Raw genomic sequence first — 57671 nt, forward strand, 5'->3', positions numbered from 1 at the left:
AAGCCCTCCCATTGGGCGAGATTACCGAGCAGCACTTCGATACGACTTTTAACCTGAATGTGCGTGGCACGCTGTTCACGGTGCAGAAAGCGTTACTGCTCTTCAATGACGGTGGGTCGATCTTTATGACCGGGTCCGTTGCGGCGCTCAAAGGTTTTTCTGGCTACAGCGTGTACGCGGCGAGCAAGGCCACGCTGCATGCCTTTGCGCTCGGGTGGCTCAATGACTTAAAGGGCTGGAATATCCGTGTGAACGTGTTGCATCCGGGGCCAATCGCCACGGCAATGCAGGATCAGGTTCTGACCCCGGAAGCCAAACAGATGTTCGAATCCCTGATTCCGCGCGGAACGATGGGTCGTCCTGAGGAAATTGCCGCTGCTGCGCTGTTTCTCGCTTCAAAGGATTCAAGCTTCGTGAGCGGTATGGAGTTCTGTGTCGACGGTGGTTTCTCGGCCATCTGAGCTACGAACCGGAGGGTGGAGCGTGTTCGCTACTGAACATTTTCCAGTCTCCAAGATTATCGTCGCGAATAAAAATTGGACACATGATAATGAGCTACGCCATCATCGGGTTTGGCAGGATTGGCCAAGCCCTTGCCCATGCTTTCGCCCGTAAAAACATCACCGTGGCTGTCGCAAGTCGTCAGTCGCCTGAAGTACTGGCCCCCCTCGCCCAAGCAATTGGTTCTACGGTCGTCGCCTCCTCGCTACAGAATGCGCTGCAAGCCGAAACTATTATTCTCGCAATTCCGTTTGAGCAGCATGGTGAAGTGGCGAAGAGCCTTCCAAATTGGGAGGGTAAAACGGTCATCGACGCGATGAACTCGTTGGCACCTCTTGGCGAGATGGACGGCCTCCTGTCATCCGTTTACGCCATGAAGGCCTTTGCAGGTGCAAGGTTTGTAAAAGATTTCAACCATCTGATTGCTGCCACCCTGGCGACTGATCCGTGCGTCGAGGGCAGCCATCGGGTTGTCTTTTTGTCTAGCGACGAGGAAGATGCGATCGCGCCTGTCGCGACTTTGGCCAAGTATCTCGGGTTTGCTCCCATTAATCTGGGGAAGCTTAACGAAGGTGGCGCGTTGGTCCATGCACGTGGGCGCATCTGGGGGCCGCTCATTTTCCAGGATGTGTTCAAGAAAAAGCAGTAACTGAGGCCCGGTGGGTAAGATACGCTCGACCCGCCGCCTCTATCACAATGATAATAAAGGCGGCTTCTAAAGTGCGCAAAAGTACACGCATTTATTTATTTCTGTTCTGAAGGTGCAGAGCGAACCCTGTGACGCCCGGCTCTTCAAGATTAGGCAGAAGTTGCATCGTGGGGATCTGATAGTCGCCGCCGTTCTGCTGCCGATAGGCGATAGGAGGCGTCTCGGTCAGAGCACTCATCCGCATTCGGAGGTCTCTTTCCAAGAGAGCAAATTTCGCATCGTCAGTGCGATCGGCACGATAGGCCACGAACGGCGGTAGCACTGTAAAGCCCGGGTAGAACAGAATGCCGTGGTGGATCGGGAATAATAAATCGTTGATCGGACCGTTGATTCCACGTGCAGAGTAATGCTCCGGCCAGCCGCCGGTGGTGACGATGAGCATGGCGCGCTTTCCGGCCATGACGCCTTCGCCATAACGGTCCCCCCAGCGACTGTCGCTGTGTTCCCCAACCCCATATGCGAAGCCGCAGGCATACACCCGATCCACCCACCCCTTAAGAATTGCGGGCATCGTGAACCACCACAGAGGAAACTGAAGTATCACGGTATCAGCCCAGAGCAGCTTCTCCTGTTCTGCTTTGACGTCGTCCGTGAGTGTACGGGCTGTGAACTCCTTTGATGACTCTGCCGCAACTTTCAGGCGGTCCGTGGTTTTGAGCCCCGGAAAATCGTCACGGTCGACGGTTGCTTTCCAGTTCATGGCATAGAGGTCCGAGACCTGAACCTGGTGGCCTTGGGCATGCAGTGCGCTGACAGCGACATCCAGCAGGGCACCGTTCAGCGACTGCCTCTCAGGATGGGCGAACACAATCAAAACATTCATGAGTGTTTTCTCGCTCGATAGAGAATTGAAACGCCCACTCAGAATAGGAGACCGGATATTGTTCCTCTATAGATATGGTATGAATAGGACTATGCCATTTTATGGAACAATCTGACATCACACTCGATCGAATGCGGACCTTCGTACGGATTGCGGAACGGGGAAACCTGACAGCTGTTGCGCGAGAGTTCGGTCATGGCCAGTCAACCATCACACGGCATCTCCATGAACTGGAACAGGCGCTTGGTGTGTCCCTTTTTACCCGGACGACGCGACGTGTGGCGCTGACCGATGAAGGTCTGCGCTACTATGAGCATTGCCTGAAAATTTTATGTCTCGTGGAGCAGGCCACTCAGGAGATGCGGGAAACGCGCCAGGCAACAGCTGGCACAATCCGGATATCATGCACGGCAGCTTTGGGAGTCTTTCATATCAGCCAACTGATCTTCGCTTTTCAGGACAAGCATCCGGGTATCCGTGTTGAATTCAACTTGAACGACGAACGGATCGATCTCGTACAAGAAGGCGTCGATATTGCTCTCCGGCTCGGTCCTCTGACGGATAGCGCGATGAAACTGCGCGCCCTCGGGGAAAGCCATCGTGTATTGGTCGCCTCACCTGCGTGGTTGGCGGATCATGGCAGGCCTCAAGTGCCAGAGGATCTTGTCGGTCTGGAAGGAATTCGGCTTTCACGGGTGCAAGGCTCTGACAGGCTTGTTCTTCATGGCCCTGACGGCAAACGCTCAACCTTGCCATTTAGAGGGCGTTTGACTGTCGATCACGGGCTTGCAGCACGAGAGGCATTTCTGGCCGGCCGCGGATTTGGTCCTGCACATCGTTGGCTGGTGGAAGATTGTCTCGCTGACGGGCGACTTGAGCGCGTCCTGCCAGACTACGAACTGACGTCTTCTCCGCTTAGCATGTTGATCTCTCCAGAACGGGCAAGCCTGAACCGGGTCAGACTCTGCGTGGATTTTCTAGCCGAAAGGATCGCGAAAATTCCAGGGATCGTTCGATGATCTGTACGATGAAAAAATCATGGCCCGCTTGCGGAGCGCCAGAATAATAAAAGATTTTCGTAAAGGAAGGCGGCTTAGCTTTCAGCTAAACCGTGACACGTCCAAAGCGTGCCTGATGCTTTCTATGACCGAGATGTGACTGTCGCCTATACTTGTCCACATTGCTGATCAGAAAGACCGTCTGGCAAGGATAGGGGCCGGACAGATATTGGATTTATATTCTCCAAGTCGGAAATACCCCTGTAGTAGTTAATACATTAATCACGTGTATTTTTTCTATTTCTCTTCAAAGTAACTACCATTCTATCTTGCGTTGTCTTTATAGATAATAGAGAAAATTGTGTCAGACGAGTTAACATCGAATTGGATGGTAAAATATATACAGGTATATGCTCTAGAATAGCACTTATGGCCGTTTCTCCTGTACCCATCAAGATCTTCTCAAGAGTGGCACGATAGCCGCTGATTAATATATCAGCTTTCTCTTCAACGTTAAGAGCCTTAATTGCCCCGTGCAAAGCCGATGCCCAAGTATTTTGCGTAGGTGCTTTTTTTTCTGAAGAATTCAAAGTAATTTTACCGATGATAATTTTTTCAATTGCAAACCCAGAAAGGTAAAATTTAGCATCACGATATAATAAAGATGCTGATAGCTGGAAGTCGGTTTCCGCTGTGAATATATTTTTATCTGCGCTTACTGCAGTCGAGATATGTACGCGGTTGTTTTCCATCAATGAAATTAAAACCTCAGATATTTGGAGATCGAAACCTCCCACCTCGGTTGCAATTGGCAATGCTGCATTGACAGATTTTTGGATTGCAAAAGCAGGAATTGAAATAGAAAACTGCCGTTGATAGATCCATTTCCAAATGAGGATTGCAATGCCTAATGTGCTAGCAATTACAATAATCAAAAACATCAACATGTTATTAAAATTTAGCACTTAAAGAGTCCATTTTTGGTTGTAACCGCCATTGGTTACGGCGAATGTTTGACCCAGCGTTCCCAAGACCGCAACTCCTGAAGATTTGCTGCCAACATTAGGTTTTGCGCGAATTCTCGTCACTCGTGCATGCCAGAATCATGGTCATACTACTACATTTTAAGGTTGCTAAAGTTGGTTTTGAAGCAATATCCTATATCCCGCATTGAACTCATGTTCTCAGTCCGATCCGTAATGGTAATAATTGAGAAATACAGCGATTATAACGAAAATATTATGTTAATCATTGGCAACTTAACCGCCAATGATTAACTTTTTCGGCAGAACCAATCCACCCGCTAGAAATCGGCGCTCGACTAGCCCTCTAAGAAGCCAAAGTGCGTGGGATTAAGGACCAGTGGGCAGTTATAGAAGCCAGAAAAAACGAGCTTCTTCTCTACCGCTGCATTCTCTACGCAGGAACACATATCTAACCTGTTAGTCGGAATTTTGTATTCGGGAAGAGAACTCGTGAACGTCACAATTACGTCTTTGCCGTCCTCTTCAGGACATTCCGAAAGGGGCAGAACACCCATCTGGTTAGTGTTGTCGTTCCATTTCGCCTCAGATCCAGCCCATCGCATGGAAGCATCCGAGAAAAGCTTCTCCGCCTTGTCTGGAGACTGTCCTGTTTCGCGCAATAGCTGCGCCTCGACGACGGCAGCAAAGCGGACCTGTGTTTCGGCAACGCTAGACGAAGTGCCTGTTTCTGACGGATTGGAATGCGGATAATTAGTTTCTGCATTATATCTGTAAATTTTAACTAAAATAGTACCGACGATCGCTACTAATGCACCCGCCACGGCCAAGCATAGAGTCTCACCGCCTCCGGAATTATCCATTGTTTTCATCCTATTTGTTTCTTTTGAGAAATACTGCGAATCAAACGACATCAGCGCCTCCTAGCGTTTCTGCCTGTTTCCACTCAGGTAAATATACTGAAGCATTCAAAAGCTTTATAAGGACACTCTTATGCTGTTTCAGAGTTTGAAGCTCGAGTTCTTTCTTCTGGTCAACTGTATCAATACTCTGGTCTATAGCCCTTTTATAGCCATCAATGCCTTTTTCGATCTTGTTTGTTACATATTTTGAAAAAACATCGACAAGAGTATAAATATATTTCTTAAAAGTTTCCACGAGAGGTATAATTTCCGTGCTTCTATGAAACCCAGCGAACAGGTCACCTAATCCGGCGACTGAAATGCCTCTTATCTCGTATTCTTCATTCACACATCTCTCTACTTCATGAACATAAAGATAAAGAGTCCAGATTGATCTTTCGTGAGAAATTTCTTTTTTTTCACGTATTTCGGTGCGATGCCAATTTTCGATTTTTGGGATAAGTTTAATACCTGTCCCTTTGAATGAAGGGAATGTTATTTCACCGTCGAAAATGGTTTTTAGGCCCGGAAAGGCTTGTAATTCCTGCTCAAGGGCTTCACCGCCTTTCTTCTCGATTCCATTGATAAGCAGAGAGGCGCATTCCTTAAAGACGATCCCGATGCGATCCCCGGATTGATTTGCAGCAACGGGAATAATGAAATTGATGATTATGGATAATTGCTTTCCAAATTCGTTCAAAGCAGATTTGACCGCAGTTCCATCTGAGCCTTCTGAGAAACGGCCTCCACTCTGCCAGACCCTTCCGTAAGGGGAAGCCTGCAGCTTTTCCAAGGCTTCTGTAAACTCAGCAAGAGTCGGAATTCCTATCATGAGAGGTGAAGGAACGGGAGTTTCTCTCCTCATAACGATTTTAGCATAATCCGCGAGATCATTGAGAGGACGTTTAAAGACGTCATCAGAAAGATTTTTGATCGGCGCCAAAAGACCCGGCTTGCCCACACTGCGTCCTATGTAATCAAGCGCCTCACGAATATCCAGAAATGTACTCATGGCTGATATTTCTAATTCGGGTTTGTGACTGATATTGAGCTTTTCAAGAAGCCTTATGGCGTCTTCGGCTTCTCGCGTCAGTAAATCCTCGATTTCCGCCAGACGCTTTTTTGCAGTTGCCGCTTCTTCCTCTGTCCGCGTCATATGTGCTTCGAGTGTTTGGTCAAGTGCGATCAGGAGTTCATTGGCGGCCTTTGATACTGCATCCATTGGTCCTGCAAGGGCGATTTCCGGTAGATTGGCGGCAATATGCTCTCCCAGACGTCTTTCGAAATCACTGGCATGAGAGTAACGCAAGGTGTCGGCAATGAGGTGCCGGCGCAAATCGCCCGTTAACTCTTCAAAGTCACGTGGATAAGTTTTCCAGTAACCCTTTGGGAAAATGGTCTTGAAATTCGCTTCAATTTTTTCCAGACGGTCCTGCTGCTTTTCCGGAGTGGATTGAAAAAAACCGGCCTCGACAGCCCAAAGCGCAGGAAGCGATGAAATGGTGGCAGGCTCTATACCGTCGATTATTACTTTTTCTTCGGGTAGCTCATTTATCAGACCGCCGCGAAGCTGCTGTGTAACGTAGCTCCTAAATTTATTGAGACTTGTATCTGGGTTGCTGTCATTGCGACTGAAGGCATCGATCCGGTTGAGTAGAAACAGCATCCTTCCTAGAACAGAGGAGGTTTTCCGCCATGATGTGACTTGGTTTATGACCTGATTGAGCAGTTCCTTTTGCTTTCTGTCGTCAGTTTCCTCTGCATTGTAAGCCACAAGGCAGAGCGCCTGGGTAATGTTCTTACGAATGATCGGGCCATTTCGCTCATCGTTCATCGCTTTCAGCCCCGGCAGATCCAAGATCGTGATGCGAGTGCCTTCAGGTAGGCCGAAGCGTACCTTTTCCCCGGCGAGACGGATAGGCCAGTCAATCTCGAAATGGACTGCTTCGATAGAAGGATTTTCTTTCTCCGCAGCCCGGAATTGTTCCATGGTTTCTTCAAGGCGAGCGCGCAATTCCTCTGCGCTTAGGTCGTCCCATTCACCAGTGTCCCAAGTAGCGCCGCGCGTGGATGCAATTTTCAACGTGTGACGTTGATCGTGATGCCGTACCGTTACAAGCCCCGCGCTCATTTCCTGTACGGCAGATGGCAGGAGACTGTCACCAATCAAGAAATTTGCCAAAGTGCTCTTACCCGAGCTTGTTGTGCCGGTCGTAGCCAGAATGAGTTCAGGAGATTTCACATGCTCCAGAAGCGTCTGAACCGCATTTCCCAGAGCCTCGCGCTTTCTCGTCAGACTCTCGCGCCTCGCACTGTCCAGCCTGTCAGAGAGGGCTTTCTCGATGTCATCGGCGACGGAAGTGATCTCTATGGTGCGCTGCTGCCAGTAAGCAGCACAATCTCTGAAAAGCCCCTTGAGATCGAGCGTTGGGTGGGCAGTTTCATTCATGGTCTGGATTTCCAAGTTGTGTTGAAAGAATGTGTCGGTCAGGAAAACGCTTGGGCAAGAGCGAGACGGTTGTTCTCGATCAAGGCAGGCGCTTCGCGCATGAGTTCAAGAGCGGAGGCACCAAGAGTGACTTCTGCGGGGATGCCCAGACGGTGACGGAGTTGCGTCATCGGAATTTCATTCACGTTCGTTCCCCTCGGCAATCCCATTAGCTTCTGCCAGCCGTGTCTGTCGTCGAATGTCCTGACCGGCAAGACAGATAGAGGCTCTTCCGCCTTGGCGTACTCGATCAGATCCCTTGCGCGCTGGAGACCGTCGTTCCAGCCGATCAGCGTAAAAGACAGGGTGGCGGGGACGAGGTTGTCGTCCGTATCGATCTCGAAAGTCCTCTGGGAGGAAGGCATCTTGATGAGCGTGCGGCGGAGCAGAATATACTGGCCAGTCAGCCACGAGTTTTCCTGAGCCAGCTCCCAGAGGGTAGCGCACCCGGTCAAAGCATGAAGTTCTCGAAGTGCCAGTTCCGCGAAAACGCGCGCGCGCTGGAAACACATCTCAAGCCCGTCGCCCAGTGCGTTCCGGGCGTCGCGCCATGTGCTGAGTGCAAAGGTCATTCCAGTCAGGAGTGGCAGGCGAGCCGGAGAACCGGGACGTTGATCGTTGAAGCGCGTCTGGAATTTACCGATAAGTGAACTTGCCAGTTCCTCAATTTTTTCCAGATCACGCTTCAGTGGAAACTCACCTCGCTCCAAGATGGCGGCGCAGTCGCGATAGTTTGCCAACAGCTCATTCAGATTTTCCTGAAGCTGCCGAATTGCACTGAGTTCGACGCCTTCTAGTTTGGCGAGATGGATGGTGTCATGCATTTCTGCGAAACCAGAACGTAATTGGTTCCTGATTTCAGCCAGCATGGTCATCTGACGTTCCTGGCCGTCGATGACGCAATGTAAAAGCGCGGTATTTTCCCGAACCAGACGCTCGACTGACGCGAAGCCTGTTCGCATAGTCGAGTTGAGGCTCTCAATCCTGTTTTTTATCTGTTCCTGTCCTTGTTCCACGCGGCTCAAAGTAGTTTCGATGCGATTAAGCCTACGGTTGAAATAAAGCGCCACACCGAGGGGAGGACACGCAACGAAAGCAGCAAGATCGACGGCAGGCGAGTTCGCAATGTCAGTTAGGGTGTCAATGCTGCTCTTCAGGTTCTGCCAGAAAATTCCGGTGATATGGGCGATCTTCTGATAGGTAGCATCCGTGAAGTCGGCGATTTTGTGCGCGATTTCGACTACTTTTAGTACGAGTGGCGAGTTGTCGATTGCATAAGCGAGTGTTACGCTGATCATCCCGCCAACAGCTGCACCTGCGAATTCCGACAGAACCTCACGCAGAAAACCCGGCAACACGGAAGCGTATGTCATGATCAGCTTGTCGATCGCCTCGGAGATGATCGGCTGAATTACCGCACCGACGGCAATGGACAGAAGGCGCATTACAGCAGCGAGTTTTTCTTCTTGGCCGAGGTTGTCAGGATTATAGATAAGGATGCGGAGAGAAGTGACGATCGCGCTCCAGAAACTCCTCAGCATCTTCATGGCTTTTTTGGCTGTGCCGGTGAAGATGTTGATGATCGTGGTCACGATCTCAGAGAGCACGCCAGCGGTAAAGCCGCTCTTCATTTCACTCCAGATGTGACTCAATCTCCCTTTTATGCGCTCCCATGCGTTGCGGAGCACGGTGGCCACATGTTCGAGAATGGGTTTCAGATCAAGCTTTTCCTTCCAGGTCGGTGTTTGCTGCCATCGCTGGATAAGTGATGGGAATTCTTCCTGCACAGCGACTGAAAGTTCGAGCAAAACCACGCCTAGTCCCTGCCTGGCACCCATCTTAAAACCGGCAGCTAAAGCATGCTTGGATGTAGCGCCAATAAAGTCCTTACTCGTATAGTAAGCGACGTTGTGTTGCCGTGACATCGCCCTCTCTGCGTTGTGCGTCGCTTCTTTCAGTTTTGTCTCATCAACAACTAGTTTGGCTTCGAGCGATTTAAGTTTCTTTTCTGCGCCATCAGGAGCGGAGCCGTCCACAATTGACTTTCGCAGGCTTGCGGCTTCGGCAAGATTTGATTCCCGCTGTTTTTGTAGTCTTATAAGAAATACTTCAGCAGAGTCGGCTTGTTTAGAGCGGTTTATTGAGCGATCTGTCGGTTGAAGATTGCTACTTTGGTTGGCGAGATCCACTCCATTCAGAGAAGACAAGGCTCTCCGTGGATCGTCATGAATTGTTTTAGCTGCAACCACATGGTCACGGTCATATTTGTCGCCAGGTTTTATAGTCTTGCCTGTGTAAGCATCCCTTAAATTGCCAGCATCGCGTTCTTTATTCCACTCTTTGCCTTTGGCAATATACGCGGAATCAGAGTGATATTGCGCGCTTTCGTATTCTCCGCGTCTGGCATATGCATCGGCATGTTTCGTTCTTTTGAACGTCGGATTTTCACCATTTTTCGCGCTCTTGGCAACGTTGTGGATTGTGTCCACATGGCCGTTCGCTTCATCATTGCTAAATAGCAGGGCGTCCAGACCGAAGCTAGTAATGACGCTCGAAAACAGCACCTCTCTGTAACGCCCAGAGAGTTCTTGGAAAACAGACGGACTTTGATCTGGAACAGCCGACATACTTTCACACGCCCTTTCTACAACATGTAAACGTGATACATGCTGTGCTAATGGTAACCCTTTGATGCAAAAGCGTAGCATATGGATACACAAAGAGAACCCTTGCTTTCGCCCTTTGAGAGACCTTATATCTTGATAGGGTGTCAAAATCTGTCATGAGAGCTGTATGTCATTCGCAAAGGCGCAGGATATCCTCCAACTGGCTATGATGGCCACCAAGCAGGGGGGCGTTGCTCTCGAAGAGATCGCGGAAACGTTTGGTTGCTCCCATAGGACCGCTCAACGCATGACTTCGGCCCTTGAGGCTATTTTTCCTCAGGTTGTATCCATCCAAGGACAGGATCGCCGTATGCGATGGCTGATGGCGGTACGGACTATTGCACCGTTACTTACGCCCTCGTCAGACGAACTTATAGCGCTATCAGAAGCTGTGACACTGCTTGATCGTGCTGGAATGAAACACGAGGCTGCACGCGTTCGAAATCTTGAGTGCAAAATCAACGCTCTTGTCCCGCCAGTTCAGCGGACGCGTCTGGATGTTGATAAAGAGGCGGTGCTTGAGATGCTCGGATATGCTACTCGTCCGGGTCCTCGTCCAGCGGCAGCAGACGATGTAATCAAAGCGATTTATGAGGCACTTAAGGGGCCAAATCTGCTTCGTATTCTTTATCAAAAACATCGGGAAGATGTGCCGCATGAACGAATTGTGGCTCCCTATGGCTTACTTCTAGGAGTGCGCCGTTATCTTGTCGCTCGAGATGTAAAAAAAGGAATGGATGCACAGATACGACACTTTCGCGTGGAAGAACTCCATGAAGCCAAAGTGCTTGATCATGCATTCGAAATCGATCCTGATTTCGATTTGAAAAAACATGCGGAACGTGGATTTGGTTCTTTCATAAATGATGCTGAGTTCGGAGAGGTTGTCTGGTGTTTTCGCCCCGAGGCAGCAGAACACGCACGGCGCTACGTCTTTCATCCGAACCAGACAACCGAGACAACTGAAGACGGTTCTTTGATTGTGAAATTTAAGGCTTCAGGCCATCTTGAAATGGCGTGGCATCTTTATTCTTGGGGGGAGTCTGTCGAGGTTCTCGCTCCGGAAACGCTGCGTCAAATGGTTCTTGGTTATCAGAGGGTGTTTCGAGCTTTGCCGTGAGGCCAACCGATATAAGGTTTGACCTGGACGGATAGGAGCATCATTATTGGGATTAATGGCGTCTCGCTGGTTTTCTACAAGGTTTTCCGAATTCCGCCAGGCGGAAGCATGTCGGCATGTTGTATATCCGGTGTGTAGGCTGAAGCTGGATTTTTACCAAGAAAGTAGTTTACTCTGTCAGTTTCGAAGTTAATTCATAAATCTCATTATCGATTTTCCGGACAGCAGTAATCACATAGATAACGATCTGTTCGCCGATGAACTGATAAACAAGGCGCTACTCATCTTTTGGAAGTATTGATCTGGTAAAGTTCTGATAAACCGCGATGAAGCAAAAGATGGCTGATACCGATGTCTGCTTGCGAGAAACAAGATCGGCCTTCGGAAACGGCAAAAAGTAGGCGAAAGCACCCGGTCCGCTTACGCCTTCATGCTGGCCGTTCGATCGAATTTCGTGCCTTTCCGAAGCCAGACGTGATTAAGGCCCCGCACCCAACGATGGGCTCGTGCCAGAACGATTCAAAATACTTGATTCAAGGAATATTACTAATTTGATGGAGGAGCAGAAAGCACCTTGAGACTGGCGTCTCCGAATCTCAGGAAAACGCTTCTGATAGTGGTTTCTTCCTTGTTCTGAACCATGTTCGAAATGGTATCAATGAGCTGGTTCCCAGCCTGTGAAAGAAGCTCCTGAATCTGCCCAGTTTCTGGCCCGCTCGCCCGGAACAAATAGGAGAAAAATGCTAAAGGGAAAAAGAAAAGTGTGAAGATGGACGTATTACCGTTTGATGCTTCAGCTTTCTCTCGATGCTCTCGAAGATGGGTTGTGACGAGCTTGGCAACCTGCTTTACATCATTCCCGTCATTTGCAACGCCGAATATATAACAGATCCTGATATACATAGCCGAAATAATGGACGGAACAATATCTGCTTCGTCCGCTTTGTTTTGCAGAATTATTGTACGTAGTGCTGTAGCATTATTTGCGCTGAATTTGGCGACAAAACTACGGGCTTCTTTTTCCCTGAGTTCTTTTGCTGTTTTGTTCAGGCCTGAGATAACATTCGTAAAAGCCTGACGCTGGGCTTCTGGGATAAAACGATAAGACATCGAGATGAGGTCATCAAGGCCCTTGACTTTATACCTATGGACAATTGGATTGCCGTCATCACCTTCGGCCTCTTCGTCTTCTTCTTCGTAGGCCAGCCCTCTGGTCATTACGATGCAAGCGACATAAGGACCAAGGATTTTTTCGACCTGCTCCAAAAAACTTTTGTCCTTGAAAAGCCGAACCTTTGTCAGGACCACAATGACTTTTAGCCCAAGGTCAGTCAGAGCTTTTGCCAATCGTATTTCAGCATCTTCAATACGGGCAGAATCATTGCTGATACAAAGCCATGCCACATGGACATAGTCGTCCGGGTCTGCACCGCGACGACGTTTCACTTCGTCGATAATTCCGCCGAGGATCGTTGCGTAATCCGCGAGCTCCAAACCTTTTGTATCGAGGATACGGATAGGGTTGGGGGGATTCTCGATGAGTTCAATGCCTTGGGTAACAGGTTGTCCAATTCCCGTCTTGGCAAGATGATCACCAAAAACAGCATTAATGAGGGTACTTTTACCCACCCCCGTCTTGCCGCAAATCAGGATATTGGCAGCATTGTTGCCCGCCAGAAATTTCTTGTAGAAATCCCGTGTCTGTAATTGGAAGTCCTCAAGGGTTTTTCGCGCTTCATCGCTCAGACCATTATCGACTTTGGCGTCAGTCATAAATTGATATTCCTAAAACCCTTACAGACCGATCTTGTTTTTGAGGGCATTGAGGGCTTCCCCTAGTTCCAGCGGACGGCCTTCTTCAGTCAAGCTCACTAATACATCTACATAGGTCGAGCCCATAGCAGACGTTAGACGGTTGGCAACTGTGGCCGACAGGGCTCCTCCAATGAACGAACCAAGACCCGGAACCATTTTCATAATGCCGGTCACGACTGTTTTGCCCACTAGTGTGGCAGTTGAAGAGCCAATCAGAGTGGTCAGGACAGGAAGAACGCTGCTTTTTGTGACTGACATCCCAAATATAGTCGAGATCTTCACAATCATCGTGGCTTGGACCGGGAACAGCAGAATTGCGTCTGAGAAAGGAATGGGGGTCGCTCCAATAGCAGCTGCCGCAGCGCTGGAGACAGTGATAATTTTGGCTGCTTCCTCCTTCTTTTTCTGAAGGCCTTCTTTGGTCTCGATATTCAGGGCATTGGCAAATGCCTGCTGCTGGGCTTCCGGGATAACCTCGTAGGACACATGGATAAGTTCGTCGATGCCACGGATATTGTAAGCGCCCACAACATTCTCGTCATCGTCATAACGAGGCGTTTTAATGGCCCGGGTCTGAACCACAGCGTGTGCGAGCCCTTCAAACTTAGCTTTCACGATGGCAACGAACTCATTGGCCATAATAAAGGAATGGGATTTCGTCAGAACGACAATGACCTTCACTCCAAGTTCGTGCAGATCCCAGGCGAGCTGAAACTCAGCATCTTCAATACGCTTTCCTGGTTCAGCAATGCACAGCCAGGCCACATGAACGTAGTCATCACCATCATGCCCGCGTCGACGACGAACCTCGTTGATGATTCCGTCGCGAATGACTTGATAGTCTTCAAGCTCAAGGCCCTTAGTATCTAGAATATTCAGAGGTACACCATCGACACTAACCACGCTGAGCTTCTGCGTGACGGGACGTCCAATACCAGTTTCGGCCAGTTTGTCCCGGAAAACGGCATTAATGAGAGTGCTTTTTCCGACACCGGTCTTGCCGCAGATAAGGATATTAGCCTTCTTATGCTTTTTGGAAATTTCATCCCAGAAACCAAGGGCATCATCCTTGAGTTTCAGTATAGAATCTGCAGATGGAATAGACCTTACCACAATGAAGCACTCACCTAAATTCTTTTCCGTTACAGGATTCAATCAGATAATCGCCTGAATGACAATCTATGTCACAAAAACTTTCGAGAATGTTTGTCGCCAAAATTACGTTTTACTTGGCATGAAGGTCGATAATATGAATGACGGCTTTCTACTCTCGTTGTCTAACAGCAGACATACCGCTCCCCCCCCCCGCCCAAGAGCGACATTTTTTGAATACCACTTGCCCTACGACATACGTCCGGAATCTACACGCATTTCCACGCCAACGCCGAGCAAGTATCAGGCTGTCGCGTTTATAAATCGCGCATTACCCACCAAGCTTTACCTCCATAGCGCAAGCCTCACAGCCGCCCGGCCTCCCGGCATATCCCTAGAAGATGCGCGAGCTTCTGATACAGCACGGTGCCCAGAACAATGACGCCTTCCAGAATGTGGGCCGCCTCACTCTCGGCCTTCAGACCACCGAGCCGGCTGCAGAGCAGATAATGCTGGAGTTCCACCAGTCGCATCACTTTATGCAACCCTGCGTGCAACTCCTCCAGTCGAGGGTCCCGGTGAGAGGACAGGGACAGGCCATGCGCATCGTCGGTTATGAAAACCCCTTGGACAGAACAGTCGGGATATGCGGGCATCCCGCGATGACCTACGAGGCTCCGCGTCACCATTTGATGCAGAAACATACGTTTATTCGACTATATATTAAAGCGTATTTTCGCCTAAATACAGACATCTCTGGTTCAGGATGTTTGCATGGCCCGATCACGCCTTCGAAAGCGCCCCCTCATGGATGACCAACTCACCCTCCTCCGCGAGCGCGGCGAGCGCCTGCGTCAAGCCGCCCAAAGCATCGGCATCACCCACGCCGCCAAGGCCGCAGGCGTCCCCTATACGACCCTGAGGGATTATATGGGCGGTAGTGAGATGAAGCTGTCGGCTGTCGCTTCCCTCGCCCGGGTTTGTGGCGTCTCCCTGGACTGGCTTGCTTTCGGCGTTGGGGATGCCCCCATCACAACGGCTCATGTAGCAGGCTCCTCTGAAGCCCCGACGCGTGGCGGCCACCAGACTGTCATCCCCTGGATCGATGATCGCGATGAGGGTCTGCGCGTCAGCAAAGCCTGGCTTGAAGCCACCGTCGCACGTGAGACGACCGGATTAAGACTGATCAGCGTGACAGGCGATGCCATGACACCCACCCTGCGGGAGGGCGACCTCGCCATGATTGATACGGCCAGCGTCACCGTTCAGGGCGGTTCTGTCTTTGCCTTACGGGTCGAGGGCAACATTCTCATCTGTCGTCTTGAGCGATGTCTGGGCGGCGGGATCCGTGCACTCGCAGATCATGATCGCTATCCCCCGCAGGATCTCTCACCAGACGAAGCGCAGGCCCTGACACTTCTGGGGGAAGTGATCTGGTCAGGCGGACCGCTGGTCAGTTAGGCTTGCCCAGGCAGATAGAAACGTCTTATGCGATTAATCGCGCCATTCTATATACGAATAATCATTGACTAAGGCGATTCGTCGCCTATTATGGCCTGAGATTCACCGCCCTATCGGGTATCTCAGGAGGCCGCCATGATCGTTATCCTCTCTCTCCCCTGCCCGCTGACCGAGCTGTAACGCTCCTCCTGCCCTTTCGCCATTTCACGAGAGCATGCGGAACGTCTGTTTCGGAGAGCGTCATGGACCAGAAAGATATCGACTTCGAGAAGATCAAAGAGCGGCTTGTGCTCTTTGCACGGCGGCCTGAAGACCTCCTGATCGCCTCCGTGATCTGTGTCATTCTGGCCGGACTTCTGCCCTGTGCCCACCGCCATGTCGAACGCGATATGGCGTCCTATCAGCAGATTGGCTTCAGCGGCTTTCATGTTCTTGGCTTCCTGCTCTGGATCACGGTTGCCGCTTTCGCAGCCTCCACCCTCAGCCGGGTACGGGCAAGCTTCAATGTCCCACGTCATTACTGCGATCGCGCCTGCTATGCGCTGTCCCTGTTCTGCCTGGTCAGGATCTACATCTTCCTGCAATCCGCCCAGACGACCACAAGCGGATTTTTCTTCTTCTTTTCGACCTTCCAGCTTTATTTCACGCCCGCCATCGGTGCTGTGTTTCTCCTGATCGCCCCGGCCCTGCTCTGGCGGGCCACGCATCTCGAGAACGAACAGGTGCAGGCGATCTCGCAGGATCAGACGCAGATGTCCCCGCCCGAAGGTCCTGACACCTGACCTGACGCTTTTCGACCCATCAGATCTCAAAGACCCTGAGTTTCCAGACACAAGGATTGGCAGAGCCGGATCCTTCCCAAGGCCTGCTTCCTGAACGCGCCCACACAGCAAAATGGTCCGGTTTCGAAATGGTTTTCCTCATTTCTGTCGGACATAAGTAAAGGAACACACCCTCAAAATATCCCCTCGCACTGCCTGGTCTGCTGATGATGGCAGGCTGCACACAGATGCAGCCCAATGACGCGATCGTGCCGTTGCAGGCTGCAACAGCACAGATGATCGGACTGGCCTCTTCCGATGAACTGACGGTCAGCAATGTTCAGGCCACCAGCCCCGACGGACTGGGCGGTCAGCAGTTGTCCTATACAGCCACAACAGTGCGTGGACGCGTCTTTTCCTGCTCTGCGCTGATGACGCCAGGCCTGCTTACAGAACCCCCCAAAGTGTCAGCACCCCACTGCACGCCCGTCCTCGTCCATCAATGATCCGGCGCTGAACCGCGTCGGACGACGTCTGATGACATGCCTCCCCTGAAACACGACGCCTTCACGCCCAAAATGTAAGGTTGCTCTCCATGTCCGATATTTTTCTGTCCTCAGGTCAGTCTTTAAACACTGTCACGATAGGTGACGGTGACAGTGTCTATGTCGGTTCCGGGGCCAGCACCTCGGATCTTCAACTGGAGCCTGGTGGCAACGAATATGTCATGGCAGGCGGTCAGGCCCTTGGGACCGTTGTCAGCGCAGGCGGCTTTCTTTTTGCAGCAGGCGGAACCGACGCAGCATCAGCCATCGTCTCCGGGGGCACAATCGACGCAGGCGCCGAGGCGATACTTCATGCGCCGTCGTTGCGAGCCGTTGAGCTATACGAAAATGAACAAGCCCCCGTATCAGCATGTCTGTAAGGTTTTTCTGCTGGCTTAAGGCCACGCAAGCTGAATATCCGTCAGCATCCGATACCCCAATATATACCCCGACGCTGCATGAGCTTAAGGGCTATCACAGAGCGAATAAAATGACGGGAAAATACCAGATCTACGACACTAAAAGCGCTATGAAATTTTATAGAATATATAGAATGGCGGGGGGATGTCAATGTATTTGAACGGTTAATTGTATGATTTTTCAAAGAGAACTTTCGATAAGCATTTTATAATACCCCTAATTATACCCCGGCTCTTAATCCAACATATTATAGTGGCAATTTGAGAGGGTTACGGAGCTTATAAATGAAGAAACCTGCCTATCTCACATGGCGTTTGCAAACCTGCTTTTTCCTTGCGGAAGATATTATAATTGTACATCAAACGTTGTTTTCCAATGTGATTTCTCGTCCGTGATCCCTAATCCCAGTCTACCACCGTGACCTCTGATAATTTGGCGCGCGAGAGGCAATCCGATTCCGTTTCCTCCAGATTTGAATGACACAAACGGCTCGAAGATTTGGTCCCGTAGATCCATATCTATACCCGGTCCATTATCGCGAACACGGATAGCAATTGTGTCATTCACTGCTTCGACAGCCAGTTGCACATGAGGATCAGGCTGTGTGAGAGCAGCCTCCGCGCCATTGTTCAGAAGGTTTAACAGCGCCTGCTCCATCTGCACGGCATCAAGCCGAACCATGATACGGCCGGACGGTACAACGACATCCAGCGCCACGCATTCCTTCCATCGCGCAGTAAAAATTCGGACAATCTCCTGAACCAATGCACCAAGATCCGTTAATTTCAGATCCGGCTCTGGCAGGCGGGCAAGATCACGGTAACCACGAACAAAACGATCTAACCCTTCAGTACGGCGACGGATTGTCCCAAGTGCCTCGATGATCAGATCGTCTGTCTCATAACGCTCTCTCTTCAAATTGCATTGTTCGGCAAACAGATCCTCTGCCGTCGCCGACAGAGAAACGATGGGTGTGAGGGAGTTCATGATTTCATGACTCAAAATCTGCAACAGATCACGAAGTGCCTGTGCTTCAGCAGCGTTCAGTCCGGCTTCAACGTCTGTCAGTGCTAGATACGCCACGATGCCTCCGGCGCCCCCACCCTTCCCCACTGATAACGCGTAGACCCGGGATGAGCCTCCGCTGGACGCCAGTCGGATCAAACGTTTCTCTGGCCCCGTCGCGTCATTTTCTAATGCCATTACAAGTGGTGGTGGTGGATCGCGGAGGACACCTTCCGTCATGAAGAGACGCCGTGCCGCGCGATTGGCAGCATGCAGGGTGCCATCAACATACTGGATCAGCAGCGGAACCGGAGCATGGTCCAGCAGCGCCCGATTGCGTAGTTTTTCCCGATCCACAGATCGCACGACAGAAGGTTCCTGTCGTTTCAGGCGTCGCGCCATACGGATCTGTGCATCTACGACAGAGCCAGCACAAAACAATCCCAGGCACGATAGCAGAACAGCCGTTGCGTAAAACCCGTGCTGCCACGCCGGAGCCGTGATCAGACAGGCCGCTACGATGCCGGAAAGCAGCAGAAGCGTTTCAATCGCAACCCGCATTTAAAGCCCATACCTTGCCATCCGGCGGTAGAGCGCCGGTCGTGTCAGGCCCAGCTCCCGCGCCGCTTGTGTGACATTGAATCCGTGTTTGTGAAGAGTTGCCTCGATCAAGGACCGCTCTGTATCGCGCAATGTAGGCGTGCTTTTTGAAGCCGCGTCCTGCCCGTTGGATGATGTCCAGCTCCATCTTCCCGTGAGGACCGCCCGCTCAACGGTTGCACGAAGGCTTCGCACGTTTTGCGGCCATGCTTCTCCACAGAGCAACTGACGCCGCTCTTCATCTATCACTGGCTCAATCAGCCCGTGTCGAACTGAGGAATAGCGTGAAAAATGTCCGCTTAGGGCAAGGATATCCTCCGGTCGCTCGTGAAGAGGCGACAGCGGCAGTATTACCATCCCAAGATGCAGCATCAGTCGCGGGTCAAGAGCAGCCTTCAAACCAGTATGATCCACAGATGAAAGGGCAATGACCCGTGGGGGTGCGGGTTCATCCAGCCTGTCTGCCAGATGTCGTTGCATAGGTGCAGACAGCGCTTCAAAGTTGCGAAAGATCCACGTTCCGCCTTCTTCCGGCAGTTCCTCGCAATCTTCCGCGCGGATCGTCACTGCAGGATTGCTCTCCTGAGAAAGCGCATGAATGCGCCGTGCAAGCAGCATCTTTCCAACCCCGGACGGCCCTGTAATGACCAGTGGAGCACGAGTAATGGCCAAGCGGTCGGCTTCAGTGACAACACGGCGCAGTTTTTCCGATGCCACGATCATAACAGGATCGGTTTCAGCCGCCTGATCGGCCCGACGCCCCTTCAAAGTTGTGCCAACCAGCGCAAGAAGGCGCTCATTATTCCAGGGCTTCATAACGAAATCAGCAGCGCCTGCCCGCATCGCTGCAACCGCAATCGTTACGCCGCTATGGCCGGTTACGACGATCACGGGCAGATCCTGACGGAGAACCAGGATATCTCTGAGTAAGGCCAGTCCCTCTGCGCCGCTACTTTCGCCCTTCCTGTAATTGAGATCCAGCAGCACAAGGTCCACAGGGAAAGATGCAAGCTGTGTCAGAGCCTCTTCCGCTCCATACGCGGACAGCATCTCGATCCCACTTTTGCGAAATAATAGCCTCGCAGCAATCTGCACATCGCGATCATCATCGACGAAGAGAAGACGGGGCACTAAGGACTTTCCTTCTCCCGATTCGTTGCGGAAGTCATTCATTTCGATCTTGACAGGCCTTTCAAAGGTGTCCGGTTCCGGACACCACGTTCGAAACCGGACATATCCTAGATAGATACCTTAATTTCTCCCTTATTTGTCAATGAGATAAATTCGATAATCTCCATGATACACTGTTTGCCAACAGGAGAAACAGTGCATGGATCAACCCGTTTCCAAAGCGTCGTCGAACACTACGATGCGCCCGGCATCAGGCGCAGTTATGGATCGGGTGGTCCCTCCTTCACGGCGTAAGGTCGTACTCCGGAAGACCCTGCGTTATGGCGCTCCCGTTGTAGTCATCGGTCTTCTCTGGGCTGGATGGCGTCTCGTACCCGCGTCGGGAACGCTTTCGGTATCTCAGGACCAGCTGACAGTCGCGACAGTACAGTCCGCACCCTTTCTCGATTACCTTCCAGTTCGCGCCACCGTTGCTCCGCTCAACGTCACTTTTATCGACGCCATACAGGGCGGAGAGGTTTCTGAAGTCGTGGCAAAGGATGGTGCCCTCGTGAAAAAGGGGGACGTTCTGGCACATCTGACCAATCCTCAGCTCCAGTTGGACGTCACATCCAGAGAAGCGCAGATCGCAAGCCAACTCGGTGCAGTTAGTGCCCAGCGCCTGACCCTGCAACAGACGCGCACAACCGAAGAAACGCAGCTCGCCGAGGCCCGATATAATCTCCTCAAGGCCCAGCGCGAGCTTTCCATCCGCCAGCAACTTCACGGACAAGGCTTTGAATCTGACGCGAACGTTCAGTCCTATCGTGACGAGGCTGACTATTACGCCCAGCGCCTAAAACGCCTTGAAAATGCACTGACACTGGATCTGAAGGTCGCGGATCGGCAGGGAAACGAGATCGACGAAGAAGCCCAGCGGCTGCGGTCCAATCTGGACGTCGTGGAGAGCAGCCTCAATGCACTCGTCCTTCGTGCGCCGTTGGATGGCCGACTGACCAATTTTGACCTCCAGCCGGGGCAGTCACTGAAAGCTGGAGATAAGATCGGTCAGATCGACAGCGAGGGACAGTATCGTCTCGATGCAGACATTGACGAGTTCTATCTAGGTCGCGTCGCAATCGGCGAACGGGCCGAGGCTGATCTTGGCGACACAAAACTGCCAATGACCGTATCCCGCGTGCATCCACAGGTTACGAACGGCCAGTTTCGCGCGGAACTCACGTTCGACCGTCCTCCGCCAGCAGGGTTAAGGCGCGGAGAAAGCGTCGATCTGCGTATCACGCTCGGTGAAACTCATCGTGCTCTCGTCCTGCCAAATGGCGCATGGCTGGAGGCGAGTGGCGGCTCTTCGGCCTTTGTCATGGCATCCGGAGATCACAGCGCTGACCGAGTTTCAATTACCTCCGGGCGTCGCAATCCCGAGCAGCTCGAAATCACCGGCGGGTTGCATGACGGCGATCGGGTGATCGTCTCCTCCTACAATTCCTACAAGAATTTCAACCATCTCTCGATCCACTGACAGGGCCGAACATCATGCTGATCGAACTCTCTCATATCCAGCGCCTCTACCGTTCCGATGAGGTGCAAACCACGGCCCTGCAGGACATCGACCTTCAGATCGAGACCGGCGAATTCGTCGCAATCATGGGGCCTTCAGGCTGCGGCAAATCCACCCTGCTCAATATCCTCGGCACGATCGACCGGCCAACCGGTGGCTCCTATCGCTTCGGCACACAGGAACTGACCGCAATGAACGAAGCAGAACTGGCCAAATTCCGCCGGGAACATCTGGGATATGTATTCCAGAGTTTTAACCTGATCGATGAGTTGACGATCGAAGAAAACATCGAACTCGCACTCATCTACCGTGAGATGCCAAAAAGCGAGCGCAGGGAGCGCGTTGCGCATGCGATGGACCATGTCGGCATCGCGCATCGCGCACGGCATTATCCTTCTCAACTCTCAGGCGGCCAGCAGCAGCGCGCGGCCATTGCGCGCGCCATCGTAGGCCAGCCCAGCCTGATCCTCGCTGACGAGCCAACCGGTAACCTGGACACCGATAACGGCGCACAGGTGATGGATATCCTCCAGCGCCTCAATGACGAAGGCGCAACCATTATCATGGTCACACACTCTCCCAGCCACGCCGACCTCGCCCGCCGCCGCATCGACATGCTCGACGGTCAGGTCGTGGTCTCCGTCCGCAACGCTATCTGAGGTGGAGTAAGCGTCATGCTCATCACCATCTTGCGCAATATCGTTCGTCAGGCCCGGCGTCAGCCTCTTTATCTGGCTCTCAACGTGATCGGGCTGGGGCTCGGTATGGCGGTCTGTCTCGTTCTGACGTTGCAGGTTCGGTATGAATACAGCTTCAACGCATCCATTCCTGACGCTGCGAATGTTCTGCGCTTGGACGCTCATCACATGAATCCCGGAAACGCCCCTCAGGAGAACGCCGATGTGCCGTTCATCGCGTTTCCGTTCCTGCATACGGACTTCCCTCAGATCCTTGCCACGACACGCTACGAAACAGCGGATTATCAGCTTCGTGCAGGCGATCGCAGGGTCACAGCCGACACCGCTATGGTCGATCCATCTTTTTTCGATGTCATCACTCTGAAGCTCGAACGCGGCAATGCACGCACGGCGTTGACCCGGCCGGACGCGATCGTCCTTTCAGCCAACACGGCACAGGCCCTGTTTGGCACGACGGATGTGCTCGGACGCATCATCACGACAGACCATGAAGGCCACCGCGTCAGCCAGACGGTAACGGCCATACTCGCCCGTCCAAGCGGACCTGTGACGATTAGACCAGACGCTTTAACGCCCATTCCCGCCTACGAGATGGAAAAACCGCAATTCACACGCTGGGGCTCCAGTGCAGGCGATATTTTCATTCGGGTACATAATGCCGTCGATCGCGGTGTAATCTCACAAAACCTGACCCGTTTTGTGATCGATCACGCATCCGGAGACGCGAATGACGATAACAGCGAAGGTGTCCATCCCGAACGCCACTTCGGCCTTTCACTGGTCAGCCTGCGCGAAACGCATTTTCACGATCTACAGGTCATTGGCGGAGATGAGGCAACCGACCGCTCGGTCGTGAATATTCTTGAACTGATCGGTGTTCTGGCGCTCCTGCTCGCCGTTTTCAACGCCGTCAATCTCGCAACGGCGCGGGCTGGTCTGCGCGCACGCGAGGTGGCTATCCGTAAGACACTGGGCGCCACGCGAATGGTACTGTTCGTCCAGTTCGTAGGGGAAGCCATAGTCAATACCGCCGTAGGGGGCGCACTCGCGCTCGCCCTGTGTGAAGTTGCCCTTCCTTTTACGGCTGCCCTCACCGGTACGACCCTGCATATGGACTATGGCTTTACGCTTCCCTTCCTTTTCGGGGTCGTATTGCTGACTGGCCTTGCCTGCGGCCTCTACCCGGCGCTCATTCTTTCGTCCTACCAACCGGCACACGTCCTTGCCGCAACCCGGATGCCGTCCGGCGGCCGCAGCGCGGCGCGTCTGCGGAATGGGCTCGTCATCATACAGTTCGCATTCGCCGTGGCCTTCGCGATCTGTACGCTCGTGGTGAACCGGCAGGCCAATTTCATGCAGACGCTGGATTTAGGCTTCGTACGCGAAGGCGTGCTTATCAGTTCCGGCGACATGGCGAATGATGCCGGAAAGCAGCGCGCCCTCATCGAAGCCCTGCGTCACACCCCGGGCGTGGTGTCCACATGTCTCTCCGAACTCACCCCGAATATCGACAATCGTCACCGATTTGATGTCACACCCGTGGGCTCGCATAGCGGAGACATTCACGTCCTTGGAGATACGATCGTTGGCGACTATGCCACGACGTATCGTCCTCGCCTGCTTGCCGGGCGCTGGTTTGACAGCAGCCACGGGGAAGACGACAGCCCCGGGGACGATGCATTCTACAAGGCGCCAGGTAAAACCTGGAACGTGGTCCTCAACCGTACTGCTCTGTCCCGACTGGGGTTTGTGAGGCCTGAAAGCGCTGTTGGTGCTTTGCTTAAGAGCGGAAGTGTCACGTTACGGGTCATCGGCGTGACCAAAGACATGCTTTTCATTTCCGCACGCGAAGACGTCTCACCCCAGATCACGTTCTATTCCACCGCGCCTCAGAGCTATCCGCACGCATCGGTCCGCTTTTCTGGTGCCTCTGAAAACATCATGAGAACACGCCTCAAGTTGGCATGGGATCAAGTTTTCCCGGATGCCCCTTACGGCTTCGAGACGGTTCAGGAACGTATGTCCACGTTCTACATCACGGAACAGCGACGCGGCTGGCTGTTTTCCATCGCCTCAGGGATTGCCGTCACTATTGCGTGCCTCGGGCTGTATGGGCTTGCGTCCTTTATTGCACTTCGCAGAACGCATGAAGTTGGCATCCGCAAGGCTTTGGGGGCGACGAGCCAGAAGGTCCTCACGCTCATGTTGCGTGATTTTCTGCGCCCCGTGCTTGTTGCCTGCGTCCTCGCCGCTGTCCCGGCATGGCTCGTGGCGCAGTCCTGGCTTTCAGGCTTCCATCAGCGGATCGCCGTCTCATGGCTCGATTTCGCGATTGTCGTCAGCGTAACCATTGCCATCGCGGCCCTCACCGTCCTTGGACAAACACTACGGCTCGCTCGCGCCGAACCGGCCTGTGCGCTCAGAGCGGAGTAAGCTTCATGCTGTCCCATATCGCCCTGGTTTTCTGGCGCGGCATCGTCCAGCGCCGTCTGTTCACAACACTGAACGTGCTTGGCATGGCACTCGGTATGGCAACGTTTCTCACGTTGGCCCTGATCGTGCGTTACGAATTCAGCTTTGACCGCTGGATTCCACACGCTGCGGACATTTACCGGCTGGACGCGTTCGATGACAGCGAGGCTTCCGTCTCCAGCATCCGCCTGGTCGACGCACTACGCGCCGAACATCCGGACTGGAACGCGACCGCCGTCCTGCGAGGCTTTTCCGGAGCGACCATTCGCGTCAATGAAAACGCCTGGGACGTCTTCATTGCGCGCACCGACCCGCATCTCTTCGATGTCTTTGCCCTGCCGCTTCTGGAAGGAGATCCCGCAACTGCTCTGGTCCCAGACGGCGTGGTCCTCTCACAGGCAGAAGCACTACGCTTCTTCGGGACCGACCATGGCATTCTTGGAAAAACACTCGACCTGACCCAGAAAGGGCAGACTCACAGACTGCATGTCACGGGCGTTCTGAAGGAACTTCCCGCGAATACCACACCACGATTTGACATCATTGTTCCCTCTTCGGGGGCAGCCCTGCACATCAATGATCTCTGGCCAATGGCCACATCTGAGATCTGGGTGCGGGTCTCGCCATCGGTCGCATCTCAGTTCCCCGCCCTCCTCCAAGGTCTCGTCCAGCGACATGCCGCAGGGCTGTCGGAACAAGAGGCTAAAAAATATGTTGTCCGCGGGCGTGCTCTCACCAGTTTGCACTTCTTCGACGCCACCATTGGTATGCGAGGGACTGATAAACGCCTGCCAGTGATCCTAGGCATCGTCGGCTTGCTAGCGCTCGGCGCCGGGCTGGTTAACTTCGTCACACTGTCCACAGCTCTTGCGGCAACCCGGGCCCGTGAAGTCGCTATGCGCAAGGTGTTGGGAGCAACGGTCTTGATGCTGGGGCTGTCGTTTACGGCAGAAGCCATCGGGCTGGCATTGATCGCGGCCTTTGTCGCCCTCGCCCTGACTGAACTGACGCTGCCCTGGATCACTACGCTGAGTGGCTGGCCCATCCGGCTCGATTTCGGCTTTGCAGTGCCTCTCCTTATCATTACCTCCGTCATCGGAGGGGCCTGCGCAGGAGCCTATCCCTCATGGGTCCTCTCACGCTTCCGGCCGGCTACGGTTCTCTCCTCAGCCCGCCTGCCAGGAAGCGGTCGCCTCGGGAGCCGCCTGCGCGAAGGGCTGACCATCGTTCAGTTCTCCTTCGCTGTGACACTGACAATCTGCACGCTGGTCATCTGGCGCCAGACGCACCTGCTCCAGACCATGGACCGTGGGTTCCATCAATCCGGCCTTCTCGTAAGCCATCTGCCGAATGACCCGACCGAGCGTCTGCGCCAGCAGCGATTAAGCGATCTTGTACGTGACCTTCCAGGCGTCACTGGCGCCACGGTTTCAGATGATGCACCCGGTGGAGGCAGCGCAGGTATAACCTTCGACACAACCCGCCCAGGAAATGCAACGCCTGCCATACTGGCTGTGATCGGAACACAATCCTCGACGCTTCCTGTCTGGGGGGCACACCTTCTCGCCGGGCGCCTGTTCGACAGCTCTCATGATTACGACAGTCGCCCTATGCCCGCGGCCCCATTCGACAGTTTCCTCACCGGCCAGGCGTTGGCGTTCGGCACACATAATGTCGTTATCAATGAATCCGCAGTGCGAGCGCTTGGGTTCGCTAATGATGCAAGTGCCATCGGAACGCCGATCACATTGCATGGCAAGGACGTCCAAACGATCATCGGCGTCATTGCCGACATGCGTTTCAAGGACAGTCGGGCCAGCGTCACACCTGCGCTTTACTATGCCATATCAGGACCGATTGGGTACGGCGTACTCTCTGTCCGCTACAGAAACGCTCCTGAAAACACAACGCGAGCAGCAATCGCTACGATCTGGAAGCAGGTCTACCCGGAAAGCGCGCTGAATCTGCGCAGTGTCGGTGACATCATTGATGAGGATGTCCGGCCAGAACAGCAGCGCGGAATGCTGATGATTGTCGCCTCCTTTGTGACTCTCTCTATTTCCTGCGTCGGGCTCTACGGCATCGCCGTGTTCAACGTCCGCCGCAGATTATTCGAAATCGGGGTCCGTAAAGTGCTTGGCGCAACAGCCCAACAGGTGACGCGCCTTCTGATCCTTCAGTTCCTGCGGCCCGTCATGATTGCGAACATCGCCGCGTGGCCGGTTGCCTGGTGGGTGATGCGTAACTGGCTGTCCGGGTTTGACCGGCGGATCAGCCTTTCTCCGCTCTATTTTGCTCTGACTGCCCTGATCGTACTCGCGCTCGCCGTTCTCACCACTCTGTTCCAGATCCGCCGCGGTGCCCGCAGTGCACCGGCCATCGCTCTGGGCTCTTCATGAACCGCTGCTCTACTCACCACTCAGGACTCTGCCCGATCATGAGACACAGCACGCCCCTCGTTCTTGCCCTGCTGGTCGCGTCCACGGCTGCTTTACCAGCCATTGCAGATGCTCAAACGTTGCAGGAAGCTTTGGCTCTCGCCTACCGAAGCAATCCGACACTGCGGGGTGAGCAGGCCAATCAGCGCGCCATTACCGAAAACTCAGCGCGAGCCAGGTCAGGCTGGAGGCCCACCGTTCAGCTGAACATGGATGCTTCCTATCAACAGGGGCCATACACCAGCGCCTTTGCGCTTGGCTCCTATACGTCCAACTCTGCTGAAGGTTATGTATCGGCCAAGCAGACGCTGTATTCATTCGGCCATGTCGCCAATCAGGTCCGTGCAGCGGACGCCCGCTCCGAGGCGGAGCAGCATCAGTTGAGGCTCGTCGAGGCGCAGGTCTTCACCAATGTCGTCACGGCCTACATGAATGTATTGCGAGACCGAAACATTCTCGACGTCCGTCGGGCAGATCTGGAGATGCTGACAAGGCAGGTCCAGTTGACAACCTCGCGTTACAATCTCGGCGGACAGCCCTCCGAACAGGTCACGCGCACCGATGTCGAGCAGGCGGAGACGCGCCGACGGTCAGCAGAGGTTGCCGTTACACAGGCTCAGGCCACGCTTGCCGCATCCGTGGCCCAGTTTCGCGCAGTTATTGGCGCAGATCCCAGTGAACTCACAATGCCAGATAGCCTGCCGGGCCTGCCTGCAACGCTCGATCAGGCGCTGAAAACTGCGCTTACACTTAATCCACAGCTCGCCCAGATGCAGGAAACAAAGAAAGCCACGTCTGCCGACATCGACACCGCCCGCTCACAGTGGGGGCCACAAATTCAGGTTCAGGGCACTTTCGGAACGATCGGTCCCGCCTCACCGTTCCGGGGTGGACAGTATGGCGAACAGGTGACTGGCGTCGTGCAACTCGTCCAGCCCCTCTACAACGGAGATCTGTACAACTCCCAGATCCGGCAGGCTCGGAACATAGACGAACAGGCCCGGGAGAACATTGAACTCGCGCGGCGGACCGCGCTTCAGGACGTGGCAACCAACTGGCATGCCGTTGAAAACGGATTACAGGCTATCAGTGCCGGAATTGCCGAAGTCAAATCCGGTGAAACGTCTCTCAAGGGATACCAGATCGAATATGGCTACGGTCTGCGGAGCACGACCGACGTCCTTTATGCCGATCAGAACCTGCGGTCAGCCCAGGTGGAACTCGCCAGCAGTCGTCATGATACCATCGTCGCAGAAGCAACACTTCTTGCCGCGATGGGGCGGCTTCAGAGTGATGATCTCCTACCCGGAATGCCTCATTATGACGCTGCGGCAAAATTTCAGCATGCGCGGACACGCGGCTGGGAACCTCTTCAGGCGCCAATCTCCGCTATCGACAAGGCTGGCTGGTAAGAAAGGAGAGCCTGATTATGTTCGCCGATACTCCCAGAGCCACCTAGCGTACTCTTACCGGTCAGAAACGCTATACATTTCTCAATCTCGCGGGCCTCGCACTCGGCATTGCCGTGTTCCTTACGATGGCACTGATCGTGCGTTACGAAAATAGCTACGACGCCAGCGTTCCTAATGTTTCCCACCTTTATGTTCTGAACGGAGTATTTCGACCTACGGGTCATGCGTCGTCCGAAAGCGATGACGTCAGTTTTGTTCCTTTCCCATTCCTTAAGCAGGATTTTCCCGAAATTGGAGCAGCCATACGGATGCTGCAAGAACCGCTGGTTGTTCGGGCGGGGCTGACTCTGTCACAGGAAAAAGTAACGCTGACGGACCCCGCTTTCTTTTCCGTCTTCAAATTTCCCCTCCTTGCCGGGGATAGCTCTACTGCGCTGGACGGTCCGGGGAAGGTCGTCATTTCGACGGATATGGCTCGTAAATATTTCGGGACCGAACAGGCTTTGGCAAAGCGCCTGCGGATCGATAATGGTCAGACGGAAGCGATCGTAAGCGGCATTCTGGCGCAGCACGATGTCCACAGGCTGGTTTGTATCACTGGCATGGGGGCCGGCGACAGCCGAGGCCATGGCGGCTTCCTCTATGATTGTCTGTTCCTGCCGCTGATGCTGCGAAAGGTCTATGAAGACAAGGATCGCCAAGAAGAGGCAATCCGGGCCAGCGCGCTCGACTGGACGATCGCGCGCGCCGATGTCGCCGATTTCGTCGTGCAGCAACTCATCGCGGATACCTGGCTGCGCAAAGCGCCGCTTATCACCTGGTAAGATCCGTGGCGGGTCACATCTCCCCCAGCAGCTTCGTTAAAGGAGCACGCTCAACGCTGCGGAATCCATTGATGTACCTAGCAGGGCATCTTTCTGGGTGTTTAGTCCCGGGGGTTGGTGGTGTGATATTTTCACGTGAGTGGAAGGAAGCCTTATGGGACAGATACGTCATGGGAGCACCACGACTACGCACGCCGTGCGAGCAGCCACTACAGCGATCGCAGGCTTCGCTCTTGGCGCTGAGCGAGGAGTTCGGGATCAACCCGAAAACAGCGGCGAAAATCCAACCCATTAAACCACTAGCGAGAAGCCACGCGTTGATCTGCTGCATTTTGCAGATGCCACACGACTATAATGTTTTGACAAGAAAGAAATTCAATGTCCGGTTCGGGGAACTATTCCATCTGCCTGAACGACCGCCACGAGGCGATTGTGTTGAAAAAGTCCCGCTGGAGTTTCCACTCAACATTTAGGTTCGATATCATAACGTATAGAGCGCTGTAATCATGAGGAATTCTCATTCCCAATTGCATACAAAATCCTGAGCAGACACCTCAACCTGACTTTTTCAGCACAATCAGGCGATAACGGCCATTCCATCTGGTTTCCGTTGAGCTTGCAGCCAGCATTTTTTGGGAACGAGCGGACAGACTGCTTTCGTTCACTTCTATCCACAAGGCGCACATCGCCACAAATGAACCCGATTAAGCTCGGCCATCGTAGGTAGATTGAGCAGCATTGATCATCTCCATGTTCTCAATTGTCCATCCGTATAACACTGAGAAAGGCCCCTCCAACGAGTGTCCCAGAGGGGTCAAGGCATATTCGACGCCGAGTGGGGATCCGGGCAATACACGGCGGGTAATCATACCATTGCGTTCGAGCTTACGAAGAGTTTGGGTCAGTACGCGTTGGGTTATGCCGCCAAGCCGACGCTTTATTTCGTTAAACCGCTTTGGCTCTCTCAGTACGAACAGCGCCATCATCGACCATTTGTCGGCGATCTGATCAAGAATTTGTCGACTTGGGCAATCTACCCTGAAGTGGGGGTCAATCATATCATCCATCGGTATGCTCCTGCATCCCTAGTATACGCAAAGTGCGTAATTGACACTAAGTATCTTATGAATACTTAAAGAATGCCCTTTTCACGGAAATCGGAGTTCCGCATGTCTGCTTTCTACAAAACAATTATTATCTCGGCCCAAGGCGGCATCGCCCGTGTCACGATCGACAATGACCCGGTCAATGTCCTCTCGCTCCAGATGATGGCTGAGTTGACATCCTTCCTTGAAAACGTAAAGGACGACGAAACAATCAAAGTCGTTATTTTCGACAGTGCCAATCCGGATTTTTTCATTGCACATGTCGATATGACAATTGCCGAAGATCCAAAGGCTTTTGAGACGCTAGCTGCCTTTGCTCTCCCGGGCCTCAACCCGTTCCAAACCCTCTCTGAGCGTGTTCGTCGTCTCCCACAAGTCACAATTGTTCAGCTTGAGGGAGTGGCCAGAGGGGGCGGCGCTGAGTTTGTTGCTGCAGCCGATATGAGCTTTGCCGCGATCGGTCGCGGGGCACTCGGTCAACCCGAAGCCCTGATGGGCATTGTTCCAGGTGGGGCCGGAACACAATATTTGCGGCACCGCGTAGGACGAAACAAAGCACTCGAGATCCTCCTTGGGGCCGATTTATTCGACGCGCAAACGGCTGAGCGGTATGGCTGGATTAACCGTGCCATACCAGCCGACACGATTGGCGCATTTGTGGATAATCTAGCGCAGAATATTGCCGCGCTACCCGATGGCGTTATTGCGGCAGCCAAGCGCGTCGTGCCAGCAGACGACTACGGCGCGGGCTTAGAAAGTGAAAATACGGCTTGGGCAAGCCTGTTCACACAGCCCCCAGCGGGACAACTGCTTCTTGGAGGCCTGAAGCGGGGAGCGCAAACGCCCGAAGTAGAACGTAAAATTGAAGTTATGCTCCGTGAACTGGCAACGGAACTCCAATAGCACAAGACATATCCTGCTGGCGGAGCGACAGGAACTTGTGCCGCCACTCTCTGCTTAATCTTGCACATGCAGGCATCTTTTGAAAGATCGAAAGCAGAGCCGCTGACAGTCGAAATAAAAGCGTTAGACGATGCGCGACAGTACGCTTTGGTGTGCCGACACATCACTGCCGGTTGCTGTCTGCGTGTCATGAAGGTGCATCCCTAGCCGGGTGTGCACTCAGTCATGAAACGAATGCCAAGCGCCATAAAGGTAATTCCCGTGCAGCGATTAATCCAACCTCGGCACCGCGAAATGATGCCGAAACCAACTCAAGGCTCAGCACCATCGTGACCAGAGAAAACCAGCCCAGGCACATAAATTTTGAACATTCTTTCGCTCAACTCAAGCATCTGACGACGCCCGGTTTCGGAAAAGCACTTCACGGTTTCAAAGGTCTAAGGTGAGAGCGACTAAAGCCTGTGTGCTCCATTTCGGTTAAACCGACAGGGATTTTGTGCCAACCGCTTATCGCCTGGGAGGTACAGGCGGCCATTCCAGTCCTCTATCTGAGCGGCAGAAAGAGGTCTGCGATCGCTTCGTGCTCGGGCACCTCTGGAAAGAATGTGATGCGCTGGCAGTAGAGGGGGAAGTCGCGGGCTTCCTCCCCGCTTTGCGGAAGCCAGTCGCGGTAAAGATAGAGAGCCGCGTTTTCCAGATCGTCGGTATTACCTACGACCCGCAAGACGGCGCACCTCCCGCCTGGAATGGTGCTGGACATAATGCCCTCATTGCCTGCTTCGAAGACCCGTTCAGTCCCAACGCATAAATCCAGTCTGTAATCGCTCGGGCTTGTAGCCCGCGGGTCACAACGGAATATGTTGAACGTCTCGCTATTCCGCGGCACAAGCCCGACCGCTTTTCGCCATCTGATAAACCGCTGAATAGTCGTCCCGATCGTGGCGGGAGGTCCACGATGCTCCATGATTGCCACCCGAATGGGTGACCCCTCTCTAATGGTCACATCACTTGTATTGAAAATCTGTTGCATGCGCTTGTTCCTCGCATTGATGAGAGGCTCGAAGGCCTTAAGCCACGGCTCCCATTCAGGAGATTTTCGGAACGATGACGGCGACTGCCCGAACCGTTGCCGAAAAGTACGGGCAAAAGCATCCGGGGCGTCGTAACCGGCATCCATAGCGATCTGCGTGACACTCTGATCATCACGATAGGCCAGCCGAAACGAAGCGCGCTTCATTCGACTAAGTTGAATGTAACGATGAACTGACAGTCCGAAGATCGCCGTGAATTGCCGGTGGAAATGGAACTTCGAGAATGCTGCGACCTTACTTAATGCTTCCAGGTCCAGCTGATCGTCGAGATGACATTCGATATGATCGAGCACCCGCCTCATTCTGGCATGGTAGGTTTGGAGTGCTGGCGTCACTATGGGCTCCATCGTGGCGACAGTATCTAGACATGTAGCTGCAAAGACCGCCCGACCGATCTTGCGGTTCGACATGAGACTACTCGATACACTCTGGCATGAGAGCTTCTGGCGCTTGAAGTGTCGAAGTGGAGCATCCGAGATAAAGCGGTATTATTCTGACGGCAGTTTCTGCATTCAGGAACAACGCATTCGCTTGATGGGATAGTGATCCATTTGCCCGTCTTCCGAAAGAAATGTGGCGTGTTCAGCTTCCGCCTGCGCCATCAGGAGATGGTCAAACGGATCACGATGATGCAGAGGCAAAGACATCAGGATCTGCAAGTGTTCGGGCTGTATTGGCAGCAGAGAGAAACCTTCCTCAGGAATGGCTGCCAGAATATCGTTCATATTCGCATCCAGCTTTCCGATACGGATTTTGATCGCAATCTCCCACAGTGACACGATACTCACCAGAAGATCGTGGGCCGGATCTGCAATGATTTCCCGTGCATGCTCACCCAGTCGGTCGGAGTCCGAAAGCCACCAGAGCAACGCATGCGTATCGAGTAAAACCTTCACAGGTCGCGTTCCATACTTTCAAGAACGTCGAGAGGTGTCTGATCAAAATCTTCGCTCATTCTGATCCGCCCTCGTAATGCGCCGGGTTGACGACGGGGGCGATAGGAAGGAGCTGGCGGACGCAGTTCAGCAACGACCTGATCGTGAGACGTCACGAGGATCGTACGGCCCTGTCTAACCTGACGCAGATACGCTGTCAGGTTTCCCCGGAACTCCCGAACACCGATTTTCTGTGGGATTGGCGCGTTATCTGAGAGATGCTCGCTCATGGTCTCCTCCTTGTGTGTCATCATACCATGTACACAGAAGGAGGAGATAGAGAATTCCTGATGCCTATTCGATTTCAGAGGTCAGTGGCTTCCGACAGTGCCAGCGCGTCCTCGACATCAACCCCAAGGTACTGAACTGTACTATCCAGTTTTGAATGGCCTAGCAGGATCTGCACGGCCCGGATGTTGCCGGTTCGTTTGTAAATCATGGCAACCTTGGTTCGGCGGAGCGAATGAGTTCCATATTCCCCGGGGATCAGTCCTACCGCCTGAACCCATTGATCCAGAAGCCGGGCGTATTGCCTTGTGCTCAGGTGAGCTTTGGCGCTTTGGCGGCTAGGAAAAACATACTCATTCAAGCCACCACCTCGATGCTCCAGCCACGCCCGCACGCTTTCTCGCGTTGTTTGCGTAATCTCGAACTGCACAGGCCGCCGGGTTTTTTGGTGGACAACCATAGCTCGGTGGCGCACCTGACCGCTGATCACGAGGTCTCCGATACAAAGGCTGACAAGGTCGCAGCCTCTGAGCTTGCTATCGAGAGCAAGATCAAACAGAGCCTTGTCTCTGATACGCTGTTCGCTCCCCAGCCAGAACCGAATAGCCCAGACGTGCTTTTCTTTGAGCGCCCTCTTGGCGCCAACCATTTTTCCTGTGTTTCAAGGCACGGACGCTTTTAACGTAGGCGATGGAAAACGAGTTTTCTTCTCCATGATATGTCCTCCTGATCAGCTGCACATGCAGCAATCAGAAGTTTGAACGAGGATATCGGCGGATAACGAGGACGTTGCAGACCGTCCGCTTTCCGGAAGCTTGAACGGCTCCGCTTATTACCGACATGAAGGCGTGAGCAGCAGGTCCGCTTACGCCCTCATATCGGACGTTGACGCTTGGACACGCGCTCCCGTACAGCGGACGTAGCTCACGGCTTACATAAAATTGCCTACCCCAATCCCGCCACAGTTTAGGCTATTGACAAGAAATTTCTCTCAGAAGAATGTTTCTTTTTATTGCGAAGGAGGATGTCTTGTCAGCGACACTAAGTGACGAAGAAATAAGCAATATCAAAGAAACGGCCGGGGCTGAAGTAAAGTCAATTCTTGATAAGTTAGAAAAAGATTACCCTGGCGTAACAGAGGGGCTGGCGACGGCGGTAGGTGCAGGTATTGGTGGTGCAGGCTCTCTAGCCGCTCTTTCCGCTTTAGGATACTCGGGTTTATCAGCTGCGGGTATTACCTCCGGACTAGCGACAGCAGGAGCGGTAGTAGGAGGCGGTATGGTGGCCGGAATAGGGGTTCTAGCCGCGCCGGTCGCTGTCTTGGGCGTGATTGGTTATGGGGTGGCAAAACGCTACAAGAGTGCAAAACTAGCAGCGGCTCTAGGGCAAGCAATTGGCCGACTTTACGACATACAAAGCCGCCTAATAGCCAATGCCGAGTTTTTTAAAGAGGAAATCGCAAGCATTAAGGCGGTTATTGATACCCTCAGCAGAAAAAAGGCCAGCGAGTAATATGCCGTATCAACAAGAAATTAAGGGAATAAAATATCTTCAAAATAGATCGAAAAATATAGAGCAATCTCATGATCAAATAAAATCATCCTTATCTGATCTTCGTAGTTTGCTAGAAAATATAGATATAGGCGAAAAAAATTTTGACAATACGAAACACCATAATCCTCCTGATGCTTCCGATGAACCCGTTTTCGTCCCGTTGCAGACCACTCCTCTAGATCAAATTTTCGCTGAAGCCGAAGCCCAATATCCCGCCCCGTTGGGGCTGGAAGATATTCTCAGTATTCAGGATTTTGCTGAGGCGGAGAAGAGAGTTGATGCTCACGTAATGGAGTTCAATCGACGTTATGGTCTAGATGGCTGGGACTATGCTATTGCTTCTAGCTGCGGTTTATTCGCAGCAATGCTAGATATATTTTTTGTCTCTGCACCACTCAAGCCTACAGCGGACTTTAGTCGTCATGTTGATGGCCTGTTCAACCGTGGCGTGCAGGAAGCATTCAATAAGATAATACCGCCTGATATCAGCAAAAAATTAAGTAAAAAATTTCCTATCGGCGCCCCGGACACATCTATAATTACCGATCTTATTGGTGCACCTGATAAAGTATTAAATCCCACAAATCATCGCTTGAGATCGTTGGCTCACGATCCATTACTGGGACTATTTTTCGGCATATTCGACATGATAAATGGTACGTGTACTACTGTTGTTGATGGAAAAATACTCAGCATTCCGAGTTTGAAAGGAACGTCTGAAGGAAACTTATTTCAGCTAATAGGACGCATGTTAGGTCATCTACTGTCTGATGTTAATGCCCCCACAGCCAATGGTAATCGTGGGATGGGTCTGCCTGCTCCATTCATGGGTTTGTTACGAATGTTCGAAAAAGTTCCGGTAGGAGATTCGAATTTTGGCCGACAAATTGAGTGGATGTTTGCAAATGGATACGACTTCCGGCAATTTGCAGCTACCAGCGTACCAATGCTGATAATGGAAACATTGGTGAGGGTATTCTATACTATTAAACAGATGAAAATTCACGGAGCATCATTTGGAGAAACCATCCTAGATACAATGCCGGCGAGAATTAATCCTCGTTTTCGAATTATGTTGGCAATCTCTTATGGTGCAAGCAGTGCAGTCAACGCTGGAAAAATATACGTCACGGGTAATATTTTAAACGCGAATTACGCTTCTTGGATGGGACTGACTTGGAATGGATTTCACGCTCTCAAGTGGTCATTATTACAGCGTCATTTGAATCTTTGGAGCGAAGTTGAGGCAAAAGAAATTTCCGAACTGGAAAATCTTGTCTCTAAAATTGATGGCTTGGGCGGCCGAGCCGGACAACTGCCGATTTCTCAGTGAGAGAAACGGTCTCCTCGTTCGAACAGTTTTCTGAGCTTGATAAACTACTTTTTCGCCAGGCCACCAGTCTGACGGCATTACGGTTGACCGTTTAGTTGCGGGTCAAATCCTGACCCAATGTCCTTGTCGGACCCGCCGGGATTGACGGGCAGTCCGTTCTGCATGTTTTTCGCCTCAAAGTAGACTGACCGCCTCCCCCCCCCCCTGATCTGCCTGTCCGCTCAATGATACAAGAGAAGATAGGCGGAATGCCCTCTTTACCGTCATCCCAAGCCTGTTAACGTCATCCTGCAAGCACAATTCGATGTAAATGGTGGCTCTGTGCAAATAGGGGGATGATAACGTTGGAAATCGATTCGCAGTCATGCGGCGAAGCTAAAGTTATCCGTCGGCAGTTGGATGCCTAATAGTGCACGTGACATCGAAGCCTTCAGAGCATTCTGGGCACTAGATGCAGGAGCTTCTGCTGGGCCAGATACTTTGTTTACTTCGTGTGCGGAGGCCATCAGAATTCGACACGTGGAACGCTTTAAAGATCCAGATCTGTTTGCCAAATTGATCAGCAGGGTGGATGTGGGTGGACTAGCGAGAAACCGTGAAGTTATGACCCGCAGTTTCCCCGAAGGACGTGGTGCGCTGACTATCTTGCATCGCTTTGATTTATTGTGGTTGTGCGAGTATTCTAAACAGCCATTCGCTAGCAAGCACCCGGGACGTGACAAGGGAAAACCGGTTAGCCCCGGAGTTCCCAACACAAGGAGATGTGTCCATGCGCGAGGCTGAATTCCGTGCCGGCTTAGAAAGGCGTCCTGGGCCTGGCGTGCCGTTGACCAAGGAGACCCCTAGTCTGACACGTGAGTCCGTGGAAACGGTCATGCGTGAATTTGATCAAAGCAGTGACGCGTTTATGCGCCAACACGGGTTTGCGGCGAATTTCGATTACGTCGTTTTCCGTCCGGGCGAACAGCAACGTTATCCGGCCAAAGCGGTATTTTTAGTTGCCTATAGTTCAATTCCCGGGAACCCCAATCTGACTGTTAGAGACCAGCGCGATACGTTCCGGGACACTAAAGGCGGAGCAATTCATACCGAATTTCGTCGCTTGGGCTACGAGGTCGAAAACCGGCGATTTGGTAGCAAGGAAGTTCTCGCTGAGCGTATCCGCCAACACTTGATCGCGCACTATATCGCCCCTGCTCGCCAGCGCGGCGACCACCTTGTCACAATCCGGGCGGGAGATGTTCACAAGGAACTTGACCTGACCAACCAGATGCCCAACGTGTGTCAGACGATCGCAGGCAAGAAATTTCGTAACGCGGCGAACCTGGGTGAGCCTGAGATCCTTTCAGGCCCTGTCCGCGAGCGCGGCGGTAACATGGTTTACCGTTTCATTCTGCTCCCCAGTCAAGAACAGGGGGTATCGCCTGGTGACGAACAGATCCTTGCGCGGTTCGATGGTAATCCAGAATTTCGCGCCAGGCGCCCTGACTGGACCCGCGAACAGCGGGCTGCATTTTGCCGGATGGCGCAAGCCGTTCATGCGGTCGGGCTTGACTGGTACCAGACCGACATTCCGCAGACCCGGTTCGGACGAAAATCGTCTCAGCTTAGACAGGCCGAGGGTACGCTCGGTGCATTACTGTGCAGAATGACGGAACCATTCCTGCAGTTCACGCACCAGAGTAATTCGCTTGGTCTGGCGGGGGATTACCCCCTTGATGAGAATGGCGCTGAACGATTTGAACGAATTATTGCCGATGCTGAGCCAGTCATCCGAAGCTGGCAAGAAAATCGGCCGGAGCGTCAAGGTAAGTGGCCCGATGAATATAGCCAGCCTAACCAGGCAAGCTCCGGAAGCACAGACATGAGCATGCCAACCAATCTGATACTTTACGGGCCGCCTGGCACCGGAAAAACCTATAACACGGCACTGGAAGCGGTGAAGCTGTGTGATGGCACCGCCAGCGATCCGGAAACCAAAGAAGGTCGCTCTGCTCTGATGGCGCGGTACAATGAACTGGTCGCCGACAAGAGGATTGCCTTTGTTACTTTTCACCAAAACTATGGCTACGAAGACTTTGTTGAGGGTCTTCGCCCTGTACCCATTGGGAACAACGACGGGGAATCTGTTGGATTCCATCTGCAACCAGAGCCGGGCATTTTCCGACTGATCGCAGAACGTGCAGAAACAGGGAGTCTTGTTGTAGGCAGCGAGCCTTTGAATGTCGTTGATCGAGCGGTTTACAAAATGTCGCTGGGAGAGGTCGCTGATTCAGCTGATGATTTTGTTTTTACGGAATCTATCAAGAATAATTACTGCCTTTTCGGCTTTCGCGACATCGACTGGACCAACCCGCGTTTTTCGGATCGGGAAGAAATATTCTCAGAGGTGAAAAAGCAATTTCCCGATGAGGACGTCACCCCGAACAAGGGTATCGTGCAATCGCCCGATGTATTCCGCAATCAGCTGCAAATCGGCGATATTCTCATTATCTCCAAGGGCAATTATAGGTTCAGGGCCATTGGAATTGTCGAGGGCGAATACGAATATGCGCCTCGTCCCGATGGCCGGTACTGCCATCGTAGGAAAGTGCGATGGCTATGGCACAACAAGGACGGTCTGGAGGTCAGCGAATTGTACCCTCCAAAGTTTATCCAAAAAACGCTTTACCGGCTTAAGGGCGCGGAACTCAACCGGGCCCTGATTGCACGACTGATTTCAGAAAGCGGTGGTCAGGGCACGGAAGGCGATCCGTTACCGCACGTTCTCATTATCGACGAAATCAACCGTGCCAATGTGTCGAAGGTCTTTGGTGAACTCATCACGCTGCTGGAGCCTGACAAGCGGGCAGGTATGGAAAACGCGCTTTCGGTGTCTTTGCCCTATTCAAAACGGCAGTTTTCCGTTCCTGCCAACCTTCACATCATCGGAACAATGAACACGGCAGACCGCTCTATCGCACTTCTGGATACGGCATTGCGGCGGCGTTTCAATTTCCGGGAAATGGCTCCTGAGCCTAGTTTGCTGGCGGCCGCTAGTAAGCTGACAGGGATCAATCTTGCCCACGTTTTGGCCACCATAAATGATCGCATTGAATATTTGCTCGACCGGGAACATCGCATCGGGCATGCCTTCTTCATTGGTTGTGAAACTGCTGAGCAGGTTCATGATACCATGCGCGACAAGGTCATCCCGTTATTGCAGGAGTATTTCTTCGAGGACTGGAGCCGCATTCAGGCGGTGCTTGGCGATGGCTTCATCGGCAGCCGAATACTCAAATGCCCGGTTGGAGAAGGTGAGGATAAACCTAGCTGGTTCGTTCAGTCTGAGTTCAGTCTCGATGCTTATACTCGCAAACTTGGCCTTACCTCGACCGACCTTCTGCAGGAGGCAGAGGCATGAATGTCCATATGCTTATTTTTCACAAAGGGCTGACCAATCTTACTGATCGGGTTATCGCTCGTTTCCATTCATGACGCATCTGACTATCCATGAATGGGGACGGACGAGCGTTTATAATGGCACCGGCTCCGCGCCGAAGGAGTCCTTCACCCGCAGCCAAGCCAATACTCTGCTGCGGGCTGCGCGATCACATGCGCTGGCCAACCAATTCGGGAGCAATATTCTTGTCGATCGTTACAGCGAAATAAGAGCCCAGCAGGTTGTCGGCGTTATTGCCGCCCCGGGATGCAGTCTTGAAATTCTGCCTAAAATCGATGCCGCATCAGATGAGAGCGATGAAACACTCCGCACCCGGCTTGTTACTATGCTCGATGTGGCGCTCGGGCTCAAAATCGGAGACGGACAGGCTCTAGCCATGGCGCGCCAGAAGGAAACCTTTCTCGACATCCTGATTCGATTGTTTGCTGATCGCTTTTTGGCCGAGGCGCGTCGTGGCCTGCCCCGCGGTTATGTCGCACAAGAGGAAGATCTCGCAACGCTGCGCGGGCGGCTTGATGTCATTCGCCAGTTCACTCACCATGCAGTGCGTCCCGACCGCTTAGCGTGCCAGTTTGATATTCTGATACCAGATACGCCTCTTCTGCGTGTGATGAAAGCTTGCGTTGTGACGCTGCGCCGCTACGCTCGCGTATTGGAAACGCAGAGACGACTTGATGAGCTGCGTTTTCTTCTTATGGATGTCGGGGATGTTCCAATTAATGCTTTGCCTTGGAGCCAAGTGCGCATCGACCGGACGAGCCGCCGTTGGGAAACACTCTACGTATTGGCAAAGCTGTTCCTGAAACGCGAATGGCAAGGGACCAACCACGACGCCAAGGCTGGTCAGGGAATCACTCTGTTATTCGCCATGAACGATCTGTTCGAAGCCTATATTGCCACCTTGTCTCGCAAGGCACTGCAAGGTAGCGAGCTGACGGTTCATTTACAGGGTGGATTGCTCTATTGCCTAATGGAAGAAAGCGAGAATGGCCGGGCACGTTTCCAAACGTCACCTGACATCCTCATCAAGCACCATGGACAGACCCAGATCGTGATAGATACCAAATGGAAGCTCATTGGTCGAAATCCCGAAGATAAGAAACGCGGCGTTTCGCAATCCGACGTCTATCAGATGATGGCGTATGCCCGCCTCTATCAGTGCCGCGATCTGCTCTTGCTATATCCCCATCATGTCGGTCTTGGCTCCGATGCTTTGAATGCTAGTTATGCCATTATGGCGGGAGATGAGCGTTTGCGGATCGCAAGCGTCGATCTTTTGCACGGATCGGCTGCAGTTGCACAGCGACTAAGAGAGCTCATTTCTCGATGATGAATTACATTAGTAAGCAACAGCTAGACGAATGTTTTGATGATCTTGCCATGGTTTGGTTACGGCAGCTTCGTTGGGAAGTGTAGGTTGCCCGAAAGTATCAAGGATTATTGAGGCGATCAAAGCGACGTGAAAGTTTTTGCGCTGGACATATATGTACATGTCCGGTTTCTTGATTGCCTTACAAAAAGTGGTCGTTCCGTTTCCCCCGCTTGGCAGACGCTGGACGTTTTTCTGCTGCAAGGATTGAACCATTCCTTAGCGCTTTAAACCCGTTCCAATAACCTCATCAGACCCGCTTGAATCCGCATTCAAGGCTTTCGAAAGAAAACAGGCAACGTCTTTAGTGCTTCCTGGGGCTGCCATCTCCAGAAGTACAGCACCCTCGACGATGCTTAAAATCGCAGCAGCCCGACCGGTCTCAGTGTGGCCTGGCGATGGCGCTAGCTTGCTGTCTATCCAATCGGTCCATGATTTCACAGCGCCCGGTCCAATGCGATCATATGGCGTTTCGCCACGTGCGCTTCGAGCTATAACCTCCGTCCATAGCTTCATGAAGGGAGCTATTTCAGGGTCATGGACCATTGCAAGAACGCGCATGAGAAATTGTCCCGGTGACGAGCGAGCACCATCATTAATCCGCAAAAGTAGAGCGGACAACCTTGTGCTGACTTGTTCAAGGACATCAACAATAAGCTGGTCTTTTGTTCCGAAATAATAGATCAGCATACGATCGCTTGTGCCAATCTTCGCGGCCATACCTCTGAGACCAAGCGTAGCAATTCCCTCTTCAAGTGCCAGGTCCGCAAGAATACTTGTAAACTGGACTTTGCGGGACCGCACCTCATCGCTTGATTTTGATGGTGGTGCAGACGGCGAGGGAAATTTCAGCGTTTTCATCCGAATTATGTAGCACTCGCTTCATAAGGAAGATACGTAGTGGGTGCTACATATGAGAGAACTTGATATGTTGCGCCCAAAGCAATTTGCAATTTGTGCTCTCCTGGCTGCTTTCTTCTGGGGATACGGCCTTGGCGCCTGGATCGCGCTTGCAATGGCGAGCCGTTCAATACGAGCCAAGCAATCAACGCCAGTACCGTGAGCAATGCAAACGCTCCGCCCCACGACGATAGAGGAGCAAGGCCCACCAACGTCTGGTTTTTTTCTTCTCGCGCGATACCAGACGTTCTACCTTCTCCCTCAGAGCTGTATGCAAGCTGGAAGCACGTACCGTGCTCAGAAATCTGAAATTGAGTGCGAATATTTACGGCCGTGTCTCACGGAGCAGTCTTGTTGATAACGGTTACAATGAAAAAACATAGAAAAATATTATCATTGGTATGTAGAGAAATATAAGAAATCTATTTCCAATAAGTGCAAACAAAAACGGAGATGTCGTAAGCGTCAAAATGGAAATCGCGAGAAAATACCTGCCTTTCTTTGTCTGGTCCTGAGCGATGCCGCAGCCATTTTTGCGACGAGAAAACCAATATTTATTTTCGCTGAAAGCAGTGGTGGCGTCATTGTTTGACATTTTCTCGTCTCCTCTAAAGCTATTTAGCGGGGTGGTATTTCTCTGACATGTTAGCGCCTTATCCTGGTCTTTGTTCTTTCTTCCAAAGAAGCCATGACAGTCCCCAAGAGAAGGCTGCAAGCAAGAGGACAACGGTCAGATAAGTATGGTGTGTTTTGTGGGTACCGAACATCCCAAACCCGACTGCGACCAGAACAGCACCAGCAAGAATGAAAACCGGCCCTGATGCCCGATGTGTCCGGTCCCAGACCCGGACGCTGGCTTTCGTCCAAGGTGTCCGGATACCGACAAGCGTATTGGGTCTGAGTTTCCCAAGGCCATTGCCGACAACAATCAGGAATCCACCCATCATGATGTCAGTGAGGGAACCCATGGCAATTTTGATGCCCAGAGCCTGCTCCATGGATGCGATGGCCAGGATACCGAGCATGGCCGTCAAGGTGATCCATACGGCATCATAGACGGACACAGAGGCCTGAAAACCTTCGCCGGAGCCCCTGAGGGATGGAAGGCCATACATCAAGGTCCATAATCCGAGCTGAAGTCCGATCCAGATGATCACTCCCTTCAAGGGAGAGACAAAGTGATCCGGAACCCATTCCCGGGAGAAATGAACAGGCACCATAGCATTTGGCGGAGCCATCCACAGGATACCCAGGCTGATTGCCAGCGTTGTCAGGATGACTGCGAAGGAGACGAAGGGGCCGTATCTGTCCTGCATAAGTCTGTTTCCTCTCCCAGCCGCATGGAAGACGCCAGACGAAGCCATGCGTCTTCCAGCACTGAAAGCTTCAGGTGATAGATCAGGGTGGTGCCGACGCGCTCACGATGCACAAGATTGGCCGCAAGGAGTACGGTCAAGTGACCGGACAGGGTCGGCTTTGCGAGCGTGAAATGCTCCGAGATTTCGCCCGCTGTCATTTCCCGGTCACGCAGCATCTCCAGGATGGCGCGACGCGTTGGATCGGCAAGGGCTTTGAAGACATCACTCATAATTCGTTATTTAGCGAAATAACGAATAAAAGGCGACTAAATTTTTCGTCTCTTAAGGTTCGAAGTCCGCTTTCGTTTATTAAGAGCTAAAAGCAGACGTTCCGTTCACCCTCCTAAACAGTCTGTCTGCTCAACGAATGGCAGCGGACAGGCTGTAGTCGCCTCAAGCCAGACGTTCAATCGATCTATTTGTCTTCGACAAAGCGGACATAAGCGTTGTCCGAATGATACTTGACGGCATGCTCGATATTTCGGTGCAGAGCAAAACGTCAGCTCCTTAAGCTGATGTAAGACGGGACGGCTATCCGTTTATTTTTCAGGATATTCCTATGTCACTTCCTGACATGCTCATCATTTCTCCCTCCGTCCTCTATTTCGGTACGCCTGTGGCACTCGTTTGCACAGCAGACAGCCACGCTAACGCGAATATTTCGCCCGTTTCCTCACTCTGGGCTTTGGGACAGACCATTGTGCTAGGGCTGGGTACAACCGGATGCGCGCTCGCCAATCTTCGTGAAAGAGAAGAGTGTACAATCAATCTTCCATCGGCTGATCTGTGGACTAAAGTCGAAGCGATTGCTCGAACGACGGGAAGTTCGCCCGTTCCCCCGGAGAAGACTGCAATGGGGTATGTCCACCATCCGGACAAGTTCGCCCTGGGAGGCTTTACACCCGTGCCTTCCGAGACGGTCAGGGCTCCACGCGTCGCCGAATGTCCTCTGCAACTGGAGTGCCGCCTTTCGGCGCTTCATGGTGATGAGTCCCGAGGATTTGTCCTCGTCGACCTGACGGTAAAGCGCGTTCATGCTCATCGCGATATCGTCGTCGGCGGGACGCATCATATCGACACAAGCCGCTGGCATCCCCTCTTCTTTATTTTTCGAGAATACTTCGGCGATGCGCGCCCCTTAGGTCGAAATTTTCGTGCAGGCCGCTGAAAGCGTTTCTCAGGAACACGCCCAGAGATCGGCCACCCGTTGTGCTGCTTCAGGCCTGTCCGTAACCAGAACAAGCCGGTGGTCATGATCGCTATAAAGCGTTTCGATATTGACGCCTGCGTCAGCCATGCGCCCGGTCAGAATACCAAGCTGCCCCGGCACGGCCTGTTTGAGAGGCAGAAGAACAACCTCCCGGACACGCCCGACCGTTATTCCTGCGTTGCCCAGAGCCTTGCTGGCTGCTGCCCCGTCTTCAAACAGGAAGTGCGCCACGCCTCTGCCTTCGGTCACTCACGCACCTCCCCCTTCAACGCTGATCCCTGCCTGGCCGAGGGCAGTCCCCATCCGCCCCAAAGAACCAGGACAGTCTTCAAGAAGAATTTCCACATCAAACATGATCATTCTCCACGGCTGCATGGACTACCCTGCTATCAGACGGTGCTTCCTCCCGGTCGCTCAGCCCATAATTCCGGACAACCTGCGCAACCTGCAAACGATAATCCGAAAATACGCCGCCCCGCCCTGCCGCCTGTGCCATGCGATGCGCTGACAGACTTCTCCAAGCTGCAACGGCGTTTTCGTCCTGGAAAAACGATAATGACAGCAGCTTGTCCGGGTCAGTCAGACTCTGGAAGCGCTCGACTGAAACAAACCCCTCGACGGTCTCAAGTTCGGCCTTCAGATGCGCAGCTAACGACGCATACTGCTTTTTTCCTTGCCGCGTGGGCCATGCTTCGAACAGAACAGCGATCATACTGGGTCTTCCGGTTGTTTCGGGATGATCTTAGGAGCTTGCGATGTTCGGATGTTTCGGTGCAGATCAAAGCATGAAAGACGGTCCGGACATCGCGCGAATTGCGGCTCTGATTGGCGATCCTGCACGCAGTAACATTCTGACAGCCCTCATGTCTGGCAAAGCCCTGACCGCGACCGAACTGGCCTCTGAAGCAGGCATTTCAGCGCCGACAGTCTCAGGTCACGTCCGGAAGTTGATGGATGGTGGTCTGATTGTTGGATGCAACCAGGGACGACATCGTTATTTCCAGCTGGCCGGTTCCAATGTTGCGAACCTGCTGGAAGTCATCATGGGATTTGCAGCGTCTCAGGGGCATTTGAGAACGCGCCCCGGACCCAGAGATCCCGCCCTACGAGCCGCGCGCATCTGCTACAGGCATCTGGCAGGTAAAGCGGGCGTGCGGATGTACGAAAGCCTTCTGGCTCGGGCGTTTTTGGTTCTCGATGAAGACGCGTTAAGCCTCACCCCGCAGGGAGAGAGTTTTCTTCTTTCACTGGGAGTGGACCTGACAGCTTTATCGAAGAAGCAGCCCCCGCATTGTCGGAACTGTCTGGACTGGAGTGAACGGCGGTATCACCTTGGAGGTCCATTAAGCAGAAGTCTTATGGACTTCATTTTTCAAGAGGGGTGGGCAACCCAGCTTCCCCATAGCCGAACGATCCAGTTTACTCAGACGGGACAGAAGGCATTCGAAAGGATGTTTCCCCTTTAAAGCACGGTGAAAAACTAGTTTTTCCCTCAACTGAGACATTCGGCCCCGTAATATTACCCGTCTGTTGATCGGGTTAATTCCTCCCAGTCCATGATTTCTTTTTCGAGCTGAACGAGACGTTCACGAACCAAACGCAGAGCATCGCTACCCAAGAGGAGTTGCGGTGGAGGCATGTCCGACGCAACGAGCTGAAGGACGGCGGCGGCGAGTTTCGTCGGATCACCCAACTGCTTACCGTCCTTCTCGTGGCGAGCGGCCCGGATCGGATCGAACAGAGCATTATAGTCTGTAATTGAGCGCTCGGTCCTGACCATTGAACGCCCGGCCCAGTCCGTGCGGAATGATCCAGGGCATAGCGCGGTGACATGAACCCCAAAAGGCGCCATTTCCGCGCGCATGACCTCCGAAATGCCCTGCAAAGCGAATTTGCTACCACAGTAAGACGCCAGGCCCGGCATCGTGATCAGACCACCCATCGACGTCACGTTCACAATGAACCCGCGACGGCGCTCGCGAAAACGCGGCAGGAAGGCCTTGGCAATCGCAACAGTTCCGAAGACATTGACGTCGAACTGGCGGCGCATTTCTTCGAGAGGAGATTCCTCCAGAACCCCTTCATGCCCATAACCGGCATTGTTGATGAGTACGTCGACTGGACCATGGTCTTCTTCTGCCTGTGCGACGATGGCGGGGATACGGTCGAACTCGATGACGTTACACAGGACCGCTCGAACATCCGGCAGTCGCTCCAGTAAGGACACTCTTGCGGCTTGCGACCGGACCGTACCAATCACCCGATGACCGGCCTCAAGGGCAGCCTGGGCAATGGCTAACCCAAATCCCGAGTTGGCACCCGTGATAAAGAAGGTTTTTTGTAGCATGGCTCTGCTCGACTGGATTTCGTTCATGCCTTGACCAATAATAGCGTATTATCCAGCGTGCTCCTGCGGTTTCTCTAATATCCTTGCCCGATCCTATGAATTATCAATCAGATACCTCTTCGCTCCTCGCACTGGCTGCGGAACTCGCACCGCGATCTGGCTACAACGCCACGTCTTTGCCGAGTGTCCGTATCCTGCGTTCCGAGACCATCCTTGAAGATGTGCCGGTTCTTTATCGGCCTGGGGCGGTTTTCGTCCTGCAGGGATTCAAGCAGGGTTTCCTCAATGGCGAGATCTACCGATATGATACCGAGCATTATCTTGCTGTTTCGGTCCCTGTGCCTTTCCGGATGGCTTCGCAGGCCAGCCCTGCTCAGCCTCTGCTCGCCATTTACTTCGATTTTGACCTGCATCTTGCTGCTGAAATAGCGACGACACTGAAGGGACAAGGCGGTCATGACGAAAGAATGCAGGCACGAAGTCTGATTTCAAGTCGAATGGCACCCGCCATGACGGATGTACTCCAACGCCTGCTCCATGCTCTCCACCACCCACAGGAACTCGCTATTCTCGGCCCGGGGCTATTGCGTGAATTGCATTACCGCATCCTGGTCGGGCCACAGGGCGGATCGCTGATGGCAGCGTTGCGTCGTAATGACACAACAGACAGGATCGTGCAGAGCCTCGCGCTGATCCGCGAACGCTACAAGGAAGGCCTATCGGTTCCGGAACTCGCTGTAACAGCCGGCATGAGCGTTCCGTCATATCACGTCGGCTTTAAGTCCCTTACCGGAAACACCCCGATCCAATATCTCAAAGCGCTGCGGCTGCACGAAGCAAGGCTGATGATCGCACGACGTCAGGGAACACTTGCAACGATCGCCTCAGAAGTCGGCTATGCCAGCCCTGCCCAGTTCAGCCGGGACTTCAAACGCCATTTTCATCGCACCCCAAGCGAGGAGGCCAAATGGATGCGAGAACATCTGGGAGAGCCGATACAGGCTTGACGCGCAAATCCCGCGTTGAGGTGGGCTGGTTATTTGCCAGCGCTTAGCAGACAGACGGTAACTCCTCCTTCGAGACACTGACCTTATTGATGCGCCAACCGAAAAGCGGACACTTCTCATCCCGAGTTGAATTAAACCGCACCCTGCGGGGAATTGTTCGACACTTCTTATGTGAGCATCATTTCTAGGGAACGAAAAACTCTTTCATCCTCGCATTGCGTGACATTGAACCGCATGAAGGAAGATGCAGACTGGCTCACACTGAAGACGTTGCCCGGAGCATGAATGATTTTATCAGCCATGCTTCTGAGCGCGATGTCCGTTGAATCCTGTCCATCCGGAAATCTGCACCACAAATAGAAGCCTGCTTTCGGGACTGTCCACGGCGATATCCCTAGCGTCTCCAGTTTGCGAATAACCGTCTTTCTGGATTTTTCTAGCCGCCGCTTGATCTCCAGCATGTGCTTTCGATAGCTGCCCCCTTCCAGCACATCCGCGATCACTTCTGTGATTACAGGACTGGGGCCACCAAAACTGGTCGCGACCTGCAGGTCAATCAAACCTTCAATCAGATCTTTCCGGGCCGCGATGTAACCACATCGTACCGACGCAGACAGGGTCTTTGAAAAACTTCCGATCCGGATGACATGCTCCAACCCCTCCATGACCGCCAGGCGGGGTGATGGCGCAATCTCAAAATCTGCAAAGATATCGTCTTCAACAATCAGAACACCTGATGCGGCTGCTGTACTCAGAAGACGAAAGGCTGTCTGCGGAGAGAGAGTGGCTCCGGTGGGATTGTGGAGAGCAGAGTTGGTGATGTAGAGGCGCGGCTTCTCCTGCAGAACGATCCGCTCGAAAGCTTCGGTATCCGGACCGGTCGCGGTGTATGGCACTCCGACGATCCGGATTTCATGCGCCTTGAGCAAAGCCTGGAAATTGAAGTAACACGGGTCGTCCACCAGAACCGTATCACCCCGACGCACCAGCAGGCGACAGATCAGATCGACCGCCTGCGTGCCTGAACCCGTCAGCAGAACCTGATCGGGGCTGATATCAAGCCCCTCTTCGGAAAACTGGGAGGTCAGGAGACGGCGCAGGCGCAGTGCGCCTGTGGTGCTGCCATAGTCCGACAGGATGTTCCCTTTCCCTCGCGCCACGGTTCTGAATGCCTTGCGCAATGCTTCATTAGGCATCCAGTCCGTTGGAAGCCAGCCGCATCCTGGCTTCAGGACAGTTGGATCTGAGTCCAGAGACTGACGCGACACCCAGAACGGATCAACGGCCCGCGCTGCCGGGGTGTTGGCACCCACCAACGATAATGGCGGAAGCGCGCGTCCCTTGACATAAAACCCCGAGCCCTGACGTGATGCGATGACCCCCTCGGCTACCAGACGGTCGTAAGCCTGAACGATCGTAGACGGTGAAGCCTGCATGATTTTGGCAAACTGCCGGATCGATGGCAGGCGATCGCCAGACACAAGAGCACGTGTCGCGATGCGCTGCCTGATCGCCTCCATGATGGCGGATGTGCGCGTCTGTTGATCTTCCACTACCGACCTCAGGAATTGTATGTGTCTTGTTACCAATACAGTTTTTCATAACTGTACTGAAGTGTAGCTCCCCCTGACAATTCCATCCTCATAAATTCAAGCGCATTCAATTCATCACGATATCAAGGATTTTCGTTTGTGAAACGGACGACAGAAGGATGGGGTAGCGGGTTGCTAGGCGTTATCATTTTCAGTGGCTCTCTGCCCGCGACACGTGTTGCGGTCGCTGATTTTTCGCCCATTTTCCTGACCAGCGCCCGCGCCGTCATAGCAGCCCTTCTGGGAAGCCTCTTTCTGTTGGCACTGCGTCAGCCCCGCCCGGTAAAGCAAGACACTGTTCCTCTTGTCTTCGTCGCTATCGGCTGTGTCGTCGGCTTCCCATTGCTAACGGCACTCGCACTCCAACACATTACGTCAGCCCACTCCCTTGTGTTCATCGGCCTGTTGCCGCTGGCCACGGCCATTTTTGGTGTGCTGCGGGGAGGTGAACACCCCAAACCTGCCTTCTGGCTGTTTTCCACGATCGGCGCGGCTGCTGTGGCGGGGTTTGCTCTCTACGGCAGTCAGGCGGGGAATGTCACAGGCGATCTGCTGATGGTTGCGGCCATTCTCGTCTGTGGTCTGGGTTACGCGGAAGGAGCCACCCTCTCCCGTCGTCTCGGGGGATGGCAGGTCATTTCATGGTCCCTGCTGCTGCCCCTGCCACTCATGGCGATTATCGCCCTCGCTTACCTGCCGACCAGTTGGGGAAACATCCATCTCTCCTCATGGATCGGTCTTGGCTACGTTTCGGTCTTCAGCATGCTGATCGGTTTCATCTTCTGGTATCGCGGCCTGGCTCTGGGCGGCATCGCTGGCGTCGGGCAGCTGCAGTTGCTGCAACCCTTCTTTGGTCTGCTGCTTGCGGCACTTTTCCTGCATGAACCGGTTGCCTGGACCATGGTTGTCTCGACACTCATCGTCGTTCTGTGCGTGGCCGGTGCGAAACGTTTTTCATGATCCACAAAGACTAACAATTCTGACTTCTCAACCGAGGCAATCATGTCCGACGACTTCTACCGGCTGAAACTGCTACCACCCTATGTGATTGCTGAAACCAATGCGATGCGGGCCGCAGCACGCTCGGCCGGTGAAGATGTCATTGACCTCGGTATGGGCAATCCCGACCTGCCACCGCCCGAGCACGTCATTGAAAAGCTCGTTGAGGTCGCACGTCGACCCGAGGCGCATGGGTATTCCCAGTCCAGAGGAATTCCAGGGCTGAGACGGGCACAGGCCAACTATTACGGCCGCCGCTTTGGCGTGGAGGTTGATCCCGAAACAGAGGTGGTCGTCACGATGGGGTCGAAGGAGGGCCTCGCCAGCCTCGCCGCCGCCGTGATCGCCCCCGGCGATGTCGTGCTGGCCCCGGACCCGTCCTACCCCATTCATACGTTCGGGTTTGTCATGGCCGGGGCAGCCATCCGTGCCGTGCCGACGACGCCTGACGAGCATTATTTCGAGGCGCTGGAACAGGCGATGAAAGCACCCGGTCCCCGCCCAAAGCTGCTGGTCATGAACTATCCGTCCAATCCGACGGCAGAGAGCGTCGAACTGCCGTTTTATGAGCGGGCCGTGGCTTTTGCGAAGGAACATGGCCTGTGGATCGTCAGCGATCTGGCCTATTCCGAACTGTATTATGACGGAAAGCCGACCCCCTCGATCCTTCAGGTCAAAGGCGGCAAGGATGTTGCGGTCGAGTTCACGTCCCTGAGCAAGACCTACAGCATGGCCGGCTGGCGCATTGGCTTTGCCGTGGGTAACAGGACGCTGGTTTCAGCCATGAGCCGGGTCAAATCCTACCTGGACTATGGCGCGTTCACACCCATTCAGGCGGCGGCCTGTGCTGCGCTCAATGGTCCTCAGGACATCGTGGAGCGTAACCGGCGGCTCTACCATCGTCGGCGGGACGTGTTGGTCGAAAGCTTTGCCCGGGCCGGATGGGACATTCCCCCTCCTAATGCTTCCATGTTTGCCTGGGCACCTTTGCCTCCGGCTCTTGCACATATGGGAAGTCCGGACTTTTCAAAAACAGCTTCTGACCCACGCCAAGGTGGCGGTTGCTGCAGGTGTCGGATATGGCGCAAATGGTGAAGGCTATGTCCGGATTGCTCTGGTGGAAAACGAACAGCGCATCCGCCAGGCAGCCCGCAACATCAAACGCTATCTGAAATCGATGGGCGTCAATGTTCCATCCGGTAATGAGGTCTAACATGTCGATCTTTCACGGCCTTTCGGCTTTCCCCATTACGCCAGCCAACGAACATGGCGTGGTGGATACGGAGGGTGTCATGCGCTTAACGGCGCATCTGTCTGCCAACGGGGTGGATTCCATCGGCCTTTTGGGCAGTACCGGAACCTATGCCTATCTGAGCCGTACCGAGCGCTGCCGCGCCATCCGGGCAGCCTTCAAAACAGTCGCGGGTAAAACGCCGCTAATCGTAGGGATCGGCACGCTGCGCACCGACGATGCCCAGAACCTTGCACGCGATGCTGCGGCCGAAGGTGCCGACGGGCTGCTGATGGCTCCTGTGTCCTACACGCCCCTGACGCAGGAAGAAGCCTATCAGCATTACAAAGCGGTCGCCGAAGTTACGTCTCTGCCGCTCTGCATCTACAACAATCCCAGTACAACCCATTTCAGTTTCAGTCGTGATTTGCTTGAACGGCTGGCGGACTTACCCAACATCGCCGCCGTAAAAATGCCCGCTCCGGCAGAAGGCGCGGTTTTACAGGAACTGGCCGCACTACGGTCCAGCCCGGTTGGAAAACTCGCTATAGGCTACAGTGGAGACTGGATTGCGGCCGAAGCCCTGCTCGCCGGAAGTGATGGCTGGTTCAGTGTGCTGGGCGGTTTCCTGCCAAAGCTAGCCAAGGCGATGGTGACAGCCGCACATGAGAGCGACGCCCGTGCCGTGAACCAGTATCAGCAGGTACTGGAGCCGATGTGGGCACTTTTTCGGGAATTTGGAAGTCTGCGTGTTGCTTATGCTGCAATCAATCTTCTCGAACTGTCTTCCGCGCAGCCTCCGCGTCCAATTTTGCCTTTAACATCGCAAGACCGGAGGCGTGTAGAGGATGCCCTGAAAGCATGCACCGCACTTTAGGATAAATAGCGATGTCTGCTTTGCGACTGGTACAGTCTAAGAGCAAAAATTCCGCTTTCCCTCCATAGCGACCGGAATGCTTGCATTGTTTATCCGTAGAAAAAGAGGTTCGAAGCAAATCCATCTGATGAAAGCTTCGATTGCCGCGCACCTGGGATTAATTCTGACTTTGGATTTTAGAAATTAGCTCCAAGCCTGTATCAGGATTTCTGCATAGGGGACGTGGTCGCTAGATCGTGCGCATAAAAGCGACACCGGTAACGGGCTGGAGAAAGTCCGGTTGCAGTCCGGAAATGCTGACGAAAATTGGTTGTTGTGCCAAAGCCTGCGTTATGTGCGATCTCATCAACAGAGAGAGTCGTCTCCTCCAGAAGATCGCGAGCATAAGCAATGCGTTGCCGCTTGATCCACTCACTTGGCGGCAGCCCGGTTGCTTCACAAATATGGCGATGAAGCGTTCGGCCGCTGACATGAGCGATCTCGGCCATACGCTCAAGAGTCCACTTTTCGCCAATCCTTTTCTGCACCGTCTCAAGGAGTTCCGAAAGCCGTGCGCCTGACGGAGGAGGAACAGAGCGTTCGATGAACTGCGACTGGCCGCCGTCTCTGTGTGCTGCGACGACCAGTCTGCGCGCTACGCTGTTTGCAGCTTTCGCTCCAAAATCTTTCCTGACAATATGCAGACACAGGTCGAGACCCGCAGCACTTCCTGCAGACGTCAGAATGTCTCCTTCATCCACATAAAGCGCATCTCCTTCAACCACGATGTCAGGATATCGGGATGCTAGTATTGAAGCATAATGCCAATGCGTCGTCGCACGTTTGCCTGCGAGCAGACCGGCTTGCGCCAGCACGAATGCTGCACCGCAAATCGAGACGATTCTGGTTCCTGCCGCATGTGCCCGACGGAGCGCGCCGAGCAATAAAGGAGGTGCCACAGTATCTGGCCCCCGCCAGCCGGGAATGATGATCGTGTCAGCGCGATCGAGAAGCTCTAGTCCGCCGACTGCTTCCAGTCGCAGACCGCCTGCTGCACGGAGTGGCTCCGGTTCAGCGGCGGCCGTAAGGCAGCGATACCAGCCCGGCCCCATTTCAGGGCGTGAAAGGCCGAATACCTCGAAGGCGCAACCGAATTCAAAGGTGCAGAGCTGGTCATATGCAACGATGACGACGAGAGGACTGGGACCGTTTGGCATGATCCTTATGTTAATTGCCAATCCGGCCACTTACAACACGGTCGTCTGCTCGTTAGCGTCGTCGTAAACGGGATCACGGATCCCACAGGTAAATCATCTCGAACCCAGGATTGATCCCATGAAGCTGATCGGTATGCTCGACTCTCCTTATGTGCGCCGTGTCGCCATCTCCTTTCACCTTCAGGGCATAAGCGTCGACCACCAGCCCCTATCCGTATTCTCGGCGTTTGACACCTTCGCCACGGTCAATCCGGTCGTGAAGGCACCCACACTGGTCACAGATGATGGAACCGGGCTGATGGACTCCGGACTGATCCTTGAACTGGGTGAGCGACTGGCACCACCGCACCTCAAGCTGATGCCCTGTGATCTGGCGACTTACATACGGTCGCAGCGGATCATCGGCCTTGCACTCGCAGCCTGCGAGAAGACAGTACAGATCGTTTACGAGAGCAAGCTTCGTCCTCCCGAAAAGCAGTACCAACCTTGGGTTGATCGCGTTCATGCCCAGTTGATAGCTGCGTATCGGCTCCTTGAAGCGGAAGTTAGTCAGACCAGCGCCTGGTTGTTTGACGAGCGGCCGCTTCAGGCGGACGTCAGTAGTGCCGTCGCTTTCCGTTTTTCTCGCCATATGCTGCCACAGATCATCGAAGCCCAAACCTATCCAGCCCTTGATGCTCTTTCCGCCCGTGCGGAAGCAACAGAGAGCTTTTCCGCGTTTCCTTTCGCGTGACACATTGAGCGGATATATGAGCGACTTAATCGACCTCTATTACTGGCCGACACCCAATGGCTGGAAAATCACCATCATGTTGGAGGAGCTTGCGGCTCCTTACAGAGTGAATCTCGTTGACCTCGTTAAGGGTGAGCAATTCGAGCCTGCATTTTTAAAGCTCTCTCCAAATAACCGCATTCCGGCACTGATTGACCCACGGGGACCGAACGAAGAGCCAATTTCGGTTGATGACCTCCCTCCCCTGAAACACGACGCCTTCACGCCCCAGATGCAAGGTTGCCCGCCATGTCCGATACCTTTCTGTCCTCAGGTCAGTCTTTAAACACTGTCACGATCGGTGATGGTGACAGTGTCTATGTGGGTTCCGGGGCCAGCACCTCGGATCTTCAACTGGCGCCTGGTGGCAACGAATATGTCATGGCAGGCGGCCAGGCCCTTGGGACCGTTGTCAGCGCAGGCGGCTTTCTTTTTGCAGCAGGCGGCACCGACGCGGCATCAGCCATCGTCTCCGGAGGCACAATCGACGCGGGCGCCGAGGCGATACTTCATGCGTCGTCGTTGCGAGCCGTTGAGCTGTACGAAAATGAACAAGCCCCCGTATCATCATGTTTGTAAGGTTTTTCTGCTGGCTTAAGGCCACGCAAGCTGAATATCCGTCAGCATTCGATACCCCAATATATACCCCGACGCTGCATGAGCTTAAGGACTATTACAGAGCGAATAAAACGGCAGGAAACTACCAGCTCTACGACACTAAAAGCGCTATGAATTGTTATGGGATATATAGAATGGCGGAGGGGATGGGATTCGAACCCACGATACGACTTACATCGTATAACGGATTAGCAATCCGCCGCCTTCAGCCTCTCGGCCACCCCTCCGCGTGGAAAGCAGTTTTTATACTGCGTTCGTGAAGGCGTTCTTAAGGGGGAACGGCCTCGCCGTCAAACCCCTTAAGAACAATTTTTTTATCTCATTCGGAAAGAAGCTTTTTCAAGGTTTCATTCACCAGAGCCGGGTTCCCTTTACCCTTCATGGCCTTCATCGTCTGGCCAACAAAGAAGCCGAAAAGCTTGTCCTTGCCGGATTTGAATTCAGCAACCTTATCCGCATTTGCTGCCAGGATATCGCGGATGGAGCTTTCGATGGCTCCTGTGTCCGTTACCTGACGAAGACCTTTCCGCTCAACAATAGCAGAAGCCGATTCGCCGGTTTCTACCATGTCTTCAAGGACTTCCTTCGCAATCTTGCCGTTGATGGTCGAATCCGAGATCAGGCTTAACAGCTCACGCAGTCCTTCTGCACTGACCGGACTGTCTTCAATCGAGCGGCCGGTGCGGTTCAGGGCAGCAAAGAAGTCTCCGAGCATCCAGTTGGTGGCAAGGCGCGCATCGGCACCCTTTGCAACGGTCTCGTAGAAGTCAGCAACAGCTTGCTCTGCGGTCAGGACACTCGCTTCATAGCGACTGACACCGTATTCGCGCTCCAGGCGGTCCCGCTTGGCTTCTGGCAGTTCGGGAAGAGCAGCTTCTAGTTCGTCAACCCAGGACTGCTCGATGATGAGCGGAAGAAGATCCGGGTCCGGGAAGTAGCGATAATCGTGCGCGTCTTCCTTGGACCGAAGCGAACGTGTTTCGCTGCGGACATGATCGAACAGGCGCGTTTCCTGATCGACTTCGCCGCCAGCTTCCCAGATCTCGATCTGGCGCTGTGCTTCCACTTCGATTGACTGCATGACGTAGCGGATCGAGTTGACGTTCTTGATCTCGCAGCGGGTCCGATACCCCTCCTCGCCCGGCTTGCGCACAGACACGTTGACGTCAGCGCGCATGGAACCTTCTTCCATGTTGCCATCGCAGGTATCGATATAACGCAGGATCTGACGGAGCTTCCGCAGGTAGGCTCCGGCTTCTTCCGGTGAGCGGATGTCTGGCTCACTGACGATTTCCATGAGGGCGACGCCTGCACGGTTCAGGTCAATGAAGGAACGCGTTGGGTCCTGATCATGGATGGACTTGCCTGCATCCTGTTCCAGATGAAGTCGCGTCACGCCGATTTCACGTGTGCTTCCATCCGCAAGATCAACCAGCACCTTGCCCTCACCCACAATGGGATGAGCAAACTGGCTGATCTGATAGCCAGTGGGGAGATCGGCATAGAAGTAGTTCTTGCGATCAAAGCGGCTGAAAAGATTGATCTGCGCGTTCAGACCGAGGCCGGTACGTACTGCCTGCGCAACGCATTCCTGGTTCAGAACCGGGAGCATACCCGGGAAACCCGCGTCAATCAGGCTGACATGCGTATTTGGCTCGCCGCCGTAAGAGGCGGAGGCGCCAGAAAACAACTTTGCTTGGCTGATGACCTGGGCATGAACTTCCAGCCCGACGACAATTTCCCATTCGCCGGTATTGCCGGTGATACGATAGCTCATGCCGACACTCCTGCATGGATGGCGGGTCTGTGGGTGAAGGACGCAGCCTGTTCGATGACGTGTCCTGCTGCGATCAGTGTTTCTTCGTCAAAGAATTTGCCAATGAGCTGAAGGCCGAGCGGAACACCCTGTGCGTCCAGACCGGCTGGAACAGAGAGCGCAGGAACGCCTGCCATGCTGGCTGGAACAGTGAAGATGTCATTCAGGTACATCTGCACCGGATCTGTCGGCTTTTCGTCTTGGGCGAATGCACTGGACGGCGCCGTTGGCGTCAGAAGAAAATCCACCTTCTCGAAGGCATTCAGGAAGTCCCGCTGGATCAGCGTACGGACCTTCTGCGCGCGCAGGTAATAGGCATCGTAATAACCCGACGACAGAACATGCGTGCCGATCAGGATACGGCG

51 protein-coding genes, 1 tRNA gene and 3 pseudogenes (2 of these 55 cut by a window edge) are annotated in these 57671 nt (G+C 53.4%); 29 read left to right on the forward strand and 26 right to left on the reverse strand.

Features of this window, described 5'->3' with window-relative positions; genetic code table 11:
• Both GCE01_RS08765 and GCE01_RS08770 read left to right on the forward strand, forming a co-directional pair.
• Positions 1-461: pseudogene (locus GCE01_RS08765) on the forward strand (SDR family NAD(P)-dependent oxidoreductase); it begins 275 nt to the left of the window's first position.
• An 89-nt stretch (positions 462-550) separates the two neighbouring features.
• Positions 551-1150 (forward strand): NADPH-dependent F420 reductase, encoded by a 600-nt coding sequence (locus GCE01_RS08770; protein ID WP_099212494.1) that lies wholly within the window; start codon positions 551-553, stop codon positions 1148-1150.
• A 91-nt stretch (positions 1151-1241) separates the two neighbouring features.
• On the opposite strand, the gene GCE01_RS08775 is transcribed toward GCE01_RS08770, so the two are convergent.
• Positions 1242-2033 carry an NAD(P)H-dependent oxidoreductase gene (locus GCE01_RS08775; protein WP_099212496.1) on the reverse strand — a complete coding sequence of 264 codons (792 nt, stop codon included), beginning with the start codon at positions 2031-2033 and terminating at the stop codon, positions 1242-1244.
• A 101-nt stretch (positions 2034-2134) separates the two neighbouring features.
• On the opposite strand from GCE01_RS08775, the gene GCE01_RS08780 reads away from it, so the two are divergent.
• On the forward strand, positions 2135-3052 hold the full coding sequence (locus GCE01_RS08780) for a LysR family transcriptional regulator (protein WP_099212499.1): 918 nt from the start codon (positions 2135-2137) through the stop codon (positions 3050-3052).
• 257 nt (positions 3053-3309) lie between these two features.
• Here GCE01_RS08780 and GCE01_RS08785 read toward each other — a convergent pair whose 3' ends face one another.
• The 4 genes from GCE01_RS08785 to GCE01_RS08800 all read right to left on the reverse strand — a co-directional run bounded on the left by GCE01_RS08785 (position 3310) and on the right by GCE01_RS08800 (position 10031).
• Complete coding sequence (locus tag GCE01_RS08785) at positions 3310-3996, reverse strand: hypothetical protein (protein ID WP_145995782.1); 687 nt, start codon at positions 3994-3996, stop codon at positions 3310-3312.
• A gap of 356 nt (positions 3997-4352) precedes the next feature.
• Positions 4353-4928: a hypothetical protein gene (locus tag GCE01_RS08790; RefSeq protein WP_099212503.1), complete on the reverse strand. Its 576-nt coding sequence runs from the start codon at positions 4926-4928 to the stop codon at positions 4353-4355.
• Positions 4918-7365: a dynamin family protein gene (locus GCE01_RS08795; RefSeq protein WP_099212505.1), complete on the reverse strand. Its 2448-nt coding sequence runs from the start codon at positions 7363-7365 to the stop codon at positions 4918-4920. The genes GCE01_RS08790 and GCE01_RS08795 overlap by 11 nt, the downstream gene beginning before the upstream one ends.
• Before the next feature lie 38 nt (positions 7366-7403).
• A complete protein-coding gene (locus GCE01_RS08800) occupies positions 7404-10031 on the reverse strand; it encodes a hypothetical protein (protein WP_099212507.1) in 2628 nt (875 codons plus the stop codon).
• Between the two features lie 166 nt (positions 10032-10197).
• On the opposite strand from GCE01_RS08800, the gene GCE01_RS08805 reads away from it, so the two are divergent.
• Positions 10198-11190, forward strand: a complete 993-nt coding sequence (locus GCE01_RS08805) for a helix-turn-helix transcriptional regulator (protein ID WP_099212509.1) — start codon at positions 10198-10200, stop codon at positions 11188-11190.
• Between the two features lie 546 nt (positions 11191-11736).
• On the opposite strand, the gene GCE01_RS08810 is transcribed toward GCE01_RS08805, so the two are convergent.
• The 3 genes from GCE01_RS08810 to GCE01_RS08820 all read right to left on the reverse strand — a co-directional run bounded on the left by GCE01_RS08810 (position 11737) and on the right by GCE01_RS08820 (position 14753).
• Positions 11737-12963, reverse strand: a complete 1227-nt coding sequence (locus tag GCE01_RS08810; protein ID WP_099212511.1) for a GTPase — start codon at positions 12961-12963, stop codon at positions 11737-11739.
• Positions 12964-12984: 21 nt separating this feature from the next.
• On the reverse strand, positions 12985-14160 hold the full coding sequence (locus GCE01_RS08815) for a YcjF family protein (protein WP_099212513.1): 1176 nt from the start codon (positions 14158-14160) through the stop codon (positions 12985-12987).
• A 302-nt stretch (positions 14161-14462) separates the two neighbouring features.
• A complete protein-coding gene (locus GCE01_RS08820) occupies positions 14463-14753 on the reverse strand; it encodes a hypothetical protein (RefSeq protein WP_244591140.1) in 291 nt (96 codons plus the stop codon).
• 118 nt (positions 14754-14871) lie between these two features.
• Between GCE01_RS08820 and GCE01_RS08825 the strand changes: the two genes are divergently transcribed.
• From GCE01_RS08825 to GCE01_RS08840, 4 genes are all read left to right on the forward strand, one after another.
• Complete coding sequence (locus GCE01_RS08825) at positions 14872-15558, forward strand: LexA family transcriptional regulator (RefSeq protein WP_099212515.1); 687 nt, start codon at positions 14872-14874, stop codon at positions 15556-15558.
• 242 nt (positions 15559-15800) lie between these two features.
• Positions 15801-16340 carry a hypothetical protein gene (locus GCE01_RS08830; RefSeq protein WP_099212517.1) on the forward strand — a complete coding sequence of 180 codons (540 nt, stop codon included), beginning with the start codon at positions 15801-15803 and terminating at the stop codon, positions 16338-16340.
• A gap of 227 nt (positions 16341-16567) precedes the next feature.
• A complete protein-coding gene (locus GCE01_RS08835) occupies positions 16568-16825 on the forward strand; it encodes a hypothetical protein (RefSeq protein ID WP_244591141.1) in 258 nt (85 codons plus the stop codon).
• Between the two features lie 89 nt (positions 16826-16914).
• Positions 16915-17244: a hypothetical protein gene (locus GCE01_RS08840; protein WP_244591142.1), complete on the forward strand. Its 330-nt coding sequence runs from the start codon at positions 16915-16917 to the stop codon at positions 17242-17244.
• 385 nt (positions 17245-17629) lie between these two features.
• Here the strand turns inward: GCE01_RS08840 and GCE01_RS08845 are convergent, their stop codons facing one another.
• Both GCE01_RS08845 and GCE01_RS08850 read right to left on the reverse strand, forming a co-directional pair.
• Positions 17630-18850, reverse strand: a complete 1221-nt coding sequence (locus tag GCE01_RS08845; protein WP_099212521.1) for a sensor histidine kinase — start codon at positions 18848-18850, stop codon at positions 17630-17632.
• Positions 18851-20020: a sigma-54-dependent transcriptional regulator gene (locus GCE01_RS08850; protein WP_099212710.1), complete on the reverse strand. Its 1170-nt coding sequence runs from the start codon at positions 20018-20020 to the stop codon at positions 18851-18853. It abuts the gene before it with no gap.
• Between the two features lie 199 nt (positions 20021-20219).
• On the opposite strand from GCE01_RS08850, the gene GCE01_RS08855 reads away from it, so the two are divergent.
• The 7 genes and pseudogenes from GCE01_RS08855 to GCE01_RS08890 form a co-directional block, all read left to right on the forward strand.
• On the forward strand, positions 20220-21539 hold the full coding sequence (locus GCE01_RS08855; protein ID WP_244591143.1) for an efflux RND transporter periplasmic adaptor subunit: 1320 nt from the start codon (positions 20220-20222) through the stop codon (positions 21537-21539).
• A 14-nt stretch (positions 21540-21553) separates the two neighbouring features.
• Positions 21554-22237: an ABC transporter ATP-binding protein gene (locus tag GCE01_RS08860; protein ID WP_099212523.1), complete on the forward strand. Its 684-nt coding sequence runs from the start codon at positions 21554-21556 to the stop codon at positions 22235-22237.
• Positions 22238-22252: 15 nt separating this feature from the next.
• Positions 22253-24709, forward strand: a complete 2457-nt coding sequence (locus tag GCE01_RS08865) for an ABC transporter permease (RefSeq protein ID WP_099212526.1) — start codon at positions 22253-22255, stop codon at positions 24707-24709.
• Positions 24710-24714: 5 nt separating this feature from the next.
• Positions 24715-27147 (forward strand): ABC transporter permease, encoded by a 2433-nt coding sequence (locus tag GCE01_RS08870; RefSeq protein ID WP_099212529.1) that lies wholly within the window; start codon positions 24715-24717, stop codon positions 27145-27147.
• A gap of 38 nt (positions 27148-27185) precedes the next feature.
• Positions 27186-28598 (forward strand): TolC family outer membrane protein, encoded by a 1413-nt coding sequence (locus GCE01_RS08875; RefSeq protein ID WP_099212530.1) that lies wholly within the window; start codon positions 27186-27188, stop codon positions 28596-28598.
• A gap of 113 nt (positions 28599-28711) precedes the next feature.
• The gene (locus GCE01_RS08880) at positions 28712-29422 is read left to right on the forward strand and encodes an ABC transporter permease (protein ID WP_244591144.1); all 711 of its coding nucleotides are present in this window, start codon (positions 28712-28714) and stop codon (positions 29420-29422) included.
• A gap of 154 nt (positions 29423-29576) precedes the next feature.
• A pseudogene (locus GCE01_RS08890) lies at positions 29577-29703 on the forward strand (IS481 family transposase); the annotation flags it as partial.
• A 423-nt stretch (positions 29704-30126) separates the two neighbouring features.
• On the opposite strand, the gene GCE01_RS08895 reads toward GCE01_RS08890, so the two are convergent.
• Positions 30127-30489 carry a winged helix-turn-helix transcriptional regulator gene (locus tag GCE01_RS08895; protein WP_099212531.1) on the reverse strand — a complete coding sequence of 121 codons (363 nt, stop codon included), beginning with the start codon at positions 30487-30489 and terminating at the stop codon, positions 30127-30129.
• 102 nt (positions 30490-30591) lie between these two features.
• On the opposite strand from GCE01_RS08895, the gene GCE01_RS08900 reads away from it, so the two are divergent.
• Entirely contained in the window at positions 30592-31431 is an 840-nt protein-coding gene (locus GCE01_RS08900) for an enoyl-CoA hydratase/isomerase family protein (protein WP_099212532.1), read from the forward strand.
• Positions 31432-31975: 544 nt separating this feature from the next.
• On the opposite strand, the gene GCE01_RS08905 is transcribed toward GCE01_RS08900, so the two are convergent.
• The 4 genes from GCE01_RS08905 to GCE01_RS08920 all read right to left on the reverse strand — a co-directional run bounded on the left by GCE01_RS08905 (position 31976) and on the right by GCE01_RS08920 (position 34334).
• Positions 31976-32932, reverse strand: coding sequence for an AraC family transcriptional regulator (locus GCE01_RS08905; protein WP_244591145.1), 957 nt, complete (start codon positions 32930-32932; stop codon positions 31976-31978).
• 102 nt (positions 32933-33034) lie between these two features.
• Positions 33035-33418 carry a type II toxin-antitoxin system VapC family toxin gene (locus GCE01_RS08910; RefSeq protein WP_099212533.1) on the reverse strand — a complete coding sequence of 128 codons (384 nt, stop codon included), beginning with the start codon at positions 33416-33418 and terminating at the stop codon, positions 33035-33037.
• Positions 33415-33711 (reverse strand): type II toxin-antitoxin system Phd/YefM family antitoxin, encoded by a 297-nt coding sequence (locus tag GCE01_RS08915; protein WP_099212534.1) that lies wholly within the window; start codon positions 33709-33711, stop codon positions 33415-33417. The genes GCE01_RS08910 and GCE01_RS08915 overlap by 4 nt, the downstream gene beginning before the upstream one ends.
• Positions 33712-33761: 50 nt before the next feature.
• The gene (locus GCE01_RS08920) at positions 33762-34334 is read right to left on the reverse strand and encodes a tyrosine-type recombinase/integrase (protein WP_099212535.1); all 573 of its coding nucleotides are present in this window, start codon (positions 34332-34334) and stop codon (positions 33762-33764) included.
• 350 nt (positions 34335-34684) lie between these two features.
• Here GCE01_RS08920 and GCE01_RS08925 point away from each other — a divergent pair, with 350 nt between their 5' ends.
• The 4 genes from GCE01_RS08925 (at position 34685) to GCE01_RS08945 (ending at position 41344) form a co-directional block, all read left to right on the forward strand.
• Positions 34685-35197 carry a hypothetical protein gene (locus GCE01_RS08925; RefSeq protein WP_211516769.1) on the forward strand — a complete coding sequence of 171 codons (513 nt, stop codon included), beginning with the start codon at positions 34685-34687 and terminating at the stop codon, positions 35195-35197.
• 1 nt (position 35198) lies between these two features.
• Complete coding sequence (locus GCE01_RS08930) at positions 35199-36572, forward strand: hypothetical protein (protein WP_099212536.1); 1374 nt, start codon at positions 35199-35201, stop codon at positions 36570-36572.
• Between the two features lie 769 nt (positions 36573-37341).
• On the forward strand, positions 37342-39975 hold the full coding sequence (locus GCE01_RS17010; RefSeq protein ID WP_099212537.1) for an AAA family ATPase: 2634 nt from the start codon (positions 37342-37344) through the stop codon (positions 39973-39975).
• A gap of 70 nt (positions 39976-40045) precedes the next feature.
• Positions 40046-41344, forward strand: a complete 1299-nt coding sequence (locus GCE01_RS08945; protein WP_099212538.1) for an McrC family protein — start codon at positions 40046-40048, stop codon at positions 41342-41344.
• A 258-nt stretch (positions 41345-41602) separates the two neighbouring features.
• Here GCE01_RS08945 and GCE01_RS08955 read toward each other — a convergent pair whose 3' ends face one another.
• From GCE01_RS08955 to GCE01_RS08970, 3 genes are all read right to left on the reverse strand, one after another.
• Positions 41603-42187, reverse strand: coding sequence for a TetR/AcrR family transcriptional regulator (locus GCE01_RS08955; protein ID WP_244591146.1), 585 nt, complete (start codon positions 42185-42187; stop codon positions 41603-41605).
• A gap of 749 nt (positions 42188-42936) precedes the next feature.
• Positions 42937-43599: an SdpI family protein gene (locus GCE01_RS08965; protein WP_167386142.1), complete on the reverse strand. Its 663-nt coding sequence runs from the start codon at positions 43597-43599 to the stop codon at positions 42937-42939.
• Complete coding sequence (locus GCE01_RS08970) at positions 43554-43871, reverse strand: autorepressor SdpR family transcription factor (RefSeq protein ID WP_099212543.1); 318 nt, start codon at positions 43869-43871, stop codon at positions 43554-43556. Before GCE01_RS08970 ends, GCE01_RS08965 begins: the two co-directional genes overlap by 46 nt.
• Positions 43872-44200: 329 nt before the next feature.
• Here GCE01_RS08970 and GCE01_RS08975 point away from each other — a divergent pair, with 329 nt between their 5' ends.
• Entirely contained in the window at positions 44201-44809 is a 609-nt protein-coding gene (locus tag GCE01_RS08975; protein ID WP_099212544.1) for a flavin reductase family protein, read from the forward strand.
• 9 nt (positions 44810-44818) lie between these two features.
• On the opposite strand, the gene GCE01_RS08980 is transcribed toward GCE01_RS08975, so the two are convergent.
• Positions 44819-45100 (reverse strand): amino acid-binding ACT domain-containing protein, encoded by a 282-nt coding sequence (locus tag GCE01_RS08980; protein ID WP_244591147.1) that lies wholly within the window; start codon positions 45098-45100, stop codon positions 44819-44821.
• 97 nt (positions 45101-45197) lie between these two features.
• Complete coding sequence (locus tag GCE01_RS08985; protein ID WP_099212545.1) at positions 45198-45563, reverse strand: antibiotic biosynthesis monooxygenase family protein; 366 nt, start codon at positions 45561-45563, stop codon at positions 45198-45200.
• Between the two features lie 43 nt (positions 45564-45606).
• On the opposite strand from GCE01_RS08985, the gene GCE01_RS08990 reads away from it, so the two are divergent.
• Complete coding sequence (locus tag GCE01_RS08990; RefSeq protein WP_099212546.1) at positions 45607-46317, forward strand: ArsR/SmtB family transcription factor; 711 nt, start codon at positions 45607-45609, stop codon at positions 46315-46317.
• A gap of 53 nt (positions 46318-46370) precedes the next feature.
• Here the strand turns inward: GCE01_RS08990 and GCE01_RS08995 are convergent, their stop codons facing one another.
• Entirely contained in the window at positions 46371-47198 is an 828-nt protein-coding gene (locus GCE01_RS08995; RefSeq protein WP_099212714.1) for an oxidoreductase, read from the reverse strand.
• A gap of 95 nt (positions 47199-47293) precedes the next feature.
• Between GCE01_RS08995 and GCE01_RS09000 the strand changes: the two genes are divergently transcribed.
• Positions 47294-48205, forward strand: coding sequence for an AraC family transcriptional regulator (locus GCE01_RS09000; protein WP_099212547.1), 912 nt, complete (start codon positions 47294-47296; stop codon positions 48203-48205).
• A 167-nt stretch (positions 48206-48372) separates the two neighbouring features.
• Here the strand turns inward: GCE01_RS09000 and GCE01_RS09005 are convergent, their stop codons facing one another.
• A complete protein-coding gene (locus GCE01_RS09005) occupies positions 48373-49758 on the reverse strand; it encodes an aminotransferase-like domain-containing protein (protein ID WP_244591148.1) in 1386 nt (461 codons plus the stop codon).
• A 138-nt stretch (positions 49759-49896) separates the two neighbouring features.
• On the opposite strand from GCE01_RS09005, the gene GCE01_RS09010 reads away from it, so the two are divergent.
• From GCE01_RS09010 to GCE01_RS09020, 3 genes and pseudogenes are all read left to right on the forward strand, one after another.
• A complete protein-coding gene (locus GCE01_RS09010) occupies positions 49897-50757 on the forward strand; it encodes a DMT family transporter (RefSeq protein WP_099212548.1) in 861 nt (286 codons plus the stop codon).
• A gap of 42 nt (positions 50758-50799) precedes the next feature.
• A pseudogene (locus tag GCE01_RS09015) lies at positions 50800-52009 on the forward strand (LL-diaminopimelate aminotransferase).
• A 1-nt stretch (position 52010) separates the two neighbouring features.
• Positions 52011-52904: a dihydrodipicolinate synthase family protein gene (locus GCE01_RS09020; RefSeq protein ID WP_099212549.1), complete on the forward strand. Its 894-nt coding sequence runs from the start codon at positions 52011-52013 to the stop codon at positions 52902-52904.
• Positions 52905-53104: 200 nt separating this feature from the next.
• On the opposite strand, the gene ftrA is transcribed toward GCE01_RS09020, so the two are convergent.
• Positions 53105-54100, reverse strand: a complete 996-nt coding sequence (gene ftrA, locus GCE01_RS09025) for a transcriptional regulator FtrA (RefSeq protein ID WP_099212550.1) — start codon at positions 54098-54100, stop codon at positions 53105-53107.
• Between the two features lie 118 nt (positions 54101-54218).
• Here ftrA and GCE01_RS09030 point away from each other — a divergent pair, with 118 nt between their 5' ends.
• Genes GCE01_RS09030 through GCE01_RS09040 form a run of 3 tightly spaced genes read left to right on the forward strand, consistent with a single transcriptional unit; the run spans position 54219 to position 55451 of the window.
• The gene (locus GCE01_RS09030) at positions 54219-54833 is read left to right on the forward strand and encodes a glutathione S-transferase (RefSeq protein WP_099212551.1); all 615 of its coding nucleotides are present in this window, start codon (positions 54219-54221) and stop codon (positions 54831-54833) included.
• Between the two features lie 16 nt (positions 54834-54849).
• Positions 54850-55158, forward strand: coding sequence for a glutathione S-transferase N-terminal domain-containing protein (locus GCE01_RS09035; RefSeq protein WP_306310184.1), 309 nt, complete (start codon positions 54850-54852; stop codon positions 55156-55158).
• The gene (locus tag GCE01_RS09040; protein WP_244591149.1) at positions 55122-55451 is read left to right on the forward strand and encodes a hypothetical protein; all 330 of its coding nucleotides are present in this window, start codon (positions 55122-55124) and stop codon (positions 55449-55451) included. Before GCE01_RS09035 ends, GCE01_RS09040 begins: the two co-directional genes overlap by 37 nt.
• 174 nt (positions 55452-55625) lie before the next feature.
• On the opposite strand, the gene GCE01_RS09050 is transcribed toward GCE01_RS09040, so the two are convergent.
• From GCE01_RS09050 to gatA, 3 genes are all read right to left on the reverse strand, one after another.
• Positions 55626-55717: transfer RNA gene (locus tag GCE01_RS09050), tRNA-Ser, on the reverse strand.
• Between the two features lie 92 nt (positions 55718-55809).
• Positions 55810-57267, reverse strand: a complete 1458-nt coding sequence (gene gatB, locus GCE01_RS09055) for an Asp-tRNA(Asn)/Glu-tRNA(Gln) amidotransferase subunit GatB (protein WP_099212552.1) — start codon at positions 57265-57267, stop codon at positions 55810-55812.
• A protein-coding gene (gatA, locus tag GCE01_RS09060; RefSeq protein WP_046901621.1) for an Asp-tRNA(Asn)/Glu-tRNA(Gln) amidotransferase subunit GatA crosses the window boundary here: on the reverse strand, positions 57264-57671 show its 3' portion. 1080 nt of this gene lie beyond the right edge of the window; only the last 408 of its 1488 coding nucleotides appear in the window; its start codon lies off the right edge, out of view; it ends in the stop codon at positions 57264-57266. Before gatA ends, gatB begins: the two co-directional genes overlap by 4 nt.

Origin of the sequence: Gluconobacter cerinus (genome assembly GCF_002723935.1) — a bacterium.
In the GTDB taxonomy this organism is placed as follows: domain Bacteria; phylum Pseudomonadota; class Alphaproteobacteria; order Acetobacterales; family Acetobacteraceae; genus Gluconobacter; species Gluconobacter cerinus.

Excerpts from the sequence above, each read along its gene's own strand:
- GCE01_RS08770 (WP_099212494.1), top strand. The coding sequence starts at position 551 with ATGAGCTACGCCATCATCGGGTTTGGCAGGATTGGCCAAGCCCTTGCC.
- GCE01_RS08775 (WP_099212496.1), bottom strand. The coding sequence starts at position 2,033 with ATGAATGTTTTGATTGTGTTCGCCCATCCTGAGAGGCAGTCGCTGAAC.
- GCE01_RS08780 (WP_099212499.1), top strand. The coding sequence starts at position 2,135 with ATGGAACAATCTGACATCACACTCGATCGAATGCGGACCTTCGTACGG.
- GCE01_RS08790 (WP_099212503.1), bottom strand. The coding sequence starts at position 4,928 with ATGTCGTTTGATTCGCAGTATTTCTCAAAAGAAACAAATAGGATGAAA.
- GCE01_RS08795 (WP_099212505.1), bottom strand. The coding sequence starts at position 7,365 with ATGAATGAAACTGCCCACCCAACGCTCGATCTCAAGGGGCTTTTCAGA.
- GCE01_RS08800 (WP_099212507.1), bottom strand. The coding sequence starts at position 10,031 with ATGTCGGCTGTTCCAGATCAAAGTCCGTCTGTTTTCCAAGAACTCTCT.
- GCE01_RS08805 (WP_099212509.1), top strand. The coding sequence starts at position 10,198 with ATGTCATTCGCAAAGGCGCAGGATATCCTCCAACTGGCTATGATGGCC.
- GCE01_RS08810 (WP_099212511.1), bottom strand. The coding sequence starts at position 12,963 with ATGACTGACGCCAAAGTCGATAATGGTCTGAGCGATGAAGCGCGAAAA.
- GCE01_RS08820 (WP_244591140.1), bottom strand. The coding sequence starts at position 14,753 with ATGCCCGCATATCCCGACTGTTCTGTCCAAGGGGTTTTCATAACCGAC.
- GCE01_RS08825 (WP_099212515.1), top strand. The coding sequence starts at position 14,872 with ATGGCCCGATCACGCCTTCGAAAGCGCCCCCTCATGGATGACCAACTC.
- GCE01_RS08830 (WP_099212517.1), top strand. The coding sequence starts at position 15,801 with ATGGACCAGAAAGATATCGACTTCGAGAAGATCAAAGAGCGGCTTGTG.
- GCE01_RS08835 (WP_244591141.1), top strand. The coding sequence starts at position 16,568 with ATGCAGCCCAATGACGCGATCGTGCCGTTGCAGGCTGCAACAGCACAG.
- GCE01_RS08840 (WP_244591142.1), top strand. The coding sequence starts at position 16,915 with ATGTCCGATATTTTTCTGTCCTCAGGTCAGTCTTTAAACACTGTCACG.
- GCE01_RS08845 (WP_099212521.1), bottom strand. The coding sequence starts at position 18,850 with ATGCGGGTTGCGATTGAAACGCTTCTGCTGCTTTCCGGCATCGTAGCG.
- GCE01_RS08855 (WP_244591143.1), top strand. The coding sequence starts at position 20,220 with ATGGATCAACCCGTTTCCAAAGCGTCGTCGAACACTACGATGCGCCCG.
- GCE01_RS08860 (WP_099212523.1), top strand. The coding sequence starts at position 21,554 with ATGCTGATCGAACTCTCTCATATCCAGCGCCTCTACCGTTCCGATGAG.
- GCE01_RS08865 (WP_099212526.1), top strand. The coding sequence starts at position 22,253 with ATGCTCATCACCATCTTGCGCAATATCGTTCGTCAGGCCCGGCGTCAG.
- GCE01_RS08870 (WP_099212529.1), top strand. The coding sequence starts at position 24,715 with ATGCTGTCCCATATCGCCCTGGTTTTCTGGCGCGGCATCGTCCAGCGC.
- GCE01_RS08875 (WP_099212530.1), top strand. The coding sequence starts at position 27,186 with ATGAGACACAGCACGCCCCTCGTTCTTGCCCTGCTGGTCGCGTCCACG.
- GCE01_RS08895 (WP_099212531.1), bottom strand. The coding sequence starts at position 30,489 with ATGGATGATATGATTGACCCCCACTTCAGGGTAGATTGCCCAAGTCGA.
- GCE01_RS08900 (WP_099212532.1), top strand. The coding sequence starts at position 30,592 with ATGTCTGCTTTCTACAAAACAATTATTATCTCGGCCCAAGGCGGCATC.
- GCE01_RS08905 (WP_244591145.1), bottom strand. The coding sequence starts at position 32,932 with ATGTCGAACCGCAAGATCGGTCGGGCGGTCTTTGCAGCTACATGTCTA.
- GCE01_RS08915 (WP_099212534.1), bottom strand. The coding sequence starts at position 33,711 with ATGATGACACACAAGGAGGAGACCATGAGCGAGCATCTCTCAGATAAC.
- GCE01_RS08920 (WP_099212535.1), bottom strand. The coding sequence starts at position 34,334 with ATGGTTGGCGCCAAGAGGGCGCTCAAAGAAAAGCACGTCTGGGCTATT.
- GCE01_RS08925 (WP_211516769.1), top strand. The coding sequence starts at position 34,685 with ATGTTTCTTTTTATTGCGAAGGAGGATGTCTTGTCAGCGACACTAAGT.
- GCE01_RS08930 (WP_099212536.1), top strand. The coding sequence starts at position 35,199 with ATGCCGTATCAACAAGAAATTAAGGGAATAAAATATCTTCAAAATAGA.
- GCE01_RS17010 (WP_099212537.1), top strand. The coding sequence starts at position 37,342 with ATGCGCGAGGCTGAATTCCGTGCCGGCTTAGAAAGGCGTCCTGGGCCT.
- GCE01_RS08945 (WP_099212538.1), top strand. The coding sequence starts at position 40,046 with ATGACGCATCTGACTATCCATGAATGGGGACGGACGAGCGTTTATAAT.
- GCE01_RS08965 (WP_167386142.1), bottom strand. The coding sequence starts at position 43,599 with ATGCAGGACAGATACGGCCCCTTCGTCTCCTTCGCAGTCATCCTGACA.
- GCE01_RS08970 (WP_099212543.1), bottom strand. The coding sequence starts at position 43,871 with ATGAGTGATGTCTTCAAAGCCCTTGCCGATCCAACGCGTCGCGCCATC.
- GCE01_RS08975 (WP_099212544.1), top strand. The coding sequence starts at position 44,201 with ATGTCACTTCCTGACATGCTCATCATTTCTCCCTCCGTCCTCTATTTC.
- GCE01_RS08985 (WP_099212545.1), bottom strand. The coding sequence starts at position 45,563 with ATGATCGCTGTTCTGTTCGAAGCATGGCCCACGCGGCAAGGAAAAAAG.
- GCE01_RS08990 (WP_099212546.1), top strand. The coding sequence starts at position 45,607 with ATGTTCGGATGTTTCGGTGCAGATCAAAGCATGAAAGACGGTCCGGAC.
- GCE01_RS08995 (WP_099212714.1), bottom strand. The coding sequence starts at position 47,198 with ATGCTACAAAAAACCTTCTTTATCACGGGTGCCAACTCGGGATTTGGG.
- GCE01_RS09000 (WP_099212547.1), top strand. The coding sequence starts at position 47,294 with ATGAATTATCAATCAGATACCTCTTCGCTCCTCGCACTGGCTGCGGAA.
- GCE01_RS09020 (WP_099212549.1), top strand. The coding sequence starts at position 52,011 with ATGTCGATCTTTCACGGCCTTTCGGCTTTCCCCATTACGCCAGCCAAC.
- ftrA (WP_099212550.1), bottom strand. The coding sequence starts at position 54,100 with ATGCCAAACGGTCCCAGTCCTCTCGTCGTCATCGTTGCATATGACCAG.
- GCE01_RS09030 (WP_099212551.1), top strand. The coding sequence starts at position 54,219 with ATGAAGCTGATCGGTATGCTCGACTCTCCTTATGTGCGCCGTGTCGCC.
- GCE01_RS09035 (WP_306310184.1), top strand. The coding sequence starts at position 54,850 with ATGAGCGACTTAATCGACCTCTATTACTGGCCGACACCCAATGGCTGG.
- GCE01_RS09040 (WP_244591149.1), top strand. The coding sequence starts at position 55,122 with ATGTCCGATACCTTTCTGTCCTCAGGTCAGTCTTTAAACACTGTCACG.
- gatB (WP_099212552.1), bottom strand. The coding sequence starts at position 57,267 with ATGAGCTATCGTATCACCGGCAATACCGGCGAATGGGAAATTGTCGTC.